A 53,326-nucleotide genomic window follows, 5' to 3' on the forward strand; every position below is an offset into this window, starting at 1 on the left:
GCCACCCATACTATGGATCATATTAATACTGAGCACATTACTTCTCTGCAGATTTGTATTAGCAGTAGGCGATAATGCCCAAAGCCTTACAAATTCACTACCTGCATCTGCATTGATGATGGGATCTGCCGCATACAAATAGGCTAAAGCAGGCCGGAGGATATTTAAGGATGAGGTATTTGTAGGGAACCGACCTGCTAATCCACGGGGCATGGTAAAATCGATACTGAATTTACGATAATTCATTACCGCTTTTTTAAGATTATCCTTCGCTACTGCACCCAACTGGTAAGGGCTACCGGAAAGCATGAGGCAGAGGATGGACGCCTGATGCAAGGCATCTACCCCATAGGTATTGGCATAGGCACCGCGGTGGTGATAGGTTATAAAATCTGGCTTGATACAATCTGCCCAGCCATTACTAACTAATAGAGAATTATTGATAAAAGCCGAGAGATGATCCATATTGGCCAAACGGCTTGCAGCAGTATCATCCTGTGCCAGCACATAACAAAGACGCTGCTGTAGAGAGGCCCTGATCACATCGCTGTTGTAACCCGGATAAGTAAAATTAAAGTAAGGAAATTCCGGAGCGACAAATTTGGTAATCCCGTTTAGCGCGCCCATGTGGTGTACAAATTTCCCGGCAGCTTTTAGTTCCTCTTTCATCAAGAAAATAGCCGTGGCATAGGCAGAGGAGCGCAAAGCGATTCCGTGACTACTCGTAACTACTTCTTCGTTTCCTAAAATAAGGTCATACGCAAAATCGGTGGTATCGCTTACACCTTTGGCCGCTATGTAATCAAAGATCATAAGGATCGTATCCCTTAATGTAGTCCGGTTATAATCCGGATTAGGACTGGTCGCTCCCCCGGGTATGCTATAGAGCATCACCAGCCGGATCAGCTTTTGCTCGGTCAGCAAAAAGAATTGGTTTTTGTCCACAGTCTGGTCAAAATTCCATGGCGCTCCAGGATTGGCAAAATCAAAGGCGGAAAGATCCCTGGCCGCTATACCCGCATTACGAAAGCGGATATAGCGGTCATTGACAATAGTGTGGCCATAGTTCACACTAGTGCCGCTAAGCCAATTCCGGTACTTTACAGCAACACTATTAATTGCTGTATTTTGTGTATAACTTACTGTGGCCCATGCCATCAACAGGACTAATAATATAAATCGCTTCACAACATTGATTTTTAAGAAATTAAGCATTTCATCAATGGTAAAATTATATTGTTCTTCTTTAGCTACACATCACCCTAAAAGGTGAATTTTTACAAAAACAGATGCTTTATGTTTCATCAGTAGACCCAACACTTATAATAATTAGCGCAGGAATAAAATCACAATAAACCATTCCATCATTTGGGATGACCATAAAAGAATAGAAAATACCTACTTCATTAAGGCGATCGCCACCTATCATGAGTTCAATTGGTTTCTTGTATATTTATTTTGAGCCTTAAACGAGCCGGGTACACTGTACAACAATTGCAGCGCTAAGTACAAAATTATTATCGAAATGATGAAATCGGATAAGCACGGAACAGCTAAACACCGGATTACGGTAAGGTATACCTCGGCTTATTTTATTAGGGTCTGATCGATCTGCTTGGGATCCAGTGCTCCATCTATTTTCGTGTAAGTACCTGCAATGCTCGCTCCTCCGGAACAATAAAATTGCAAAGCCCCATCCGGTGTACCCGCTTCAGCACTTATCGTTATTGTGTTGCTCTGGAAAGTGTATACTACGGCTCCGGTTTGTAGTGCCGTTTTGTATATACCCTCAGCTGTTTTCACAGCTTTAGCATCCATCGTACAGGTAGCTTTTTTCTTATCGGCACGGGAGCGTATACGTATTTCAATTTCTTTTGGTCCCAAATAATGAACCGTAACGCCAACCCAGTCATAGCCCTTGTTGCGTGCTGCATAATCCTGCGAAACATAATTATCGTCTGGACGATGCGCATTACTGTCTTCCGCAACAACTGCAGGAATAGGATCAGACGGTTGGGGCAAGGGTTGTTGTACTCCGCTGCTGTCAAGACTATTGCAGGAAGCGCCGGAGAATAACATAAAAGCAATTGCTGTAAGCGTATTATATTTCATAAAGGGTTATTGCGTTTATTTATTATTATTACATTGCTGTGCCGCACTCATTCCACTCAGAGAAAGATCCATGGCCTTTTTAGCCTGCTTGCGTGTGTCTTTCAGCGCGGCGGCATCATATGCTTTCTTACCGAAGGTGTAAGCCTCCAAGGCATAGGTTTCTGCAAGCGGACAGTCACATTGGGGCGCATAAGATGCTGCTTGTTTGGCATAGTCCATACCTTTTTGGATAAATTTACGGGCAGCCTCAATTTCGCTGGCCTTACCGGCATCTTTAAATTTTAGGTAAGCCATTTCGGAATAGGTAACAACCATCATACAATTGCTACCTTCTGCCGCTTTAGCCTGAAGGAGGTTAAATGCCGGTAACATAAAAATGGCAATCGCAATGCCGGCAGTAAAGATTTTTTTTCGTTTCATAAAAAAGGTTTTAAATAATGAACAATTTAGAAGAGGAACAGAAATAATTAATCCAATTGCTTTCCGGTACATTGGTCCTTGTACACGATTACGTTGCCGAAGGTTACCTGACCATTTGCGTCTGTAACACTATATGCATGTATCCCCGATTCCAGTTCAAACCGGGCAGTTCCCTGTGTATTGTCACAATCCGGTATCGAAGGCCATTGCAGGAGAATTTGCTTGGCGTTACCCTCAATAGTTACATTCATCCAACCACCATGCGCTCCTATGTCATTCGTCCAGAAAGTAATCCTTCCTTTTCCATCGGGTTCCTGTTTGTCGCATGAATTGAGCAAAAAGGTAAGGCAAACAAGCAAAAATATAGTCCGTTTATTACGCATAATAGTGTATTAATGGTTTGTTATTATTAAAATTAATCAGAAATTATCAATATATATTTATTTTCTCATTAATAATATTTGCTTAATTCAGGTTTACACAGATGTAGTCCGCGCCGTTTCATAAATACGGCAACAAAAATTCCGCTAATATATATCGCTTCTTTTACCCCATAATGATGATATAAAAAATAGGCCGTTGATGGATAATCAACAGCCTATTTTTTATCTGGCAGCTACAAAGGCGGGGAACTGAATTCTTGTTGCTTAATGAGTCTGAGCCATTTTTGTTTAATTGATCAATAGAAGTAAAAATGATGCCGGAGAAATTAAATAGCCTGCTAAGGTTTCAGAAAAATGGCAGGGTCCACAGGTTCATTAATGCCAAATGTTGTATAGCTCAAGGTCATACCTGAAGGGGAATAATAAAAGGAAGATGCATATACAAAGCCCTCTGCCGTTTTCTTATAATCACCATAAGTTTCGATCTGCTTTGTAAACTTCCCTTCTATGGTTTTATGGATGGTTCTACGGCTTGCCAGAAAAGTATGGGCATCAATCAGCAGAAGCACTATGGTGCCACTTTTGCGCGTTATTTTCAGGCTATAATTATCCTTTCCATCAAGCATTTCTTTACCTAAGAGTTCTACTTTGTTACCTTTCGTGTTATACTCAAACAGATCGCCGGTCAAATCCAGTTCCTCAAGTCCTTCCCTTGCGACAATAGCATCAGCGTTTACCGGTCGTCTTTGCCCTCTTACAGGAAAAAGTGTCCAACAGCCCGTGATTGATGTCACCGTGATATTTGAACGACCCTGAATTTCCAAATCCATACGCATACCACTATTCTGAAGAAAAGATAGTTTAGCCGGAATAGTCATGCCTTGTGCCTGCATCAATCCCTCCCCTTTCATCGTCTTTATTGATCTTAACAGCTCGGCACCTCCCTGAGCATCTATGCATTTGCTTATGAGCTCATCGACGGTTACGATACCTGTGCTCTTCACTTCCTGTATATCCGTTTTTTCTGAGGCTATATTTTCTTGTTGTGCATATTGGTCGGCAGCAATTTTCTTGCCCAGCTTCAAAAGCGAAAACAGGCGCTCTAATTGCGTGAGCAATGTATTAAGGGCTGTGTTATCTTCTCTATCAAAAAAGAATTCCACATAATATTCCCTTATTGTACTGGTATATGTTTCGTTAGTGTAGCATTTTGTTTTTACGCCTTCCGGAAAAGTCATCCGTAAAACACCGGCTCTGCCCGGGTATTTTACCTGATATACTTCGGCCACTTTTGACAAATCTATTGGCTCTGTTTCGTATCGGAATTTTGTGCCTTTTAGTTTTTTGTTGATAATTTTGATCGCCTGCCCTGTACCGGATACAATTGCAAAATTGTTTTCCGGGAAATTTAATTCATAATTATTTTTCCCGTCATTATAAACCAAATTATTGGATCTGAGTTGAAATTGACTGATGGCTTTAGCTATAGAATCCACCTTCCCAAATGGAATTTGTGCTTTCAGGGTAAACCCTGTCAATAAAAGAATTGATAAAAAAATTATTCTGCTCATAATTGTTAGCTTGTTTTTCCCGGTATTTGTTTTTGATCGCTGAAAGCACAAAGGTCGGCTAAGCAACAATCATATAAAATACTCCAAAAGGGGTATTTATTGACCAAGGCGAAATGTAATTTCGGAATATACTATGTTCCCAGGTCAGGCAACACATTAAGCATACTTTATATATCCTTGTAAACACATCTACAAGTCGGCATTTTGGCGTTCAGCGAAAATATACCCCAAATAAAAAGCGATGATCAATATGATATTGACCATCGCTTTTTGAACGCTATTATAACTGTTAACGCTGTATTTTAACACTTCCCGGAGCACTACCGGCTTTGTTAAGCCTGTAGCTGAAAGAAAGCATCAGGTATCTTCCAATAGTATTTGATCTTTGCTCCATAAGATAGTTTAGCTGGCTGATTCGTTGAACCGCCTTGTTTTTATCCAACAGATCGAAAGCTCTGAGCGATATAGCACCGCGCTGATTGGCGAAAATATAGCGTGTAAGTTCTGCGCTTAAAACAGGTACGGTAACCGGCCGGTCAAAACTGCGCGCGGTATAATGGGTAATTGTTCCGGAAGTGGTGAAATTCCATTTTGCGGTAGGCCTGTACCCTATTTGTGCGAAACCGGAATAATTATAATACAGGTTATTCATTTCCCTATTGATCGAATAGCGGGAATCAGAAATATCAATACTTCCGCCCCATCTGAGATCCCATACATCACTATTGATATTGCTAAAACTCAGGTTCAGCGCATGAGACAAGGTATTGTTCTTATTGTTAACGGTATTTATCGGGCTAATACTTTGCCCTAAAGATTCAGTGATACCGGCCTGCAGATTAAGTCCTATACTGTTTATCGGCCGTGAGTAGTCGAGGGATAACTGTGACGATAGTTGATATGGTGTATTCACCAATTGTAATTGTTGTGCGAGATTCGCAAATACCTTCCGGCCATAGGCGATCTCATTTCGCGTATAGCTTCCTCTTAGTGATGCGGAAAATGAAGACATGTCGAACTGGTTAAACATAAAATACATGGCATTTGCCGTATGGTTATATTCCGGTTTTAACGACACATTTCCACTTGTGAGCATTAAGGGATTACTGTAATCGGTTACCGGCATCAATTGTGCTACATTTGGTGCATTAACCGAGGTATTGTAAGAAAAGGTTACGCGCTTTCCTTTTCCCAGCTCTCTTTCCAGAAAAGCAAAGGGAAGGAAGTAGCCATAATGTTTATTATACAACGCCTGCCCGTTCATAATAGGGTTCAGCCACAAATCTTTTCGTTGCAGGCCCAGATTCCAGCGTAATGTTTTTTTATTTCTTTTTAGTGTCAGGCCATTATTCAGGCTCAGTACCTTCCGGGAAAATGCAGGACTTAAAGAATCGATCTTAATTTCGGGCATAGCCAGCGGCCCTTGTTTACGATCGGTTTCCTCAGTTATTAATGCTGCGTTGGCAGACGGTTCCAGAAAATATCCTTTACCCAATGCACGTACTGCTGTCAGCGTCGCCGATGCATTGATATTCTTACCCAAAAAATGGCGGTATTGCTCATCCTTTATTTCCAGTGCCGGGTTTTGGTATACGGTTTTGTTACGCCAGTTATTTTTGCTGGTCTGGTTTTTATAGCCGCCTTCCAATATGGCTTTTAGTAGTGGCCACTTCCCTTTCCGTTTCTGAAGCCAGGTAAAATCGGCTCCAAACTCACGTTTACCACCTTTTGTATCCGCATCGTTATCCAGATAATTTTCCAAGATGGCATTTCTGTAATTTTCAGAAGAAGAGTTGCCATACTGTTTATTGCTGCCTAAAAGACCATAAAAATTAAAAGTCATGAAATGCGCGGAATCCACCTGTTGGCGCCACTTTACAGAGGCCCTGTTCACAAAGTTTTCATATTTATTTTTTCCTTTACTTTCTGTAGCGAAGCTACCCTCGGGAATAAAGTTTTTAGCACTACTGGATTGATCGAGCAATTTATCCATACCATTACCCATATAATTAAATGTAAGTCGGTTATGAGCATTCGGCTCGACCAGGTAATTGAGCGCCAATGCACCGGAATTGACCTTACCGGTCACGGGTTGGCCTACATCAATTGGTATCTCATCAGGATCAATCCTGATCTCACTACCGCCGCCGGTCAGCGATTTAAGCCCTCCGTTGAAATTAAAATAATCTTCCAGGCTAAATCCGAATTTATTGATATTATTGAGCATACCCATTGTGGCCAGCTGGCTTTTTGGGCGGAATTTAAATGCTTTTAAGGAAGCATCATATTGGCTCGGGATACCTGCACCCGCCTTTACTTCGCCAAAATAGCCGGCTTTCTTGCCATCCTTCAGCACCAGATTCAGCGTTTGCTCGCGCTCCCCATCATCAATCCCCGAAAATAAAGAGGCATCTGACTTTTTTTCAAAAGCCTGTACCATCTCCACTGCATCGGCAGGCAGATTTTTGGTCGCGACTTTAGGATCATCTCCAAAAAACTCCTTTCCATCAACCAGGATTTTATTTACCCGCTTGCCCATCGATTTTACATTACCGTCTTTATCTACCTCCATTCCGGGCATTTTCCGCAACAGATCCTCTACAACCGCATCGGGCTTCATTTTAAATGATCCGGCATTATACTCTAAAGTATCTCCTCTAAGGCGTATCGGTATTTTTTCGCCCGATACGATGACTTCATCCAGCACATTACCTTGTTCGTTAGACATCAGTATCTGGGAACCTAAATCTGTATTCAACTGCTCATTTACTTTTACCGGTTTGTACTCCGTGTAATAACCCATCAATGCCAGCTGCAGTAAATAGTCGCCATCCTTTACGGCGGTAAGGCTATACATCCCCTGTGCATTTGTAATTCCGAAAGATACTAAGGTGGAATCTTTTGGATCAAGCAGGGAGACCGAAACGCCTGCCAGCGGGGTCTGCACGCTATCGGCTACCTGGCCTTTAAGATGGTACTGGCCTGCGTATACAGCTCTTTGACACAGGCTAAAAAGCAGTATGAAGCTGCAAAAAATTGTTCTGAACATATGTGTAGCTTATCTTCCTTGAACCTTAAAAATAACATTGCCATTACCTCCAAACTGCTGCTGCATTTCGGCTATTTTCTTTTGCTCTATGGCTTCAAATTCTGTATCGGTTACTTTCTTGCCTTTCGTCGGCTCCTTTACCTTAGTGAGCATCTTCGCATCTATCGTATTTATGTCAACAGCCGTGATCTGCATCGTTTCGCCTATAGATAATTCCATAATCATACCGGGCAGACCGCTCTTGCCATTCGGACCGGAGGATACCGGGATTGCAGTCGTATACCAGGCCATCACTTGGTATTTTCCACTATCATCCATCATCGTGGCTTCCATACAGGGCATACCCAAAATCTTCTTTTGCCTTCCGGTTGCCTTCCATTTAGAGGCCGGAATGGATGTTCTTTGCACCAAAAACATTTTTCCCATCAGGTCTTTTTGTTCCGTCTGCTTCTGTAGTTTAAGATCTGTGTATATTTTTTCATCTGGCTCCTGGCTGACAATCCGAACCATTCCATTACCTTCTTTATACTCATCACTCTCTTCTCTTTTCATGTTACTATTTTCGTACAAAGTTGCTTCAGGAGTGAAATACAATACTTTCATCGATTTCTTTTCACTAGGAAGCATATCAGCAATGCCTGCAGGAAGATTGCTATTTTCAAGTTGTTTCTTATCAATAAACACTTTGCTTTCGTAGGTGATCATCCCTAAGGTTTGTTGGGCCATTGCGATACCGGTTAACAGCAAGAAAGGAAGGACTAATAACTTTTTCATTTTTTATTTGATTTTGTTTGTTATTGCAAAGCTATTTCCTGAAGCTGCGCGCCGGGGTTAACGCCCACCCAAATAAGGTTAAATAAGGTTAACTATTTTCGGGATTACTAAAAGCATTTAGTTTATTTGCAGATAAATAAGTCTATTAAAGTGTTGCACAATAGGAAACAGGCAGGTAAACTCAAATTAATCCGCTGGCTGATGCTGGCAAGCGAAATCTTGCTGCTTTTATTTTTGTGCACCTGGATCGTAAACCAATACAAAGAGGCAGAAACGCGACTCAGCAAGGATGTAGCAACTATATTTACGAAGGTTGAAAACAAAATTGCCGATAGTCTCCTAAACAATGAGATAACTATCCTACTTCAAGACAACCCTGTTGGATCAGACACGCTTCAGTTCAAAATCGCCGCCAGGGATACAGGGCTTATCGCCGGCCAGGCAGGTCATAAAGCCCTTAACCTGTCAACTGACCCTTCTTTTGTCGCGCATGCGACTACTAAACGGGACAGGGTCACCTCCGTACACACATACAGAATCGCCAAAAACGCCAAACCCTTACCGGATAATCCGGAAGATACGCGCAAAGTACTACGCCTGGCTTTACAACAGATCGTAAATGATATTGACCTGGATACCCTGCGGACGAAAACAGATACCTCACTGCTCAGGAAAACATTTACGACAGCAGTCCAGCAGCATTGGCCTAATATTGGCGTGCATTGGCATGCGGCAGGTCCTAATTCTTCAAGCTTCAGTTATAAACCAAAGGAGGTATCGCCTAGTTTAAACCTGACCGGTTATCAATTATATATCGTCAAAGCCATTGCTTCCCAAACTGCATTTGGCCTTGTCCTTCTTTTGCTGACAAGCCTTGCCTTTATTTTGGCTTATCGCAATGCGAAACAACAAACGCTGTTTTCGCAACAAAAAGATCATTTTATCAGTAACATTTCTCATGAACTCAAAACGCCGGTAGCGACCACTAAAGTGGCTATTGAAGCATTGAGCATGTATGATGCCCTTGAAGATCCTCAACGCTCTAAACGGTATTTAAGAATGGCCGGTTGGGAGATCAACCGCCTTGAACTCATGATCTCTAAAATAATGGATACGATGCAGGCGGCAAATGGTGTTTTGACATTGGCACAAAAACCCTTAATGTTACCCGCACTTGTACTCGAAATCACCCATTCATTACAACAGGTATTTATCGAACAAGCCATCCAATTACAATGGGATATAGAAGAGGAATCTTTATGGGTCATGGCAGATCATACGCATCTTACGGGCGCCTTGTATAATCTTATTGACAATGCCATAAAATACGGAAACAACCTTATTAAAATAAGTATCCAAAGGCAAGATGGAAGGGTATGCTTTACGATTGCTGATAATGGCCCGGGCATCCCTTCTGCCTATCAATCACGGGTTTTCGAGCAGTTTGTACGGATACCACAAGGAGATATCCATAATGTAAAAGGATATGGCTTAGGCTTATCCTATGCGCAGTATGTTGTCGCCGCCCACAAAGGCAGCTTAAAACTTAAACAGGTGCCCGGATGGGGCGCTGTATTCTGTATTTCACTCCCTGAATTGCATGAAAATGAACTATAAAGTACTCTATATTGAAGACGAAGAGCACCTGGCCAGTATTGTGAAAGAGACCCTTCAGATAAAAGGCTACAGCGTGCATCACCAAAAGGAAGGAACAAAAATCCTGGAGCTGATCACTTCTTTTCAACCGGATGTGTGCGTGCTGGATATTATGCTGCCTTATGTAGATGGATATAGTCTGGGCAGAACGATCAGACAGGTTTATCCCAAGCTGCCGATTATTTTTCTGACGGCAAAAAGCCAGACACAGGATATCGTCGACGGATTTTCTTCGGGAGGAACCGATTATATAAAAAAACCATTCAGCCTCGAAGAACTCATGGTGCGTATTGATAACCAGATATTAATTCAACACCGTACAAAAAGTAATGAAAAGAAAACCACTCAGCAGGAAATTAAAATCGGGCATTTTCGTTATGCACCGCACCTCATGAAGTTATTTGGCCCGACGGAAACCATAAAACTCTCGAACAGGGAAACTGAAATTCTGAATATTCTGTGTATGTCGCCCAACACACCGATAGACCGGCGGGAACTGATGAAAATGATTTGGGGCGATGATTCTTATTTTATCAGCCGTAACCTGGATGTCTATATACGCAGATTAAGGGAATACTTTAGCCCGGGAACCGGCGTGGAAATCATAACCCTGAAGGGTAAAGGATATAATTTTAGTGTATCTGACGAGGGCTTATAATATGGTTTTCTATGTAAGCCTCATAACAAGGAGCTTATTATAGGAGCTCCCCCTATCAGTAGATTTATCGCGATTTCTTAGGTTTAATTTTTTGTGCCATTTGCAAGGTATGTTTTAATGATTTTGTATTGGTCCAATCACCATGTCCAACAATAACAAACTTTGGCAGCGGGCATTTTTCCTGCACATTTCTGATGGTTGCCGCATAATCGTTCACATTTGCATCTCCTAAATAACCTAAATCATCGTCTTCAAAGCTTTTTATAAGGCAACCTCCATAAAGAATTTTCTCTTTCTCAAACCAAATAACAATATTGACCGCTGTGTGTCCTTGCCCGGGAAAATAAGTTTGAAAGGTATAGGAACCAATTGTAAAAGTCGTATCCTTATCCATCAGGAATTCGGCTCTTTTCATGCCCTGCAGCCTACTCAATTCATCAATTTGCTTTGTCGTGTAGGTTTTTATTCCCTGTTTTCTATAATATTCCAGTCCACCGGTTCGGTCTGAATGAAAATCTGTCGCAATACATAGTACTACATCTTTATTGTGTCTTCGTTTGATACTATCCAATAAAGGTTGAAATTGTGTGGTGTCCCAGGGGCTATCAAACATAACAACACCATCTTTAGTTACGAGATACATCCCGTTTGCGGGCACGCGGTCTCCTTTGTATAAATTAAATGTTGTATACACATAGAAGTCTCCCGTCAGGTGAACGATTTCCAAACGATTATCGGTCGTTTGTCCAAAAGTGTTTATAAAGAAAAACAAAGAAAATACTGTCATCATTATTGTCCGCATAATATGTCTATTTTATCCTTTTACGGTTACCGAAATTGATTTATGCAGGGGGCATATTTTTAAAAGCAAAAATCAATATTAATTACATTTTTTTCACATGTACCTTATCCAATCCATCCTAATAATACATGCAGCCCTGCTGCCCAACAGGGCTTTTATTATAGTGATTTTAATAATTGTTCAATTGTTGACTGCTTTTGGTTTAATATGATTAATTGGCTCTTATCGTTTAATAAAATCTTGTAGTTAAATTCCTTGTCCGCGTTAAACTTCCAATCTTTTAGCTCGATAAATTTCTTTTTTATAAGCTTTAGTTTTTCATTATTATTTTTTGATACAATGATCAGCTTAGTTAAAGGCGTTTTCTGCATTTTATCTATACTGTTTTCGTCAATTTGTGTGGCATTTTCTTCACTTGAACGATACCAGAACATTTTGCTCACTGTATTTAAATCTTCTTCATTTTCGGTAATGATATACCTGTATGTCATAATATTTTCAAGTTCATTGATCCAATTTGGGAAATTAGATTCATAAATTTTGATAAAATTATCAATAAAATTTCTATCAATTGGTTTTTTCTGTTCGATGTATTCAAGCACTAAAGGATATATCTTTCTTGCCATCAAGTCAATATAAGTATGATAATACCAATCATTTGCATCCTCCTTCCCATCTAATACTTTATATACATAGCCATTTCCTAATGCTGTGGCTAAAACTTCATTCATAAGTTGGTATGCATAATTGCTGCTTTTCGATTTGTTCTCTTTGAAATATTGGTCAATTTGCATTTTTACTTCAAGCGACTGTTCGTTGTAGATGATATGAAAAGTTTCGTGCAACATAACGCTGAATAAATCTTTATAATCACGCAAATTGGTTTGAATGGCACTAATGAAATTATTGTAAAATGCCTGCGCTGTAAACCCTTTAGCATTCGGTAATGGATAGAATGCTATTTCAAAAGGAATGGCCTTATCCCAACTGGCATTATAAAACGCCAATCCTGTCTCGAAAAAATGCGCCATGTTGTGGTCTGTTGAATATCTGGTAATCTCTGCTAATTGCTTTTCAAATTGCGCTTTATTGGGGTTGTAAATAAGTTCATTATAAATCGGTGTAAAAACAGAAATCATTTCTGCTAAATCATTTAGTGTCTTATTAGGAACAATTCCAACAGAACGAAGTTTAAAATCATTCAGATTTGTCGTCTCTATTAGATTTTTCTTCAAAATATCTCTCGTTTGCATGGGTGTTTTAGAACCATACGGAAACGCTTCAAATTGATAACTGTAATCAATGTTTAGCTTATCAAATTTTGAGCATATATCTTTATATTGCGCAATGTTATATTTTGATTTTTTAAATTCTGTTTTTAAAACATTTTCCGGATAATTGTCCGAAAGATTTTGCATGAAAACAAAAACCGCCAATTGCTCAGAATATTTTATGTTGAATGTTGTCTTTTGGCCAAATGCAAGGCTTGTCAAAAATAAAAAAGTCAGTAAAAGACTATGTTTCATAATATTCATTGCGGTTTGTGTCGATATATATCCTCGTTCAAATATACATAAGATTCTAATTTTTCAAATTGCCTACCTGCAGCATATCCTGAATAATTTCGCCTACCCTATTTCGGGATAAGCCGTTTCAAATTCTATGTTATAATATTCATTCCGCCCTTTTCAAGGGCAACAGAAGGGGCAAAAAGACTTCTGTAATTTAAAAACAAATATTAGCTGTAAAGGCTACACTGTTGTTATTCTTTTGAATTCGTAAATAGATTTTATTGCGTATCCGCTTTTAGAAAACATAGACTTAATTATTATTTTGGCTTCCGCTTATCACCAAAAATGACGGCCTATATCCGGATTTCATATAGATTTTATTGCAAGGCATGAATTCTTAAGTGATTTTACGGTCCGTAACACAGTCTATGATTATTAAGAAAATGATCTCCTACGCTTCCTAACAAGCTATCTTTCAGTAGACACGCTAAAGTCTTTCATTTTTGATTGGCAAAATACAGTATCGGCAAAAAAAGTTTTTTATAATATTTCCAAAAAAACGCTAAAAACAACTGTTAAATCTATTAACTTTGATCCAACAAAAAATTATGTTTATGAAAAAACAATTAGTCTTTCTGTAGTTATGCTGGCAGCAATCGCTACAATCAGTTCCTGTAGCAAAGCCATCGATTGTGTGCTGGAAGGCGCCACTACTTCTATCAGCGCGACAAAGGATGCAAGCAATGTAAAACAGTACACGTTTAAGCCCGGTTACTTAGGTTCCCATTCCGTTAGTACGGTAGATTGGGATTTCGGAGATGGACAAAAGACCACCACCACCGGAGTAGCTTCTGTAGTGCATACCTATGCCACGGCAGGTACAAAGCAGGTAAAAGCGACGATTAAAATTAAAAACAAAAATAAAACCTGTAGTGCAATGCCTCAAAAGGCTGTAGAGGTGCAATAAAGTATTTTAAAGACAATAGCACAACAAAAACGAATGCAATTTCTTATGGTCTACGCCTAAGTAATTGCATTCGTTTTTATTTTATGGCACTTTTAATATTAATTGAACATCCGCATATAGACCCTGATTTTGTCCGTCCTTTTGGGGCAACAAAAAGAGCGCAAAATGCCCGTTTTCATCAAGGCGGTGTTACCTTCTTTCTTTAAATTAGGATACTAAAGACAGCCCGTAAAATTGGCGTATTCACTCAGGGTTTCCATACGATTCAGTTGCCCCAGTAATTTGATTAGAAGATTAAGGTCTTCACTTACCGGAAAATATTTTTTCAAGGTTTCATCGTAGCGATAGGTCACCGTCAGGTCAAATTTTTCTGCGGTAAAAATTTTGATTTTCACCGGTACTTCATTAAGTGTCTGCAATTGCGTCAAGCGCTTTGTTGCGAGATCGATCGAAAGATATACCCTGCAGTCTTTTAAAAAAGAGGCTTCCACAGGAATCTCTGCGGGGAGCATCTTATAGCTTACAACCAACTCCTTTTCATTTTGCTTTTCTATTTTTAAAGTCGCCTCATCTAAACCTGTCGTCGGACGAATTGCTTGTCCATGCTCTTTTCTGAAGGTTTTTATTGCCCCCTTACCTGGTGTTTTACCATTTACGGTAAGTACCTCCCAGCGTTCATCACCGGTCTTTCCGGCATTATGATGAGCGACTACCACTTTGTCTTTAGCGGAGCTGCTTGTCGTAACTTTAAGGTCATAAGAACAACCTTCCGGATTTTGTTTTGATTGCTGATCCAATATATCAGGGTTAAGACCATGTGTGCTGAAGGCATCCAGTACAGCCTGCTTTTGCCCGAATGTGGTACCATAAATTGCCATGCAACTTAAAAAGAACAAAACGTATCTCATATTTCTAGGATTTTTCATACGAATATAAGGATTAAGTATTACGAATCAGGAGGCATGATTTAGCCCCACAAGTGAGTAATAATACTAAAATTAGATTACATTTGTGAGCACACTAAATTATATTTTATGAAACTAAAAAAATCTACTTTTATACTGCTGCTGTTATGCCTCTGTTTCAATGGCATAGCACAGAAGCCTGCCGCTACAGGCATTGTATATGTAATCCGGCCGATGAACTATACAGGATCCATAATAGCCTATAATATTTATGCCGATGATCAATTGGTGTGTAAATTAAAAAACCAAAGGTATTCGGTACATACCTTACCTGTAGGTAATCATACTTTTTCTATAAAGAATACCGGCCTGGGTAACCATAGTATGTCTAAACCTATTCCGATTACCGTTAAAGCCGATCAAGCCGTATATCTTGATGTGGTAGATGAAGGTCAACTTAACCTGAAAGAACTGACAGCACCGTCCGGGATCGAATCCCTTAAAAGCGTGGCAGAAATGAAGAATTGTCTGCCTAAACAGAAGACTAAATAGATAGGATCGGGAAAATACAGGAGCGACAATACGATCTCCTTCATTTGATTTCTTCAGCCTGTTAAAATTTACGTTTGTGAAACACCTCTTCCGGTATGCAATTTTATGCATCATTTTCATCCTGCATATTTCTACTCCTCGGCTCTACGGCCAGTCTGCAGATACCAATGCAACCACATACGATACCGCATCCGCCGCATTCCAACAGAAGGTAACGGATGCCGGTAACAAGGATCAGATGCGCAGTAAAAGCAGTTATGATGAAGGACGTACCAGTATAAAGCAAAACCAGATCATTAACACATTATTGCGAAAAGCGCAGACCGTAAAGATCTTTTTGGATACAGAACTGGATTTAAAAAAGTTTGAGAAGGATCTGGGTAGTGTAGCCGGTTATTTTAGCCTGGTACAGGATGGTATCATGGTGCATACCGGAACGGCACAAACAGACCGCAACCTTACCGTATCTGCGGTAATCCTGGATCAACTGATCAATGAAACCCAGAATAGAAAACAGCAACTGGATCAGTACACGGAGCGTTTGATCGGGTTTCGAAGTACGTTCGACTCCCTGCTCAGCAATCCGGTGATCTATACCTTTCCTAAGGATTCTGTCAAAATCGCACGCTATCTTTTCAAGCTAAAGGTTATGGCTAGTCAAGGCAATCCGACAGACAATGCCCTGAACTATGCGCTGGAACAGGCCCAAGAACTACAGAATAAAACAGACAGTACTTTATTCGTCCTGAAAATGGCTGACGAACAAATTGATCAATACAGAACGCAACTCAGTCAGCTCAATCTAAAGCGGGAGTTTCATAATATCTGGGATACCGTAGGATATAAACGGGATTTTTCCGAAATCGTCCGTTTCTCCCTGTCTAAAGAGCAAACAGCATTCGTGTTCTATATAGAAGACAATGTCTTCAGGCTATTTCTCTTGTTCCTGTTTACCATACTCGCGTGGCTGGGCATCCGTTCGCTCCGTAAACATCTTAACGCGCATGAAAGAACCAAAGAACTGGCGCACCTGCTCGTCATGAAAAGACCATTGGCCTCAGCAATACTTATTATCTTTAGTATATACCAGTTTGCCTTTATCAAAGCTCCTTTTATATTCAGTTTCAGTATATGGACCGTACAGACCGTAGCCCTGCTGCTGATCCTGCACCGGTTTATCACGCCGTTCTGGTTTCGTTTCTTGCTGGGTACGATTATCTTATTCCTGATGGCCTGCCTCGATAATTTCGTCTTGCAGGCATCCCGGCCGGAAAGATGGTTTATGCTGTTTCTGGCACTGGCAGGAGTCGTATTCTGCCTGTATTTCCTTATGGCCCGTAAGGAAAAAGATAAACTCAAAGAACAGTATGTGCTCGTCTATATGCGCTTCCTGATATTCATTGAATTGTTATCGGCATTGCTCAATATACTGGGACGGTATAATTTATCCAAAACCCTGCTTACCGCCGGATACACCGGGATGGTTATCGCCATTATGTTTACATGGACGGTACGCCTCATTAATGAATGCCTGAAAACGGCATCGGAACTATACCACCATCCGGAACGCAAATTACTATACCTGAATTTTAACCGGATAGGCCGCAAAGTGCCCCGTATACTATATTTCCTGCTGGCCATCGGTTGGTGTATTATTGTAGGTCGTAACTTTTACTTTTATAATAAAGTTTCTATTCATTTCTTTGAATTCCTGCATAAGCCACGCACCATAGGAGACTATACCTTTGCGGTTGATGGCTTGTTCCTGTTTGTCATTATCACAGCCTGTTCCCTATTGCTTTCCCGCTTGGTATCCCTTTTTGCTGCCGATCCCAATGCAGAGCATGCAAGTCTGCAAAACAGGGACGAAAATGCGGCCAAGGGCAGCTGGATATTACTGTCGCGTATCGCAATCATCACGCTGGGACTGTTTGTGGCTTTTGCCGCATCGGGCTTGCCGATCGATAAAATTACTATTGTATTAGGTGCACTTAGTGTCGGTGTGGGCCTTGGTCTTCAAAGCCTGGTCAGCAATCTGGTGAGCGGACTTATTATTGCGTTCGAGCGACCGGTGAATGTCGGAGACCAGATAGAGATCAATGGCAAATCAGGGATGATGAAGTCGATCGGTTTCCGCAGTAGCGTAGTACAGCTCAATGATGGTTCCTGCCTGGTCGTTCCTAACGGAGACCTGCTGAGTACCCACTTAGTCAATTGGTCTATATCGCACAACCGGCGTAAGCTTGCGATTACCGTAAATGTAGATTATGATTCTGATCTGGAACAGGTAAGCCGCTTACTGGTCGAAATTGCCCAGCAGGATGAACGGGTGCTGCAAACACCTCAAATACTTGCCGTAGCCAAGCAATTCGGAACACAAGCGATATTATTCGATTTAGTATTCTGGATTAATAACCAGTCTGATGCCCTGTCCGTATCCGGCAGTGTCATTACCCGTATTCATACTGTCTTTAAAGAAAAAAACATCATTATCCCCCATCCACAGCACATAAATTTGCAGTTTGGCGACGAAACGAAGGACAATAGTGCTTCCGGTAAAATCTCATAAAGCGATCATACTTTATCGTTGGAAGTAATATATTTATCGTAGCGGGTGCAATTTCCTACTTGATCCTTAGGACATTTTGCAACTCATCAAAGGGAGCAAGGCCATAGAGACCTTTAAAGTGTTTCCTACTAAAGGTTTCAACAGATGAATACTAGTTGTCTTAACCACCTATTTAAAATAAAAATATGAAAAAAACATTCCTCCTTGTCTCTTTCCTAGCCTACATATTAATTAGTTCAGCGCAAACAAATCAAAGAAAATTTCCTACAGACAATCTGTTAAAAACGGAATTAGATTCCCTGGTAGATCAGTCCGTTTCCACATTTATGAATAATAGTTCGAGGGTTGGCCTTTCAATAGGCATTATTAAAAACGGAAAACAATATATCTATAATTATGGCTCCACACAAAAGGAGCAATCCGTATTGCCAACGGGTAATACCGTGTATGAACTGGCATCCATTACAAAAACATTTGGTGCCACTTTGCTTGCACAAGCAGTTCTCGATAAAAAGGTAACGCTTAATGATGATATACGCCAGTACCTGAAGGAAGCCTATCCTAATTTAAATTACAAAGGTACTCCTGTCACCTTACTTAATCTGGTTAACCTCACCTCCGGCTTACCCAATTGGATGCCCGATAAAGACATCTTCGGAACGGCAGATCCGGATTCCATTCCCTATATTTTAGATGCTGTTCACCAAAGATATAGCAGACAAGATTTTTACCGCGACCTGCATGAGGTAACACTAAAAGCCGAACCGGGAACTGTGGCTCGCCACTGTAATACTGCGGCTCAATTGCTCGGCTATATTATGGAAGGCGTCTATAAAGATTCTTACGAAAAACTGTTGAAAATACATTTTACCGATCCACTCAAAATGAAAAATACATTCCTGATCAAACCCGGAAAATACCCGGCATTAATGGCAAAGGGTTATGATGGAAAAGGACGCCTGATGCCGGTTATTGATTGGGAAGATTTGCAAGTAGCCGCAAGTATCGCCTCTTCAAGTTCCGATATGTTGAAGTATATGGCCTTTCAGTTGAATGAAACGAATCCTGCAGTAAAGCTAAGTCATCAGCCCACTTTCGGAAAATTGGAGGAGGGCGCTATTGCATTGAATTGGAAAGTACGAAAAACAGAAGATTCCAAGCGGAGCATCTCACACACAGGAGGTAGCTTAGGATTTAGCAGTTATATGGTCTTGTACCCGGAGTCAAATTCGGGCATTGTCCTGCTCTCCAACGAAGTCGATCAGGATACACAAAATGAACTGATTGCCCTGGCCAATAAAATTTTAAAACCCTAAACAAGATTAAACTTTCTCCTTAATAATATAAACTAAATTCATTTTTCAATCGGGATGGGCACTGATACTGTCAGGCCCTTTAGTGCATGAATTAGCCGGCTTTTTATTAGAAAATCCGGCTAATTCATATAGCATATTACGGTCGCCATAAAAACAGGTGAATATATGGTGTAAACAGTAGATGAACAGTGCTAGAGTTCAAGCTGTGATACAACTTCCTTGTTTATGCCGTTTCGTTATTTCCCTGGTCAAAATCAACCATCCATTCAATACCGAATTTGTCTCTGAACATCGCAAAATAGGAACCCCAGGGACTGTCTCCAATAGGTACTTCAACAGCACCACCTGCAGAAAGTCCGCTAAATATTTTGTCGGCCTCTTCACGGCTCTCCGCAGTAACAGATATCTTAGACCTGTTTTCGTTTTCATTTACGGGTCCCATACTTTCCGGAACATCATTGCCCATCAAAACATTTTTACCAATTGGCAAGGCAATATGCATGATTTTATCTGCATCATTTTCCGCTATGGGATGTTCCGGGCTTGAGATATCCTTGAGGCGTACAATTTTTGTAAACGCACCACCAAATACCGATTTGTAAAAGTTGAATGCTTCTTCTGCATTCCCGTTAAAATTAATGTGCATGTTGATCAGTGCCATAATTTATATTTTTAAGTTATTTCTTGTTTGTTATGCCAAATGGATTAGGGTAACCAATCGCTGTAAATGGACATTTAATTTCTGACAGCCGTCTTTAAAACAGCCAACCGAAGCCCTCCGATTACATTTCGCCGGCAGCTAGGCATCTTGCAACAATGTACGTATTTATTAGGCTTTACCATCGACATTCCGGCTCTATAAAATTACGGATAATGAAGATAAGAACAAAAGCTTAATAGAATTTCGCCAGTACAATCCGCCGCCGACAGTATACAAAAAGATTGGGATTAATCCGGCTGTGGCTAAAGCCAATCTACAGTCAGCGTATAATGTCCTTTAAGGGATCTTCCTTCCAATATCAATAAAAAATGGCACAAGGATAATATTCTGTTTTCATTAGTAAATGTCATCATTAGTATAGTGTCTAAATGGTCAATGCACTATTATATCAGCGAGACCGGTACATCCGGATAATCGTTTGTAAGTTTCAGGTAGATGGCCGTTACAAAATGATCATTTCCTTTAACGGTTCTATCGAAAGTACCTTCGCTTGTTTCTATCTTAAATAAATACATACGTCCCTTATAATACCCTTTCCGGATACTAACACTGGAAAGGGTATCGAAATAAAATTTTTTGGATCGGGCAATAATCGAATGTTGAAACTCAAAATAATCATCGTTTATAATGATCGGAGGGAAATATTTATTAAAAAAATTAGATTTTTCATTCAGCTTGTTTAGGGATTCAAATGATCGATCGGATAGTTCGGATATCTTTGATTTATTCCTATTAAAATGAATATTAAGAAGTACACAGGGCACAATCGCCAGCAAGGGCACGGCAACAATCTCAATAAGGATAAACAAATAAAAATCATGAATACGTCCTCTGTAACCCTCTATGCCAATAACCGCTATGGGTATAGCAACGGCATTTTTGTATAAACGAATACCAATGATTGTCATTAAGGCAATAATAAATCCAAATATAAGCCCCCAACATAATAATTTTCTTTTGTGTAGTGCAGATAAAAAAATGACTTTATCAGCTCGAATGTCTGTTTCATTTAGGATCATATCTCAAAAGCATGTTTTTAATAGCGTCCAAGTCTGGCTATACTGCAGATCGATCAAATTGTCCGCAATCATTTACACCCGAATACGCTACTAATTTAAAGTCAATTAAAATGATTACGATCATTCCCCGAATTATTTTTTGAAAAGTAAAAAGATCTCCCTCTTTTTATAATAGTCTAGCAATTCAAGTCAGAAAAGTTCATTCAAATATATAGCTCCTCAATGGCTATTTTCATTTCCCTTTTAAGTTGCTTTAAGAGGATTGTAAAACATCATACTACTAAAAGACAAAGCCTTTTTTACTTTTATGATTACAAATCATTCATTATAGATGCGAAACAATGTTAAATACTAATAGTCAATCATTTATATGGGTAAATTTTAGAATAAAAAAATAATTTATTCAGAAAAAATGAAATAATTTTGCATCACCTTCAAACCTTTTACCTAAGAAAAAGCTTATCAATTTTGATTAAGTGAGTAATTATTTCCATCCTATTTATACTTGAACAATCACATGATTTTCATGTATTGCATCGTTTTGCAAACCATGAAAATTAAAGTTGTAGTAACATACAATAACTGTTCTGTGCATGCTATGATCGCACAGCTGTAGTTTTTGTTATGTACTGTCTCTTTGGTTTGTGCCCGTCATTTTCATTTATGAGCTGACCGGGCAAGTATATACTTATGCCTATACCAAGCGAAGACAATATCCAGCATACGTTTTGATATCTATTGAATGAGTCAATAGTATAAAATAAACGGATGTGCTAGTTAGGATAATACATGTTTATGTATTTCCGATTAAAGATACACAAAATATGTACTTAATATAATTTTTAATTTTTATCACAAAGAAATGAAGAGAGCAATTTTCTATTCGTATTTCAGTGCCTCGCTGCTACTTGCAGGTACTTTTATACTGAGTGTACCTCAGACCGCTACAGCACAAGCCCCGACCTCCCTGAGTTATCCGGCAACAAATGTATTTATTGCCAATGTCAGCAATGTATACCTGGCACCCAACCTTGCAGGAAATGCAGCCAGCTATACGATTTCCCCGGCCTTGCCAAGCGGACTATCGTTTAATACCAATACTGGGGTAATCAGCGGAATGCCTTTAGCAGCGAGCGCAGCCACAACGTATACCATTACTGCGATCGGTACGCCGGCTACGCAAACAACGTCGACGACAACGAGCATTCAGGTAACAAACAACTTTTTTGATAACTCCTACTCCGTAATCAGTTTTGGAGGCACGGGTGTTACCATGCTTAATGGTACTACCGGAGCCGCTATTACCAACTCATCGACTCCTGGTACGGGTACTGCAGCAAATGATGTAGTCGTATATCGCAATATCGCTAACCTAAGCGGCCAGTCTATCGACTGTATCGTAAAAACGGTTTCGGTAACTTCCGGAACAACCTTTAGTGCCTACGATCAGGACGCGGCCTCCGGACAAAACTATAACAGTAATGATGCTAAATTTTTCTCTCCTCAGGTATCTTTCCCGAATACAGGCGGTAGCATCCTCTATAACTTCCAATTTATCCTTGGCGGTACTTATACCACCGGTACAAAATCAGGACGAAATGTAACCCTGCAAAATGTAAAGATCAACACTTACGATATTGATGGTAACGGTACCACAAACTCTAATCAGTATAATGAATTCGGTGGTTTCTCAACTAGTGAAGTAGGCAGTGCAACCACATTAGAAGCACCTGTTTATAATACAGCTACCGGACTTACCACGTACCGGTCTTCTATCAGTACAAACTCTGTTGTAGTAACTGCAGATCCTACCCGTGCACGTGTTACGTACAATAACATCAGTGATTTCAGTATCCGTGTAGGTGGATTAGGTACTGCTTATTTCTTCGTAGATTTTAGTGCAGGACCGGCATTCGCCACGGCTGTATCTACAGATGTTCCGAGTGTAGACCTTAATACCGGTGTGATCGGTGTCGGCAATGCCGCCGGAGGCTGTGGTACAAACCTGAGCTTCACTCCAACCGGACAAACTAATATTACCGCTACTACAAACCTGACAAGATTACAAGTAAGTTTCCCTACTGCTGAGATTACGGATGGGGCTAATGAGCGCCTTATTGTAAACCAGGCCACGAGCGGTGGAACAATTCTTTTAAATACTGACCCATCCGGCTCTGTGGTATTAGGTGGTAATACCTATGCCGTTTCTGGATCTACTTCCAGTGATAATATACGCACGATTGTATTCCAGAAAGCGAACTTCACACTGGCTCAGGCGGAAGCATTATTAGACGCCTTACAGTATAATAATAATGCCGCTACACCCACTTCCGGAGCACGTAACTTTACGGTGAATGTACGTAATGACGCATTCCAAAGTCCTAATGCTGTGATGACCGCTACCCTGAACTGTGTGTCCATCAGCGGTAATGTATTTCATGATGTAAATGGTTTAGTAGACAATACGGTTAATGCCAGCGGTACTGCAGGCCAGTTTGCTGCAAACAGCCTTTATGTTGTGCGGGTGAACCCAACCAATAACCAGGTGATCGATGCGAAACCAATCGCAGCGGGTGGCGCGTATTCTTTCGGTACCGTAAGCCCCGGAACATACAACCTGTACGTTAGCACGACTAACCCAAGCGCAGGTACCAGCTTTACAACTGCAACATTCCCTCCTACTTATATTGCCACCGGTGAAAACCTCGGTGCAGGAGCAGGTAATGACCGTCTGGTAGATGGTAAACTGATTGTAACGATCGGTTCTCAAAATGTAACGAACGCCAATTTTGGTTTACAGATTCCTCCCACAACAACCAACAGTACCATTAATAATATTAATAATCCCGGTGGTTATAATGATTACACAGTACCGCAAAATACATTTGCCGCAACAGATGTTGACGGAACAGTAGACAGCATTGTGATCAACAGTTTCCCAACCGGTGCGAATTATATCAAAATAGGAGCAGTTGTATATACCAATGGCGGCACTTGTCCTCCACAGGTATCCAGCTGTACGCCTTGGCCTGGTACCGTTGTGGTTCCTTTCGCCTCAGGAAATCCAAGTACTGCTATTTCTGTAGATCCGTCAATTGAAGGCAATACTTCTGTAGTGATCAATTTCTCTGCATGGGATAATGGCCGCAGCCTGAGCAATGCAAGTAATGTAACCTTAAACTTTATCGGCAACAACAGCTACAGCCTGAGCGGTAATGTATGGAATGACATTAATGGTAACGGCCTGAGAGGTGCTGACGAGAACTTAGTAGCTCCGGTAGATGCCTCACAAAATCTTTATGCCTTACTGATCCAGCAGAACCGTACTTATTCCGGCGTACCTACTATCTTCGCTTCAACGGTAATCAATAGCGCAACCGGATACAGCTTTAGCAATGTACCTGCAGGAAATGATTATGTTATCCGCATTGTAGCCCGCGCTGTAGAACCGGAAAAAGGTGCTGCTGCAAGTACCGTGAGTGCCAATCTGGCGACAAACTGGACAGGCGTAAGCACTAATGCCGATGGTACGGTTACTAATAACTTGAACACTAATGACCTGAGTATTGCGATCGCTGCTTTAAGCGCGTCTAAAATAAATCAGAATTTCGGTATCGAGCGTTTACCGACTGCTACGAATGTAAACACAACTATTGCTGCTCCCGGAATAGGTACTTTGTTAACCTTAAACGGATCTAACAGTGCTTTACCGGTACCACCGGCTACGGATCCTGAAGATGGAACATTAGGCTCGGGAAGTACATTTGTTGTGGTTAGCTTACCGCAATACACAACCTTAAAATATAATGGTGTAGCAGCTACTCCAGGTCAACGTATCACGAACTTCAACCCTTCTTTGTTACAAATCCAAACCACTGCTAGCACGGTAGGAAAAACAGGAACTTCATTCCGCTTTAACTATCAGGATGCTGCCGGTATTGCTAATCCGACCGCTGCTACTTATACGATCACCTGGAATACACCACTTCCGGTGCAGTTAGGAGCATTTACTGCCCTGAAAACCGGTGAAAACGTAAGCCTGAGCTGGGATACTTATACCGAAATACAAAATAGCGGTTTCTCTGTAGAACGTAGTGAAGATGCCCGTAACTGGAAAACTTTAGGCTTTGTTGCTTCTGCTGCAGAAAATGGCAACAGCAATGCTAAATTGTCCTATTACTTCAATGATGCAACACCTTTAACCGGTGCAGGTTATTACCGTCTGAAACAAATAGACAGAAATCAGAACTTTGCCTATAGTGAAGTCAAAAAAGTGTTGTTCACTACCGATTTGGCTATCAGCATTTATCCTAACCCGGCAACGGATCATGTATCCCTTACCATTAATGACTGGAGTAAAGTAACAGAAGTAAGCGTTACCGATATCCAAGGGAAAATATTGATCCGCACTACAGATGCAAGCAAAGGATTATCCTTAGTAAATCTCGCTAAAGGTAATTATATACTGCAGGTAAAAGAAGTGAACGGACAAGTATCAAGCTTCAAATTTGTGAAATCTTAATACCCCCCCTTTATCCAATATAAATTAAAAAGATGTTGCTACTTAACCGTAGCAACATCTTTTTTTTATGCTCCTGTCCAAACAATACAGGAGGTATACTGCACAGAAACACTAATATTTTTACCATATTTTTAAATACTGCAAATCACTATCCACAGAAAAATAGGCGTACATTCAGTCAGACAACAGGGTTGTAAACCAACCCATTCGATACTGAAAAATATGCTGCAATTCACAACAAAAGGTATATTATGTGTTCCCGGTGGTTTTTATATTGATCCCTGGAAACCGGTCGATCTGGCCGTTATTACACATGGACACGCCGACCATGCCCGCTGGGGTATGAAAAAGTATCTCTGCCATGAGCATACCGTACCCATTTTACAAAGCCGTATCGGTAAGGATATTGCAGTACAAGGTATAGGATATCATCAACCGGTAACGGTTAATGGCGTGCAGATTTCCTTACACCCTGCCGGGCATATCATCGGTTCGGCACAGGTAAGACTGGAGTACAAGGGCTATGTAGTGGTGATCTCCGGAGATTATAAGCTTCAGGATGATGGCTTGTCTACCCCCTTCGAAGCTGTACGCTGTCATGAGTTTGTAACGGAAAGCACCTTTGGCCTGCCCATTTATAACTGGGCGAGCGTCGCCGTTCAAAATGAACAATTACAACAATGGGTAAGCAGCAATCAGGCTAATGGTAAAACCTCTGTTTTTATAGGTTATTCCTTGGGCAAAGCACAAAGAATTATGAAGGCGCTGGAAGGCATTGGCCCGCTCCAGGTACATTACTCCATAGCCGTGTTGAACCAGGCTTATGAAAGTGTAGGCATACGATTACCTGCTTATGAAACAGCAGACCTTAAAGAAGACCCCAAACACCTGGATAAGGGTATTGTGATCCTGCCGCCGTCCCTGCTTGATTCCCAGCTCATCCGCAAAATACCCAATATGGCCCATGCCATCTGCTCCGGGTGGATGCAGGTACGTGGTGCCAGGCGCTGGCGTAGTGCCGATGCCGGATTTGCCATCAGCGATCATGCCGATTGGGGCGGACTGCTGGAAGCCATCAATGCTACGGGTGCACAAAAAGTATATGTCACCCATGGACAGACAGCTGTGTTTACCCGCTATCTGAACGAAACCGGGATTGAAGCAGAAGAAGTACTTACGAAATTCGGTGCAGAAGAGGAGCCGGAAGAAACTGTTTAAATTGAAAAGAGATGAAAGCCTTTGCAACCCTTATTAACGCGCTGGACAGTACCAATAAAACCAATCAGAAGCTGGAGGCCATCCATCATTTCCTGGCAGTAGCTGAGGATCGGGATAAGCTGTGGCTTTTGGCACTCTTTACCGGCAAGCGGCCCAAAAGAAATGTAAATACGGCACTCATGAAGCAATGGGCGATCGCCATTGCCGGCATCCCGGAATGGCTTTTCCTCGAGTCCTATGCTGCAGTAGGCGATCTGGGTGAAACCATTTCCCTGATATTGCCCGAACCGGTACAGTATACCGAACATTCTTTATGGGAATGGATGCAAAAAATACAGGAGCTGAAATCTTTTACAGAAGAGGAAAAGAAAACATTTGTGACGGGTGCCTGGCATAGCCTGCCTCATACAGAGCGCTTTATCTTTAATAAATTACTGGGAGGCAGCTTCCGTCTCGGGGTCTCGGCACAAACCCTGATCAATGCTCTGGCTAAATATTATACCATAGAGGCCAATGCTGTAGCACACAGCATTATGGGCGACTGGAAAATGGAAGAAGTAAGCTTCGACGCACTGGTTCAGGGCCATTATACCGATACGCAACTGTCTAAACCTTATCCTTTCTGTCTGGCCTATCCCCTGGAAAAAGAACCGGAAACATTAGGCCCTTTAACCGAATGGCAGATAGAGTATAAATGGGATGGCATACGCGGACAACTGATCAAGCGAAATGAAGAAGTATTTATCTGGTCGCGGGGAGAAGAGTTGGTTACAGAACAGTTTCCCGAAATAAAAGAAGCCCTGATGCAATGGGAGGGCAATTTTGTTCTGGACGGAGAATTATTAGTGTACAAAGACCAACAGGTACTTAATTTTAGTGAATTACAAAAACGGCTTAACCGCAAAACCCTGAGTCCGAAAATGAGGCAAGACCTGCCGGTCGCCTGCTTTGTCTACGACCTTCTGGAATGGGAAGGAATGGATTTTCGCGCAAAGCCGATCATAGAAAGAAGAGCCTTTCTGGAACAATGCTTCCACAAAAACCCCTCGACTTCGCTGCTTTTGTGTGAAACAATCACCGCTACTAACTGGGAAGAGATCGCTGTGATACGTGCTGCGGCACGGTCGGTAAATAGTGAAGGACTGATGCTGAAACATAAGCATTCCCCCTATCATACCGGGAGAAAAAAGGGGGACTGGTGGAAATGGAAAATAGACCCCTATACCATAGATGCCGTACTCATTTATGCGCAGAAAGGAAGTGGTCGCAGAAGCGCCTATTATACCGATTACACCTTTGCCGTAAAGCAGGGTGATCAACTGGTATCGATAGCCAAGGCTTATTCGGGCCTTACCGATAAGGAAATACAGGAAGTGAATAAGTATATTAATCAACAAGCCATTGAAAAATTCGGCCCGGTACGAACGGTAAAACCCGAACTTGTTTTTGAGCTTGCTTTTGAAGGCATTGGCTTCAGCAACCGGCACAAATCCGGAGTGGCCTTACGGTTTCCGAGGATTGCCCGTTGGCGAAGAGATAAAACTGTAAAAGACATTGATGATATTGAAGAAATCAAAAAAATGATCCGCTAAGTGAAGAATGGTTTATTACATACACCGGGATATACTATTGTCGCCGCATGGATGCAGGCTAAAGGCAATAAGGCTTTCGGCTTCCAGAAGGAAGCCTGGAATCATTATGCAAAAGGCAATAGCGGTATGATTATCGCCCCTACCGGCTTTGGCAAGACTTATTCTGTTTTTCTGGGTGTACTGATCGATTTCCTTAACCATCCAAAGGAATATAAAGACGGGCTAAAGTTGTTATGGATCACGCCTTTGCGGTCTTTGGCAAAAGATCTTGCCAAGGCCATGCAGCAAGCGATCGAAGAAATAGGACTGGACTGGACGGTAGAAGTACGCAATGGCGACACGGACGCCCGGCAGAAAGCCAGGCAAAGTAAATTGATGCCGGATATCCTGGTCGTGACGCCAGAAAGCCTGCATTTACTCCTCGCACAAAAAGGAAGGGCACGGTTCTTTACCGCGCTGCGCTGCATTGCGGTAGATGAATGGCATGAATTGCTGGGCAGTAAAAGAGGTGTTATGACAGAACTGGCATTGGCTTTTCTGAAAAAGGAATATCCCAAACTAAGCATCTGGGGCATTGCTGCCACTATTGGCAATCTTGATGAAGCAATAGCGGTACTATTGCCTCATACCCCAGCCCGTGTGACGGTAAAGGCCCGGGAGCAAAAGAAAATAAAAATACTATCCGTCTTACCGGATGAAGTAGAAGTGCTGCCCTGGGCGGGACACCTGGGCGCTAAATTGGCACCTCAGGTCGTACCGATCATTAACCAGAGCCGGTCGACCATTATCTTTACCAATACACGCAATCAAAGTGAAACCTGGTATCAGCTGCTCCTGGCCGCCTATCCCGATTTTGCCGGACAGATCGCCTTACATCATAGCTCTATAGATGGTGCGACCCGCCAATGGATAGAAGATAACCTGAGCAGTGGCTACCTGAAAGCAGTGGTCTCTACATCTTCACTGGATCTGGGTGTAGACTTCAAACCGGTTGATACGGCCATACAGATCGGGTCGAGCAAAGGCGTTGCACGCTTTATGCAAAGAGCGGGACGCAGCGGGCATACGCCTTTTGAAGTATCTACTATTTATTTTGTACCCACCCACTCTCTGGAGCTCATTGAGGCGTCCGCCTTAAAAGAAGCCGTTAAGACACAAACTATCGAGCAACGGGAACCGCTGGTGCAGACCTTTGATGTGCTGGTGCAATTCCTTATTACCTTAGCGCTGGGCGGTGGTTTTCACGAAGAAGAAATCTTACCGGTTATACAGCGCACCTTTGCCTTTTCGGAGCTTACAAAAGAAGAATGGTACTGGTGTATTTCCTTTATTACGGTGGGTGGACAGATTGGAGCCAACTATGAAGAATTTCATAAGGTAGTGCGACAGGAGGATGGCTTGCTTACCGTAACCAACCGGAGAATTGCCATGCTGCACCGTATGAACATCGGTGTGATTGTGAGCGATGCCATGATGCGGGTAAAGTTTGTCTCGGGCGGATATATAGGTATGGTAGAAGAAAATTTCATTGCCAAATTACGTCCCGGAGATAAATTTATCCTGGCAGGAAGGGTATTAGAACGGGTAAGGGTAAAAGAAATGACGGTATACGTTCGTTCCTCTTCCGGAAGGGCGATTACGCCCAGCTGGCTGGGAGGCCGCCTGCCCCTGAGCGCTAACCTGAGCCATTTCTTAAGGCAAAAACTGGCACAATCCCTGAACCCGGACCCCGGCGAAAAAGAATTAAAATTCCTCCGGCCGCTGATCGAAAAACAAAGTCAAATGTCTCATGTTCCTGCGGAAAACGAGTTCCTTGTTGAATCCATTAAAACACGGGAAGGCTATCACTTGTTTATGTACCCCTTTGAAGGCCGGCTCATTCATGAAGTAATGGCGGCTTTAGTGGCTTATCGCATCAGCAGGCGCTACCCCATCAGCTTTTCCATGGCCATGAATGATTATGGCTTTGAATTATTTTCTGATTCGGAAATACAACTGGATGAAGACCAACTGAAACAAATATTAAGTACGGATCATTTGATGGACGATGTATTCTCGAGCATCAATGCGACGGAAATGGCCCGGAGAAAATTCCGGGATATTGCTGTTATTTCCGGGCTCGTGATACAGACGTATCCCGGGGCGCAGAAAAACAATAAATCATTACAATCTTCCTCCGGTCTTATCTTTAATGTACTGGAAGAGCATGATCCGCAAAACCTCTTGTTACGACAAGCGTATATGGAGGTGTTCAATCAAAGCCTGGAAGAACACCGGCTGATCACTACATTTAAACGCATTCATAACAGCCGCATTATCTATAAAACGGTTAATGGGTTCAGCCCGCTCAGCTTTCCTATAAAAGTAGACAGCCTGCGGCAATCATTATCCAGCGAAGACCTTGCCAGCCGGATCCTGAAATTGCAACAAGCCGGAACAAAGACCCTAAAAAAGAAAAAATGAACATCATAGCGTACCCGCTACACATACAAGAGGCGTCCCTGATCCTAACGAACCAAAGTGCTCTTTTCTGGGAGCAGGAGAAAACCCTGATTTTATCTGACCTCCACCTGGGCAAGGCAGCGCATTTTCGAAAAAACGGCATTGCCCTACCCGGCCAGCTCGCACTGCAGGACCTGTCGCGGCTGGATACACTGATCCGCCACTACGATGCAGCGAAGATCATTATTGTAGGCGATCTGATTCATGCCGGCGCCAATAAAGAAGTGCATTTATTCACCACCCTACGGCAGCAACATCCTCAGCGGACCTTTATCCTGATCCGGGGCAACCATGATCGCATATCTGAACAACACTTGAACGATATAGGCATAGACCAGGTATTCGAAGAACATACGATCCATAAGCTGAGCTTTGCACACCAGCCCTCCTCTCTTAACGGTAAATTCGTCATTTCGGGGCATATACACCCGGGCGTGGTGCTCATGTTGCAAGCCAAAAAGCGGATGCGGTTTCCCTGCTACCTTGTTAATGAACACCAACTCATCCTCCCGGCATTCAGCCGTTTTACCGGCCTGGATACGTCTCGGGTTCCGGAAGGCTCCGATTGTTATGCCTTCTATACAGAGGGCATCTTTAAAGTACCTTAAAATCCATGCTCCAACTCCGTCTTTTGATCTCTGCTCACCGATAGCCATAAGGATGATTTTGAAATAGCGAAGCAATTGTACTGAAAGTCTATATAGATCGTAACTTATTGATATAAAATACCTTAAAGTCAATAGTTATTATATTTCTACACAAGTTTTTGGATTTATTTAAAAATAATTCTAATTTTACATAACCAACTATGTAATCAATTATGAATGAAGCACTTTTTGAGCAAACAGGCAAGTCCGCATTAGGAAGCCGTTTAAGAATGTTTACGGCTTTAGTGACAGAGGACGCAGCGAAAATATATGAATCATACGGCCTGGACTTTACACCCAAATGGTTTCCCGTGTTCTTTGTGCTCGCTCAGGGCGGCGAAAAGACCATCACAGAAATCGCTGTTGACATCGGGCATTCCCAACCTTCTGTCAGCAAGATCGTTAGGGAAATGACGGATGCCGGACTGGTGAAGGAAAACCAAAAGTCTTCCGATAAGCGGCGCAATGTAGTCGCACTTACAGAAAAGGGACAATCTTTTTCTGATAAGATTATACCCCAATTGGCTGATGTGGATGCGGCGATAGAGGGTATTATTACAGAAGCCCGCCACAACCTTTGGGAGGCATTGGTGGAATGGGAATACCTGCTCGAACAAAAGTCACTGCTCAAAAGGGTGCAAGAACAACGCAAACTGCGGGAGCGTAAGGAAGTAGATATTGTTCCATACCACAGCGAACACCAGCAAGCCTTCAAGGCACTGAATGAAGAATGGATTGCCACCTATTTTGAAATAGAAGACGCCGACCGCAAGGCGCTGGACAATCCTCAATCTTATATCCTGGATAAGGGTGGAAAAATATTTGTGGCCTTGTATCATGGCGAACCAATAGGCGTATGTGCCTTGATTAAGATGGACGATCCGGAGTATCAGTATGAACTGGCTAAAATGGCAGTTTCGCCTATTGCCCAAGGCAAAAGTGTGGGTTGGCTGCTGGGCCAGGCAGTCGTTGATGAAGCCAAAAAACTAGGCGCATCAAAGCTATATCTGGAAAGCAATACATTACTTAAACCGGCCATCAACTTGTACCATAAACTCGGTTTCAAAAAAGTGGTGGGCCGGGCCACACCTTATGCACGTTGTAATATCCAAATGGAATTAGCCGTAAACAAATAAAACAAGGATTAAACTAAGTTGTATCGATCAGAAGCACGAGTTAATAAGAAAAAGCCATCAAATCCTGATGGCTTTTCTGCTTAATAACAAAGGCTATGATTTTCTGATGGAAATCGATTTACCGTTTGACCAAAGCTTGTGTATGCTTTGCACCTGATTTAAAGTATAGGTTGATCACGTAGCTCCCGGCAGGAAAATTACAATCTATTGTGGCCGTTCTGGCATACAAATTATTATTCTGATTGACTAACCGGCCACTGATATCTACAATATCAAAACCGGCGATAATATCTTCTGCATTGATTGTAACGGTTTCCTGTACGGGGTTTGGATATAGGGAAATATTCTGTGCTGAATTCATTTCCTGAACACTTAATGTATTGCCAATCTTTAATTTACAGATGGTTGCATTCGCTACATTATTGTAGTAAGAAGAGCCCACAACAAATAAATTTTGTCCGTTTGCTATTTGAAGCGCTTGCGGGTAATCATTTTTGGCACTGATATCAAGGTTAAATGACTGGCCATTGGCAAAACCGGCATCTATAGCGCCATCCGCATTTAGTCGGGTAATCACCCAACCGTAGTTATAGTCAGTAAATTCCTTCGCACCGATCATGATCAATTTACCGTTCTGTTGCAATACAAAATCTTTGTAGGGGTACGTATGACTTACCCGGCCATTGGAACCATAGGAAGCATCAGGCGTGCCATTGCCATTGACACGTAATATTACATTTGAAGTATTATGGCCCCCCATATAGTACTTACCATCCTGGCCTTTCCTGATCTGCGTCAATGTTTCAATCACATAAGGTTGTCCCGAATAAGAGTCTGTAGTCATAGAACCATTATTACCGAAAGTAAGATCATAAGTACCTTGCGCATTGATTTTACAATAAGCAAGCTTAGTATCGTACGTATCGGTAGCTTCGTTACCGACCGCAACGATACTACCATCCTCATTCTGAATGGCATTCCACAAAACAAACTTAAAACCGGGTCGTGCCAAAAATAAATAACCTGCATTACCAAACTGGGTATCAGGGGTTCCATTATCTAGTATCTGCAACAAAAAAGCCTGATCAACAGCATTCCCGCACAATAAAATAGCGCCATTAGTACGCAATAAAATATTGGCAAAATGCGTATTGGGTGACTGCAAATAAAATATACCGCTTTGTGCAAAAGACTGATCTAATGATCCGTTACTATTCAGTCGCACAACAAAGCCACGATTATCGCCAGGTCCGTTAGGGGTATGGCCACTGTACGCGGAACCGCCCACCAGGATTTTCCCATTAGGAGCGATCACAATGTCTAAAGGAAATTCAGAGGCTCCGACTGTTATCTCCGCCTTACCATTGGTTGCAAAACTTTGATCCAGTTGCCCATTCGCTAAGGTTTTCGATACCATTAATCTGTAGACACTGCTTCCCGGCGCATCAAAAACATAACCTGCCGTAAAAATATTACCCTGGCCATCCACAGCCACATTGTTCAGCTCTGAGGTAGTCGTCGTATGATGCAAAGCAATGCCCGCCGTACCAAACTGAAGATCTAAACTGGCGGTCTGCGCACTGGCGTTTAGAAGGCACAAAGAAAAAAGTGGAATAAAAAAGCGTTTCATGGATTTAAATAGTTTAGGGTGATTAAAAATTAATGCAATGCATTCATTATTAGGGATATAGTTAATAAGACGTAAAAAACTTTTGATTAATTTGTCAAACCCTATAATTTTTTAAATCACCTTCTATTATCCAATCAGATGAACTATTGAAAACAGTACCAATAGCAAGAAATGCCATTGATAAAGATGGAAAGGTATTACTGAATCGTTCTTACTGTTTAACTGTACAGGAGTAAGGAACCGGCAAAAGCAAGGCTGCTACCGATCGAGCCATAGTTTGAATTGCGGCATTCTGATGCGGCTTACAATTACCGCTGCATTGCGGTCTCTTTTGAGGATCACCTTTGCTTTTTCGTTGAAGTATTTGTGGATACTTTCTATACTGTTGATGTGAAGGATATACTGTCTGTTAACGCGGAAGAAGAATTGCGGATCAAGTTGCTCCTCCAGTTCTTCCAGCGTATATGGCACAACAATGGTAGATCCGTCCAGCAAGCTAAAATGAACTATTTTATGTTCCAGAAAAATATAGTCGATGTCTGCTACCGGAATAACCTTATACGTTTCACGATAATGGAGTAAAAACCTGTTTTTATAGCTTTTCTGTTGTGTTCGGAACATCTCCAGGATAGTACCTACATCATCGCCCGACAAGGGTGCCTGCAAACGGCTCACTTTTTCCAAGGCTTCTTCAAGTTCTTCAAGCAGGATTGGCTTTAAGAGATAGGCTGCTCCAAATACTTTGAACGCCTGTAATGCATACTCATCATATGCAGTTGTGAAAATTACCGAAGAATTAATATCTACCTGCTTAAATATTTCAAAAGACAAGCCATCTGCCAACCTTATATCCATAAAAACGACATCCGGATGAGGATGCGATCTCAAAAATGCGATACTTTCCTCGACGGTGGATAGAACCGCCAATGGCGTCGCCGCAGGATTGGTTTTTTGAACCATATTTTTCAACAGTTGGGCATTGTGCAACTCGTCTTCAATAATGATGTAATTCATAACTTAATTTATAAACTCAGCAAGGGCAATCGAACTTCAAATGAAGTTGCGGTCTCTACTATTTCAGGTTTTACGGCGCCTAATAATTGGTACCGCTCTATAATATTTATCAATCCCATGCCTGTGCCCTTATAATCAATATTAATGCGTTGCAGATTATTCTTCACCACAATAAAACCCTCACCGAAGCTATCAATCGATAGTAACAGTGGTTGTGTGTTGGTGGAAATATTATGCTTTATGGCGTTTTCAAGTAATTGCTGCAGGGTAACCGGCGGAATGCCTTTTTGCTTATCGCGCTCCAAAATACGGATCGACATTTGGATGCTTAAACCATGACGTATCTTAATGAGATGGAAATAGGTCTCCATAAATTTCAATTCCTCTTCAAGTGATACCACATCTTTCTTGCCACTGGTGAGGATATACCGGTAGACTCTTGATAAATTGGATAAAAATTCCTGAGCAGCGTGCTGATCCGTATCTATTAATTGTGTCAGGATGCTGAAATTATTAAATAAAAAATGAGGATCTAACTGCAATTTCAGCACCTCTAATTCTGACTGCAACGCACTTTCTCTCAATTGATGAGACAGGATTTGCAGTTTATTCGTTTCCATCACTTCTGCTTTCCATTTTTCAAAAAACACAAATGAATTGTAAAAACTATTGACAAAAGCGGCCACCACCAGATTGACCACCAGATAGTTCCTTACTGCCAGTTCCATATCTTTACTGGCCGGTGTGGTTTCGGGACAGATCCAATCATAAAACACATGTTCCAGATACAATAATAAAAACATACAACCCATAACGACACCTGTTGTCAGTAAAAAATGAGCCAGAACGTTGTTTTTAAAAGCCGTTTTTCTGTTTACCCAAGACGATAATAAACGGATCACCCAGAAGATAATGGCATACATTAAAATACCACCGCCAATAGTCAGGCCTATCTCTGACCATAAGGCTTCCTTGTAAAATTGCCACCAACTGCTGGCCGGATCTAAAAGATACTGTATCAAATGGGCCAATGCCATTGAAACGAGCACACCACTCCATTGGATCAGACGCTTACGCCATGACTTCATTTGCTTAGATACTATCCTGGTCATTAATTTCCACCTAAAGATTTATAAAGAGCAATGTAAGCATTTATTTCCTTCTGTATTACTGCTACATGAGCCAATTGCGCCTGAAAATAACCCTGTTGTACCACCAATACCTCCAGATAATTAGCTTCACCGTATTTATAGAGTAATTGTGCGTCGTCCATGGCCTGTTGCATCGCAACCTTCCTGTTTGTGGCTTCTGATAGCTGCTCCTTAAGGTATTCAATATTACTCAGCGCAGTACTCACCTCCTCAACTGCTGTCAGTACCGATTTCCGAAACAGGTGCACGGCCGCTTCACGCTGATGTATGGCTTGTCCATAAGCCGATTTGATGTTTCTTCTATTAAAAATCGGCTGTGTTAACCCGGCCGTAGCCGTTCCAAATAAGGATGCCGGAATGGAGAACCAGTTGAGTGCACTGATCGCATTTAATCCTCCCTGAGCCGTAATCTTAAAACTTGGATAAAAATCGGTTTTAGCAATACCTACTCTTGCATTGGCCGCCTTTAAGGCGAATTCCTGTTGTCTCACATCTGGCCGGTTCGCCAATAAATGGGCTGGTAAACCTGCACTAAGGCTTGTTGTAAATACGCCATTCTGTAACGATTGGGCACGCTTCACTTCACCCGGATAACTACCGGCTAAGGCTTGCAGCGCATTTTCCTGCGCCTTGATGCTGGCCCTGATCTCCGGTATCAAAGCCCTTGTTTCGGAGAGCTGGGCTTCAAACTGTTTGACGGCTATACTATTGGCTTCACCCACGGAGTATTGTACCTTCAATAATTGCAGGGTAAAGACCATAATTTTTTCTACTTCCTGTGTGATTTTTAACTGCTCGTCTAAACTGAGCAAATTATAATAGAATTGCGCCGTCTGGGCAATGAGTTGTACCCGAAGCGCCCTTCGGTATTCGCTTTGTGCCATATAATTTGACAGGGCCTCTTCCCGCTGCCTTTTTAGTTTGCCCCAAAAATCAATATCCCATGAGATGGCAGGTGCAAAATTGTACTCCTGAAATAGTAATCCTCCCGAAAAAGATCCTAACATACTGTTTTTGGAAAGTCTTTGTGCCCCGGCATTCACCTGCAAATTAATATCGGGCAGGTAATTGAGCTTCACACTTCTGAGTACTTCCGATGTTGTCAGCATGTTTTCGGAAGCAATCAGGAGATCAGGATTTTTTTGCATCATTTTATCCAACAAAGCCACAAGCGCCCCATCTTTGAAAAATGCTGCGTATACAGGCATTTCAAGCATAGGCTCATCGGCAGGATTTGCTTTATCACGGTAGGAAGCCGGTAGCTCCAGCTCGGGACGGGAATAATCTTTTGTTATTTTACAAGCCTGCAGCAGAGTAACTCCTACTGCAAAAGCAATACTATATTTTTTAAATCCTTTCATCATTTCTTACTTTTTACTGCCTGATATTTTTTCCTGCAGGCTTTGGAAAATCATATATAACACCGGTATGATAAAGACCCCCAGGAGTACGCCACTCAACATACCACCCGCTGCACTAATACTAATCGACTTATTACCGATCGCAGTACCCCCTTTTGCAAACATCAGGGGTACTAATCCTGCAATAAAGGCAAATGAAGTCATCAGGATGGGACGCAAACGCATTTTTGCACCTACGATACCGGATTGAAATACAGATAAACCTGCTTTCCTTTGCTGTACCGCAAATTCCACAATCAAAATAGCATTTTTGGCGAGCAGGCCGACCAACATAATTAAGGCAATCTGTACATAGATATTATTATCGATTCCGGTCCATCCTGTGGCCAGAAAAACACCCAGAATACCGGTCGGTAAAGAAAGCATGACGGCCAAGGGCAATAAATAGCTTTCATACTGAGCCGCGAGTAAGAAGTAGACAAACAAAATACTCAATCCGAAAATAAAGATCATCTGGGCGCCGGAATTACGCTCCTGAAGGCTCAATCCTCCAAACTCAAAGCTGTAGCCTTTCGGCAGTTCTTTTTTCAATACCTCGTCTATTACGTTCATCACTTTACCACTGCTGACACCCTCCCCGGCATTGACGTTTACATTGATGCTGTTGTATAGATTATACCGGCTGATCACTTCTGGCCCATAGGTCTTTTTGAGCCTCACAATTGTAGATACAGGTACCATTTGGTTGTGCCGGTTACGAATCATAAAGTTGTTCAGCGAAGCCTCATCTTTGCGAAACTCAGCCTCCGATTTCACATTAACCCGGTATAATTTCCCGAAACGGATAAAATCTGTAGTTTGAGCGCCCGTCAGGAACAGTTGTAAGCCATCCATTACTTCTTTTGGGCTGAGCCCCAATTGCGCTGCCTTATCTTCGTCTATGATGACTTCATACTGCGGATAATCACTCCTGAAAGTTGTAAAAGCACTACCGATCTCAGGGCGGTTATTCAGCGCATTGATCACCTTTTTGCTCACCGCTTCAAAATTTGAAATATCACCAGAGGTTCTGTCCTGAAGTACAAACTCCACCCCTCCTGCGGTACCAAATCCCTCTACTGCAGGATTACGAAAAAGAAGCAATTCTCCCTTTAATTCGCCTTTCAAGGCGGCCTCAATTTTCATCATCACTTCATCGATATCGGAAATTTTGCCGCGGTCTTTTGGATTTTTAAGGGTGATGAAACCCATTGCCGAATTGGGTGATGCCGATGAGCTGAACATGTTGAATCCGGAAACGGTACTCAGGCTTTTCACTTCCGGCATCGCATTAATAATTTTGGTGGCTTTCTCCATTTCCTTTGTGATATACTGCAAGTTGGCTCCTACCTGCAGGTTAAGCACAAAGGTTAAGTTGTTGTCATCTTCTTCCGGAACAAAACCTTTCTGAGCATTGTTCATAAGGAAAAACGCAGAAACAGTAATGAGTCCCAGGGCCGACAAGGCAATGAGTTTTCTCTTTCCCAGATAGCTTACTGCTTTTATATACTTATGCGTCAAACGTTCAAAACTTACATTAAACGCTTCTGAAAATCTTTGGGTGAATTTTTTCTTTTCCCCTCCGGCGGCTGCATGCTTATTTTTAAGCAGCAGGGCACATAGTGCCGGGCTTAAGGTGAGGGCGTTAATCGCCGAGATCAGAATCGCGATGGCCAGTGTATAGGAAAACTGCTTGTAAAATACACCGGCGGGGCCTTCCATAAAACCAACCGGCAAAAATACGGCCGCCATCACCAGGGTAATGGAAATAATGGCACCGCTGATCTCACTCATAGCAGAAGTGGTCGCTTGCTTCGCATCTTCGCCGGTCTGCTGCATTTTGGCATGTACCGCTTCTACCACAACAATGGCATCATCTACCACAATACCGATGGCAAGCACCAGGGCAAATAAGGTCAATACATTAACAGAAAAACCAATGAGGTACATAAAGAAGAACGTACCTATAATGGATACCGGTACCGCTATTGCCGGAATAAGGGTGGAACGAAAATCCTGTAAGAATACCAACACAACTAGAAATACAAGGAAGAATGCTTCTACCAATGTCCATTTCATCTGTGCAATGGAGGCATCGAGTCGATCCTTCATATTCTGGATTACTTCAAAACTAATGCCATCCGGCACTTCTGATTGAAATCGCGTTAATGATGCTTTAACCTCAATGGCTATATCGTTTGCATTGGAGCCACTCGCCTGAATGACGGCCAAAACCACTGAGGGTTTACCGTTAGTATAGGTATCGCTTGTGTAGGTTGAAATCCCAAATTCGACTCGTGCAACGTCTTTCAGGCGGAGAATAGCACCATCGGTTTGGGAACGCAGGATAATCCGTTCAAACTCTTCGGGCTTGTTCAACTTCCCTTTATAACGAAGCACATACTGTAGTGGTGCATCGCTCGATTCCCCTAAGCTTCCGGGCGATGCCTCAAAGCTATTGTTTTGGATCGCTGTTTCCACATCAGCAGGCACCAATCCGTAAGCGGCCAGCTTTACCGGATCGATCCAGACCCGTAAGGAATAATCTTTGGAACCGTAGAGGTTGACATTACCTACACCCGGAATCCGTTTCAGCTCGGGTATCAGGTTGATCTTGGCATAATTCTGCAGAAATGCTTCATCATATTTATCGGGCAATTCACTGTTGATGCTCACGAGCATCAGATTGCTTGTCTGCTGTTTTGTGGTCGTAAGACCCAGGCGTATCACTTCCGGAGGCAATTGTGCATTAGCTTGTGCCACACGGTTTTGTACATTTACGGCAGCCTGATCGGGATCTACCCCCTGCTTGAAGACAATGGTTACCGAAAAGGCACCATCGTTGGAAGCATTGGAGGTCATGTACTGCATCTGCTCTACCCCATTGATGGCTTCTTCTAAGGGAGTCGTAACCGAACGAACGACACTCTGGGCATTGGCACCGGGATAAGTCCCGTATACAAAAACCGTTGGCGGGGCTATTTCAGGAAACTGTGTCATCGGAATGCGTTGTAAGCCAACCAATCCTAATAGCACCAATATAATAGAGATCACCGTGGCCAGCACGGGTCTTTTAATCATCTTACGTAACATTTTTGTGCCTATTTTATTTAACTGCTTTTGGTTTGATCAAAGCATTTTCAGAAATGCCCGACAGTTCATTCGCGATAATCCGGTCGCCGGGTTTAAATCCGGTTTTCAAAAGATAATAATCGCCCGATTTGGTATAATTTTTCAGTTCAACACGTTGCATCCGGTTTTTGCCATCCAGTAAGCCGACAAAAATTTTGTCCTGCAATTCGTATGTGGCTATAAGCGGTATCTTATACACACCGGTTTCGGTACTTTTCATTATAATACGACCGGTATTACCAGACCTCAGAAGGCCTTGGGGATTAGGAAAAGATGCGCGCAGGGTTACCGAACCGGTGCTGCGATCAAATTGTCCATCCATCATATTGATATGCCCTGGCCGAGCATAGGGGCTACCGTCTGCCAATATCAATACAATGTCCTCGAAACTTTGAAGTTTTTGTAGCAAGGTAGCTCCGGGCCGGGTGGCATTTATCTTCAGTATTTCGGTTTCGGGAATGGAAAAGTAGGCATAGACCTCATCTACTTGAGACAAGGTAGTTAGTGCCTGTGCGTCCGTCGGACTTACCAAGGCACCGATGCGGTTAGGGATCCTGCCGATGTACCCGCTAACGGGTGCTTTTACAATTGCAAAACCCAGGTTTAAATCGGCTGCGGCCACCATTGTCTGCTGCTGATGGACGGAAGCTTTGGCATTATCATAATTGGTTTTTGCTTTTTGGTATTGAAAGTCGCCTACCACTTTATTTTCGCTGAGGATTTTGTATTTGTCCAATTCCAGCTTGGCAGAGGCGAGCTGTGCTTTCGCCATAGCCAAAGCTGCGCTGGCCGTATTTTTCTGCTCCAGATACACGCTTGCATTGATTCGGAATAAGGCTTGCCCTGCCTTTACGAATGCACCTTCGTCTATAAATATCTTGTCTATATATCCACCGATCTGGGGACGAATATCCACATTCACTTTTCCTTCTAAACTAGCGGGAAAAGATTGCTCCATTACCGCGGCTTCCTGCTGCAGGGTGTAAATTTCCGCTTCGGTATTTTCGGATTTATGTGCGGTATTGTCTGGGGTATTTTTACAAGCAGGGAACAATAGTGTAGCCACAAAGAATAGGAATAATAAATTTGATTTTTTTTCTATGAAATGCTTCATCTGTTTTTACATTTGGCTATATATGAGCGCCAAAATTAGAACGCCTGTTCCTATACCAGGCGGACAATCTGATTGAAATGACGAAAATCGAATTTGAAATGTGGGATTGAGGCGTTAAGGTTTACGAGCCGACATCGAAAAGAAAGTAAACTGCGCTATTGCTAAGTGCCGGATAGTACAAAGGGGTGCAGAACAGCACTATAATTGCAAGGTGATGCAGGTGAAGGGATATTTTTCCACTGGCATATCGGCAAAAGTTACCAAAATGTACCAAGATGATTTTGTTTCCTGTATGTGCATAATCAAAATAAATATTTATCATTTAAAAATAAGTCACAAAATTGAGTATATTGCAATTACACTTAATATATTCAGTTCACAACATAATTTGTTTTTAATGAAAAAAATAGATTTTATTTCAAAACTCAGGCGTACGCTGCTTATCTGTTGTTTGACAATCTTGTCGTTGGACTTATATGCAATTATTCCCAATAATATTTCAATTGCCACTCTGGTAATGGGCCCTGATAATTGTATCGGCAACTGCACTATTCAGGCGGGCGCTTCCCTTACTATAACCGGTGGCGCTACGGCCACATTTTATGGCAATATCATTGTTGAACCCAATGCTACCTTGAATATTATCGGCGGTGGTATAGCGGTCGTAAATGGTAATGTTACGGTTATGAATCAAGCTATCTTAAAGCTGGATTCGGGCATCTTAAGGATGGGTGCCAACACGCGTATTATTCTGCGCGGCGGGCCGGTTGCCGGCGCATTTCTTTCGGTAGAGCATAATTCGCTGATCGCAAATGCCAAACCAACCCTGTTTTGGTCGGGTATAGAAATGATGCGGGGGCCCAATCCGACGGATAAAGAAAGCCGTATTACTATAGGCGGTGCTACATCCGGTCCTCAAAATATTAGTTATAATACGATAGCCTATGCAGAGGTGGCCATTCGGAATTATGATAAAGACTATGCGATCAGCACAACAAACGGCGGAAGGGTATGGTCCGCATTCGCCACCTTTAAAAATAACAAACGCTCCCTGCTCCTATATAACGAGCTCAGAGGCGATCCCATTACAGATCCTACCGATAATACAAGCGGATACAATCCGGCGGCCTTTTTCCAATATGACTCCTTTATGCATACTAATGATTTCAACCCCGGTACGCCACCTCCGGATATGGTTTATCTGGATAACTGTAATAACATTACATTCTTATCATGCACATTCAAAGGGAATAGCTGGCCTTTGTACAATGGCTGTGACTCCCTTTGTACCGGTGTAGTCGCCGTAAACTCCAGTATCAAAATGCAACCCTATGCAACTGTAAGGCCTTCGTTCAATGGTATGCGAACCGGTATTGCCATTACCAATAGCTTGCAAACGAACCGAATACCATTAATCTATGGTACAGACTTCAATACACCGAATGGTGTTAATATGAGCGGCTGTTTTATGCCTTGGGTCATGGATTGTAGTTTTAGCACCAATTACTTTGCTCAATATGCGAATGTTGATTTATTCCTCAATAATTGCACCGGCTACCGTATAGAAGGTAATCGTTTATTTGGCGACTACGGTCCTCCCGGCATTGTCGTTAAAAACTCGGGTACGGCCTACAATGAGATATACCGGAACAGCATCGGCCGCAGTATCGCCAATGTAATGTGCGTGCAGGCTATTGGCCGCAATACTAATTCCGGCAATTCCACAGGGCTGAAAATTTTGTGTAATGATCTATATGCCAGTGCAGGTACTTCTTCGGGCTATCCGGCCGGTTTGGGTTATGAAGTAACAATTATGAAAGATCCATCAGTAACCCTGAATGGTGTGGCGCGACTCCAATATATAGAGGGAGGATCACCGGCACTCAATCAATCGGCAGGTAATCGTTTTCATAATGGAGCAGAACCCTCAAATGGCCTCAACTACCCTAGCTATTTTATTGATGCCAGTACGAATGACCTTAGCCAATTCAGATATGGATATAATTTTGGGACTGCAGTTGAGCAACCTGTTTATACGAACATTCCGTCTAGTGGCCTTATCAATATGAATACGAATACTTGCCCGGTACATAATACCGGCGCGCCTCCTACGCCATTCCCTTTTGCTCTTTTTATAAACAAATTATCTGCAATAGAAGAAAAGATTGCAACAATTGAGGCCAAGGGTAAACATAATGATGCTGATCGTGCCGAGCTGGACGGTCTCTTCACAGCACAGGCGCAATTAATCGATAATATGGTATTGCAATATCAGTTTCCGTCCGCAAAGGGACAGACAGACCAACAGAGCAATCTGGAGCATATTGCACTCGTATATGAGCAGGTCACTCAAGGCTATCAATACCAGTTGTACCTGGCTTCAGCTTACATGGGTCTTGGCCGTTACGATGAAGCGATTTCTGTATTGAATAACATAGCCGATAAGTATCCTGTGGGAGCGGAAGAGCAAATGGAGATAAAGCATATAGCTGATCTTTATCAAACGATGAGATGGTTAGCCCTTAATGAAGGCGATTGGTCAAAAATGCCGGACATCCTCAAGAAGCCGGTTTATGAATATGAGCAGTCCGATGCAATGCAAGCCGGTGCCATTGCCCGCGCACTTCTGGTACAGTATGAGGGACGCCGTTATGAACCAGAATATCTGATACCTAAATCAACGTATACTTTTCAAAATAATAAAATAGCATTGAATAATATGGACAAAATATATCCCAATCCTACAACGGGCCAATTGTTCATAAAAGCAGATAATAATGGCGACGTACTTACCATCACCGATATTACCGGTAAGGAGGTCTTGCATTATATCTTAGAAAGTAGTAGGACCACAATTAATATAAGCGACTTACCCGCCGGAGTGTATCATGCAACTATACGTACTACAGGAAAGATCACTTATCAACAAAAAATCGTAAAAAAATAAGATTTCATCTTTTAATAGCGATGTGCTTTTCTTTTTTACGCCTCTATGAAGGTTCTTTTAAAGTAAAACGCTTTTTTAGTTTGGTTTTTCATCAAGAGTAAGACTATCTGTGCAACGACAAAACCCTCTCCTGGAGAGGGTTTTGTCGTTGTACAGTAACCGAATTAAAATCTTTGGGATAAATACCCGATGCAAGCTGGTTCGATTGCCAACAACAGGAAAATCACTTTATTCTTGACATTCCCTAAGGGGTTGAGCCCTTTTCAGCACTTATCCGGCGGTTAGGAATTATTTGTTCATGATTAATCATTTTTCCGGCGCTTGCCAGAAATACGCAGGATCATGTGTAATCGTATTGCCGTTCAGGTAGCGGTTGTCCTGCTTATATGTTACCGGCGTCAGCGCTATATATTGAAGGTCTTTCTCATCAGCCCTGTACCTGCTTTCTGTATTGAACTGACTCAGGTTCGTACATTGTATCCAATACAGGTTTTTAGCCATATAATAGTCAAGATACCACTCCTTCGTTTTTCCCGTTTCTTTATTGAGCTTAAGCACCAGGTTATTTTTCAATCGTTCCCGGACTTCCTCTATGCTCAGCAAATTATGGTGCTCATCACTTACGTAAATGCCGTGAGAAGCATCCATCCAAACCCATTTCTTTAATTTTTCAGAATAGACAACGTTGATGACATGACAATCCGGATCGTCCTGATCTTTGGGCATACAGGTCACATAGCGTGATTTAAAGCCCATTGCCAGATAAATTTCATTCAATACCATGGCCTTGTGGCGGCAATTAATACCCTTTCCGGTGGTCTTGTGATAATTATAAAGATCTATCGCATCAAACTCGCATAAGGCCCAGTTGCTGCCATCATATTTAATGCTTCGGGTAACAAAGAGCATCAGGTTTATCAGCTTTGAGACTTCGTCACCATTACCGGCAATAGAGTCCAGGTTGAAGTATTTTCTGACTTCTTTGAGGTTATGATTATCTGCAGTTTGATATACGAAGGCAGGTAATGTATCACTCCGACCTTTTTCATAATTACCGGATTGCTGCAATATGTGGAGCATATCGTATTGCTTTATCCGGTTTAAAAAGGCGATAAACTTTTTATCCGTCCGGATATTATCCAGGTCGCTATCCGTTTTTGCATGCTGATATCCCGTATAGCCCCAATCAATAGCTTTTCCAAAATCGGCTATTGCCTGTTTTTTTTGATGGCGTAAAGAGCGGATACAAGCTAAATTATAATACACATTGGCTTTTATCATGCTGATATTCGATGCATATTCTTTCTGCTCTGCTACGGATAGATCCGAATGCTCGAGTGCTGAAAGGATATCGTTTAATACGACCTCGGTCTCTTGATATGCTTTAGCCGGGTAATAGGTATTATACTTTTCTTCAAGGGCCGCAAGCTTTACCTGGAACTTATTCCAGTTGGCCGAGCTCGTTTGTGCCGGTGAATTGAATGCAAAAAGCAATGTCGCTATAAGTGTAATTATAGATTTCATATTTGTTCTCTGTTTATATACCTAAGGCAATGCCGGCCTGCTTTATTCGTAAACTAACTTTACAGATTCTGTATTTCCATCATTGGTAATATTTAAAACATACAGGCCTTTTGCTAACGATGATAAGTCGAGTGCTAACCTATTGTCCTTAACTGTTCCGGCCCTTACGCAACTACCTTTTAGGTCGTAGATATTATAGTCTGATTTTGACGTATGTTTTAATAATACCAAGAATTTACCGGTAGTGGAAGGATTAGGGTAAATCTTACTAAGCACTGTTTTTTGCCCTTCTAAGCTGGTTGTACTCCCCCGCGGCGTGAATCTGAATACACTACCCTCAACAGGGAATTTTTTATAAGAACCCTTGACAAATGCATTATCATTTCCTGAAATGATCATCTCGGGGAAATGAATCAATGAATCTACATCATTGCTCTTTACGCATTGAAAGTAGATGCTGTCCGGGTTTTCTGATAGCACATTTCCCCGATTTTGAAACAGACCTATATGCAGTACCTTTTTCTGCTGAGAGAAAAACTCTTGAGTGTTTTGAGCGAACTGAGTATCGGGCACATTGCTATAACCTGCTCTATACTCAATAGCATTCGATCCCTCATACAGCCATATCTGATAATTCAGGCTGTCCACATTCAAGGTATCATCAAATAAACCAATGTTGCGATACTCGACCTTAAAAATCCGGCTGGGGCTGCTGCCGGTCGTCTCGTAAAGAACCTTGCCCCTGTTCTTTGATTCATAATCCATAGACAAGCCAATAATATTGCCTAACTCGGCATCGGGGTTTATTGCGCCGTTCAGTATCAGACTGCCATTTCCGTTTGCTTTTATATTTCCGATAAGTACATTTTGATAGAAGAATGGAAAAGGCATATTTACCGCATCCGATTCCTCCTCGTCCCAATCAACGGGCAGGTCAAACTGGATGGCACCTGTTGTCAGTGGATTATAAGCAGCATTTGGTTGCTTGCTGTATTGATATCTGGGCAAATCGGAACTACCTTGCCCATAAACATCTATATTTAAAAGACTCATAAAGACAATAGCTAAAATTGCGTAATTCTTCATATCTAAATTTTTATTTAAGGACAAATATATAAAATAGTCACCAATTAGTGACTATAATTTTTTTACTTTGATACAATCGTATATTCGCCTATCTTAGCGACAGACATGGAAAAGAAAACAGCCCAACCCAGAGAACGCAATAAAGAAAAAAGCAAGCAGCGATTTCTGGATGCGGTAGGCACAATTTTGGAGACGAAAGGCTTTGCTGCGCTTAAGGTTAATGATATTGCAGCGACTGCAGGGCTCGACAAAAAGCTTATCTACAATTATTTCGGAGGAACGGAACAACTGATAGAAGCATATATAAGCAGCAAAGACTTTTGGAGTAATGTGTCGATGGAAGCGTTACCTAGCGGGATTACCGACGGCGGGCTTGATATTTTGAAAAGGATATTTACATCCCAGTTTGATGCGGTTCAGGAGGATAAAGAACTCCAGAAAATACTCCTGTGGGGCATCACAGAAAAGCGGGTATCGTTGCAGAAAATAGCGGCATTAAGGGAGGAAATCGGGGAACAATTATTAACGACAATTATCGATCCTCATTTTGGCACTGAGGCACGGGCATTCCGGGCGGCAGCGGCTTTAATGGTTTCAGGAATATACTATTTAAACTTATATACCGATATCAATGCAAAAACATTTGGCGGTATTGACCTCACTACGGAGGAAGGTAGACAAGACATCAAAAGCGCGATTGAAATGATGTTGGATTTGCTATACAGCAGAAGCAAAAGTAATCTCTGACTGTAGCCGTTTGGTTGCCTATCCGGCCGGTGACCATAACTTATTTTAAAATTTTACCAAAACAATTTCTATGTCTTTGCGGTGTTGTGTGCGGTTTTGATCTACAGATTAAGGTCCCCGCTACTTATCCGAAATTGTTTTCTTTAGCACTTCATCATAATACCTTTTAAGTTTTAAAATCCAATCTGGTTTTTTCGATGTAAAAAAATTAATTTTTATATCCTTAGAATTGAGCGTTCTGTAACCGCTTTACCTGACAATCAGATCAATTCTATTTTTGCTTTTGGCGTATAAAATGGGTTATACCCAACATATATAATCCCAATGTTTACTAGGCTATGTAGGGCTACCTCATTGCAATCTGATTTATTTCCTAAATGCTATTAAGCCCGGCCAATTTAGATTTAATGATAAAGTAGTTGATATTCTTTCGGTCTATTGCTAAACGCCCTCTAATCGCATCTTTTGCTTCACTATGAAAAATTTTAAGCGGATTGTGGAAGATCTTCCTATCTATTGAAAGAATACGTACCATTAATTTCCTAAAAAACGCCTCATATTCATATAAAATGGTCTCTGTCTGATTCATAGGTTTACGTTTTAAAAATACAAAGGACATACTCATTACTTCATCAATATAAATCCCCGGTTCGTTGAAGAACCGGGGATTTGTTTTTATATCAAAAGTTAAGAGATACCTTATTTTCTTTTGATCACTTTCATTGTTTGTGATCGGCCATCTGAAGTAATCACAAAATGATATACGCCATCAGCCAGATCAGCAATATTTAATTCCGTACTTGTTGCTTTAACTGTCTGCTCAACCATCAGTCTGCCTTCGGCATTAAAGATTTGTACCAGTGTTTGTGCTGCCGTTAAGCCTTCAATCCTTACCTTATCCTGTACGGGATTAGGATAAATGCTTAGTGTATGCCCGCATTCATTACTCAGGGACAATACTTTGCTATAGGCCTCTTTGTGGTCAACATCTACAATGCGTAAACGATAATATTGCATCCTGCCTTTTACCTGATTATCGGTATAATGGTAAGTACTGTTGCTGCCTGTAGGCGTCACCGTAGCAATTGTTTCAAACACCATTCCGTCTTTGCTGCGCTCTACTGCAAAATGGCTTAACTGTTCTTCTTTTCCGCTCGTCCAATCCAGTATAAAACCACAATCTTTAGAGGCGCTGCCGGTAAACGTCAACAGTTGTGCGGGTAAAGGAATACTCCAGGTTACGGTGTAGGCTGCGGGCGTAGGGTCTTTTTTGCCGGCGGCATCTATAGTAGCATATTTAAAGGTGGTGGTTCCGGTACCCGCCGAGGTTGCGCCGGGAGCGATGGTTAATAAAGCTGGATTATAATTCGGTATGGGTGTACCGGCAGTAACCGCTACGCCATTATAACGTAAAATATACCCATTGGTCGGTAAAGTATCGATGACTAGTGATTTTCCGCTCCAGGACCCTTGTGTAAGCTGATCCTCAGGATCGCTGCCCTGTAAGGGTTGTGCATTAAGGATAGTCAATGTGGGTGCGCCGGTAGGACTATAATTCACAGGGTAAGATTCGGGTAAACGCTCAATACCAAAGTTTACATTGCTTAATGGCGTATTACTAACAGTTAGGGATATACTGCCATCTACTGTATTGTCTCCCGTAGCAGTTGTTCCTTCAGCAGTATTGGTCCAATTGGCAGGTAATGACGCTGCGGGTGCGGGCTGTCCTACGGTGCCCGTTACTGTACTTAATCTTACGCTAAAATTGCCCGGAATTACTTTAGAGAATGTATATTCACCCAAAGCATTTACCGGCACGGTAGCCACCACATCTCCTGCCGCATTAACAAGGATTGCGTTTAGACCACCTGCATTGGTTGGCGTACCGTCAATCGTACCACCATTCGCATCATTAAATACGGTACCACTTACCACAACGGGTGGATTGTAATCTATCGTAATAGTTGCTGAAGGACTGGATAGTCCTGCAATATCGGTTACGGTATAGCTGATGGGAGTAGGATCGTCGGTAAAGCCTGTCTGTGGGCTGAATGTTACCGTTCCATTGCTACTATTCAGCGACCAGACACCTTCTCCCGGTACCGTAAAGCCAGTCACATCGCCCTGCGTGTCGGTTATTATATTGGTAGCGCCCGGAGGTGCGATTAAAGTAATACTATCTGTAGATAAGGTACCCCCATTAGGATCCGTATCATTGCTTAGAATATTGGGAACAGTGGCTACAGTACCCGGAATCTGTGTACTAAGGGTGTCATTCACAGGGGTTGGCGGCAGGTTCAGCCCAAAATTAACACCATTTACAGAAAGGTTTCCAATCGTTACAGCGGTTTGTCCGTTTGTGGGTGTGATATCGGTTGAGCTTACATTACGATAACCGGTAGGCAATGTTACCCCTACGATATAATCTCCGTGTACCAAACCCGGGAAACTGTAGTGCCCGCTGGCATCTGTAACGCTGGTAGCGATTGCCGTAATACCATCGTTGGCATACAAGGTAACCGTTACCCCGGCAAGTGGAGAACCATCGGCACCTCCTGAGGTACCGTTATTATCATTGAATACGGTACCATCAATAATAAAACAGTCTACGGTAGTAAGGCTTGTTGCATCATTAACAGTAGCTGTAGTCGGATCATTAGAAGGAATACGATCATTCGTTAAATTAAGCGATTCTATCCCATTGTAGCGCAAAAAGGCCTGAGCTGTATATGTGGCACTCGCAGAGGGTGCGGTACAGTTCAAAACAATCGTAGCACTATCTCCTTTAAAAATCTGGCCATCCGTAACTGCGTTGGTCGATTTTAAGGGGATACCTGAGGCCAGTGTAGCAGCAGTAAGGCCAGCTATAGGAGCACCATTAAGTGTACCCGATACCAGGGTAATGCCTGCCGGCAAAGTCTCACTAACGGAAGTGTTGAGCGCGTGGAAGAGTCCGGTATTTTTAACCTTAATGGTATATTGAAAATTGGTAGTGTTGCCCGTACAACTTGAAGTAGCCGTCATACTTAAAGTTAGATTGGGGCTTGGAGCAGCACATGAGGTAAAATCAGAAGCTGAGAAATTGTTAGTCGTACTTAAATCGGTTTGTACACCCGTATTACTGTTTACATTGATCGTTCCTGTTCCACCTGAGGCAGTTGATCTTTGATCGCCCACCAGATAATTCCCATCTGGTAAGAAGGCTGCAGCACTTGGCTGAACAGCAACACATCCAAAATTTTCTGCCCGGTTAAAGACAAGCCTGTATAATTGCCATTGGCGTCATATTGAGCCGGAAAAGCGGCTATTATATTGGCCGTTGCAAAAAAACCGGTTAAATTACCTAAGCCGTCAAAAGCGATGTCTCCTCCTCTAAAGTCTAGACTGGCACTATAACCAGGTACGGAAAGCTGCCCAAGGTCAACCGCATCTACGGTAGGTGTAGCCGGGTTAAAACGGAACAAATGATTGTTGAAGGACTCATGGAAATAAACATTTTTGTCAACCGGATTATAAGCTCCTTTATTAGTGTTTCCGGAATTGCCCGCAAAACCGGCGCTTGTAGTACCATGCGTGTTGTTATTCAAATTATAGGAAAAAATTCTTCCCAGATAACTGACAAACCATATTACGTTATGATCTATATCCAGGGCAATGGCACTCGTTTCTGTAACACCTCCTGCAGCCAAGGCTGCACCACCACCAAATAAATTTACCTCTACCAAGGTAGCCGCTTCGGTAACAGGGTCGATCAAAAATAAGCCCCTCCCTTGACCGGCTGATCCTTGTGACCAGAAGTTCGTAGCATAAACTAGCCCGGAAGTACAAGGGCTTTGTGCCCGTGCCGGATTTAATGCTAAAGAGAGTGCCAGGAATACAAGCAGTCTTTTGGTCCAGTGCTTTGCGTTATTTTTCTTGATCGAAAGACAGGTACTTATTTCAATAAATTTTAAGTCGGAAAGTGCGTTTTCTTTCATAATTTCTTAAATTTATACGGCTTATGACCGTTTATGTTAATAAAATAAAAATGCTTTTGTTACTACAAATTTGATTAGGTCAAAACCGTTGCGCCTTAAATTCTTGTTCTTGAGTTTTAACAAAAGAGATTTGTAATACTCTGCAAAACACAAACATTATCTTTTTTTGATATACTTCAGAAGGTTTTTAATTCTACACGCCGGCATGATCGCTTTATTGAATTTAACCTCTTAGTATTCTTATATTTATAATCGATTTAAGGAGCACATATTTAATTAACCAAAGTTAATAAGTCAATAGCAAAAACAAAATTAGGTTATTGTTTAGTTAAAAATATCACCCNNGGGTGATATTTTTAACTAAACATGATTTTAACAAATAAGTATAAAAACCTCAATATCATATCCATAGTCTATGTATTTCCATAAAACAAATCGAAACATTATCTCTAACGTATTGATGAGCCGGCAAAATGTAAGGAAAAAAGAGGATAAGACTAAGTAGCTACGAAAAAAGTAGGCGTAAAACAATTAGATTATAAAAATCTCGGATACAGAAAAGTAGGCAATCCTACTTTCCGGTTTCCCGCAATATGGCTTATCCGTAATAGAACAATTCTGTGTTCTTCAAATATAAAAGACCGGATAAAAAAATCTGTATAATCTATTACCAGGGAGTATTAAGCGTTGTCCATAGGCTATACAATATCTCTCGTGGTTTCGATGGCTGCTCTACTCATAATATTGATATCATTAAGTGTTTGCTGACTTTCCGTATCTATGGTATAACGTAACAGTTCACTTTTCCCGATAAATAGATTGTTGCCGGGCTTTTGCACAGCATATACTTAAGCAAAATATAATAGGATATACTCAAGGCATGATAATAGAGATAAGGTGTAATATGAGGTTCTGTTCTGTCATTTTATTTCACCCCTGATATACTTGGCGATGGCTTCCGTTTTATTGTTTACCTGTAAGACTTTGTACATTTTCTTGATA

General features: G+C 41.9%; 37 protein-coding genes (1 of these 37 running past the window's edge). 14 read left to right on the top strand and 23 right to left on the bottom strand.

All coding sequences use genetic code 11. The features are described from left to right. The 7 genes from DBR32_RS10375 to DBR32_RS10405 form a co-directional block, all read right to left on the bottom strand. Nucleotides 1-1,188 carry the beginning of a polysaccharide lyase family 8 super-sandwich domain-containing protein gene (locus DBR32_RS10375; protein WP_124636241.1) on the bottom strand. 1,815 nt of this gene lie to the left of the window's left edge, so the window shows 1,188 of its 3,003 coding nt (coding positions 1-1,188); it begins with the start codon at nucleotides 1,186-1,188; its stop codon lies off the left edge, out of view. 399 nt (nucleotides 1,189-1,587) lie between these two features. Then, nucleotides 1,588-2,112, bottom strand: a complete 525-nt coding sequence (locus DBR32_RS10380; protein ID WP_124636242.1) for a hypothetical protein — start codon at nucleotides 2,110-2,112, stop codon at nucleotides 1,588-1,590. Between the two features lie 15 nt (nucleotides 2,113-2,127). Beyond that, complete coding sequence (locus DBR32_RS10385; RefSeq protein ID WP_124636243.1) at nucleotides 2,128-2,532, bottom strand: hypothetical protein; 405 nt, start codon at nucleotides 2,530-2,532, stop codon at nucleotides 2,128-2,130. Between the two features lie 47 nt (nucleotides 2,533-2,579). Beyond that, nucleotides 2,580-2,915: a hypothetical protein gene (locus tag DBR32_RS10390; RefSeq protein ID WP_124636244.1), complete on the bottom strand. Its 336-nt coding sequence runs from the start codon at nucleotides 2,913-2,915 to the stop codon at nucleotides 2,580-2,582. 338 nt (nucleotides 2,916-3,253) lie between these two features. Continuing rightward, a complete protein-coding gene (locus DBR32_RS10395) occupies nucleotides 3,254-4,486 on the bottom strand; it encodes a hypothetical protein (protein WP_124636245.1) in 1,233 nt (410 codons plus the stop codon). A 289-nt stretch (nucleotides 4,487-4,775) separates the two neighbouring features. Then, entirely contained in the window at nucleotides 4,776-7,535 is a 2,760-nt protein-coding gene (locus tag DBR32_RS10400; RefSeq protein WP_124636246.1) for a TonB-dependent receptor, read from the bottom strand. Nucleotides 7,536-7,544: 9 nt separating this feature from the next. Continuing rightward, nucleotides 7,545-8,309: a GLPGLI family protein gene (locus DBR32_RS10405; protein ID WP_124636247.1), complete on the bottom strand. Its 765-nt coding sequence runs from the start codon at nucleotides 8,307-8,309 to the stop codon at nucleotides 7,545-7,547. A 153-nt stretch (nucleotides 8,310-8,462) separates the two neighbouring features. Between DBR32_RS10405 and DBR32_RS10410 the strand changes: the two genes are divergently transcribed. Both DBR32_RS10410 and DBR32_RS10415 read left to right on the top strand, forming a co-directional pair. Continuing rightward, nucleotides 8,463-9,926, top strand: a complete 1,464-nt coding sequence (locus DBR32_RS10410) for a sensor histidine kinase KdpD (RefSeq protein WP_124636248.1) — start codon at nucleotides 8,463-8,465, stop codon at nucleotides 9,924-9,926. Beyond that, the gene (locus DBR32_RS10415; RefSeq protein WP_124636249.1) at nucleotides 9,916-10,623 is read left to right on the top strand and encodes a response regulator transcription factor; all 708 of its coding nucleotides are present in this window, start codon (nucleotides 9,916-9,918) and stop codon (nucleotides 10,621-10,623) included. The genes DBR32_RS10410 and DBR32_RS10415 overlap by 11 nt, the downstream gene beginning before the upstream one ends. Before the next feature lie 64 nt (nucleotides 10,624-10,687). On the opposite strand, the gene bla is transcribed toward DBR32_RS10415, so the two are convergent. Continuing rightward, on the bottom strand, nucleotides 10,688-11,425 hold the full coding sequence (bla, locus tag DBR32_RS10420; protein WP_124636250.1) for a BlaB/IND/MUS family subclass B1 metallo-beta-lactamase: 738 nt from the start codon (nucleotides 11,423-11,425) through the stop codon (nucleotides 10,688-10,690). Nucleotides 11,426-11,583: 158 nt separating this feature from the next. After that, nucleotides 11,584-12,951 (bottom strand): hypothetical protein, encoded by a 1,368-nt coding sequence (locus DBR32_RS10425; RefSeq protein ID WP_124636251.1) that lies wholly within the window; start codon nucleotides 12,949-12,951, stop codon nucleotides 11,584-11,586. 628 nt (nucleotides 12,952-13,579) lie between these two features. On the opposite strand from DBR32_RS10425, the gene DBR32_RS10430 reads away from it, so the two are divergent. Next, the gene (locus DBR32_RS10430; RefSeq protein WP_124636252.1) at nucleotides 13,580-13,903 is read left to right on the top strand and encodes a PKD domain-containing protein; all 324 of its coding nucleotides are present in this window, start codon (nucleotides 13,580-13,582) and stop codon (nucleotides 13,901-13,903) included. Between the two features lie 215 nt (nucleotides 13,904-14,118). On the opposite strand, the gene DBR32_RS10435 is transcribed toward DBR32_RS10430, so the two are convergent. After that, a complete protein-coding gene (locus DBR32_RS10435) occupies nucleotides 14,119-14,811 on the bottom strand; it encodes a hypothetical protein (protein ID WP_124636253.1) in 693 nt (230 codons plus the stop codon). 126 nt (nucleotides 14,812-14,937) lie between these two features. On the opposite strand from DBR32_RS10435, the gene DBR32_RS10440 reads away from it, so the two are divergent. The 3 genes from DBR32_RS10440 (at nucleotide 14,938) to DBR32_RS10450 (ending at nucleotide 19,245) form a co-directional block, all read left to right on the top strand. Next, on the top strand, nucleotides 14,938-15,360 hold the full coding sequence (locus DBR32_RS10440; protein ID WP_124636254.1) for a hypothetical protein: 423 nt from the start codon (nucleotides 14,938-14,940) through the stop codon (nucleotides 15,358-15,360). A 76-nt stretch (nucleotides 15,361-15,436) separates the two neighbouring features. Then, nucleotides 15,437-17,929, top strand: coding sequence for a mechanosensitive ion channel family protein (locus tag DBR32_RS10445; protein WP_124636255.1), 2,493 nt, complete (start codon nucleotides 15,437-15,439; stop codon nucleotides 17,927-17,929). 185 nt (nucleotides 17,930-18,114) lie between these two features. Beyond that, nucleotides 18,115-19,245, top strand: coding sequence for a serine hydrolase (locus DBR32_RS10450; protein WP_124636256.1), 1,131 nt, complete (start codon nucleotides 18,115-18,117; stop codon nucleotides 19,243-19,245). Between the two features lie 223 nt (nucleotides 19,246-19,468). Here DBR32_RS10450 and DBR32_RS10455 read toward each other — a convergent pair whose 3' ends face one another. Further along, nucleotides 19,469-19,906: a VOC family protein gene (locus tag DBR32_RS10455; protein WP_124636257.1), complete on the bottom strand. Its 438-nt coding sequence runs from the start codon at nucleotides 19,904-19,906 to the stop codon at nucleotides 19,469-19,471. 443 nt (nucleotides 19,907-20,349) lie between these two features. Beyond that, nucleotides 20,350-20,874 carry a hypothetical protein gene (locus tag DBR32_RS10460; protein WP_124636258.1) on the bottom strand — a complete coding sequence of 175 codons (525 nt, stop codon included), beginning with the start codon at nucleotides 20,872-20,874 and terminating at the stop codon, nucleotides 20,350-20,352. A gap of 973 nt (nucleotides 20,875-21,847) precedes the next feature. Between DBR32_RS10460 and DBR32_RS10465 the strand changes: the two genes are divergently transcribed. The 6 genes from DBR32_RS10465 to DBR32_RS10490 all read left to right on the top strand — a co-directional run bounded on the left by DBR32_RS10465 (nucleotide 21,848) and on the right by DBR32_RS10490 (nucleotide 32,602). Then, entirely contained in the window at nucleotides 21,848-25,507 is a 3,660-nt protein-coding gene (locus tag DBR32_RS10465) for a T9SS type A sorting domain-containing protein (RefSeq protein WP_124636259.1), read from the top strand. A 222-nt stretch (nucleotides 25,508-25,729) separates the two neighbouring features. Further along, nucleotides 25,730-26,725, top strand: a complete 996-nt coding sequence (locus tag DBR32_RS10470) for a ligase-associated DNA damage response exonuclease (protein WP_124636260.1) — start codon at nucleotides 25,730-25,732, stop codon at nucleotides 26,723-26,725. A gap of 11 nt (nucleotides 26,726-26,736) precedes the next feature. After that, nucleotides 26,737-28,317 carry an ATP-dependent DNA ligase gene (locus DBR32_RS10475; protein WP_124636261.1) on the top strand — a complete coding sequence of 527 codons (1,581 nt, stop codon included), beginning with the start codon at nucleotides 26,737-26,739 and terminating at the stop codon, nucleotides 28,315-28,317. Further along, nucleotides 28,318-30,780 (top strand): ligase-associated DNA damage response DEXH box helicase, encoded by a 2,463-nt coding sequence (locus tag DBR32_RS10480; RefSeq protein ID WP_233559713.1) that lies wholly within the window; start codon nucleotides 28,318-28,320, stop codon nucleotides 30,778-30,780. Continuing rightward, nucleotides 30,777-31,427, top strand: coding sequence for a ligase-associated DNA damage response endonuclease PdeM (pdeM, locus tag DBR32_RS10485; protein WP_124636262.1), 651 nt, complete (start codon nucleotides 30,777-30,779; stop codon nucleotides 31,425-31,427). Before DBR32_RS10480 ends, pdeM begins: the two co-directional genes overlap by 4 nt. A 212-nt stretch (nucleotides 31,428-31,639) precedes the next feature. Continuing rightward, the gene (locus tag DBR32_RS10490) at nucleotides 31,640-32,602 is read left to right on the top strand and encodes a helix-turn-helix domain-containing GNAT family N-acetyltransferase (RefSeq protein ID WP_124636263.1); all 963 of its coding nucleotides are present in this window, start codon (nucleotides 31,640-31,642) and stop codon (nucleotides 32,600-32,602) included. A gap of 118 nt (nucleotides 32,603-32,720) precedes the next feature. Here DBR32_RS10490 and DBR32_RS10495 read toward each other — a convergent pair whose 3' ends face one another. The 6 genes from DBR32_RS10495 to DBR32_RS10520 all read right to left on the bottom strand — a co-directional run bounded on the left by DBR32_RS10495 (nucleotide 32,721) and on the right by DBR32_RS10520 (nucleotide 42,043). Then, entirely contained in the window at nucleotides 32,721-34,232 is a 1,512-nt protein-coding gene (locus tag DBR32_RS10495) for a T9SS type A sorting domain-containing protein (protein ID WP_124636264.1), read from the bottom strand. 258 nt (nucleotides 34,233-34,490) lie between these two features. Continuing rightward, nucleotides 34,491-35,246 (bottom strand): LytTR family DNA-binding domain-containing protein, encoded by a 756-nt coding sequence (locus tag DBR32_RS10500; RefSeq protein WP_124636265.1) that lies wholly within the window; start codon nucleotides 35,244-35,246, stop codon nucleotides 34,491-34,493. 8 nt (nucleotides 35,247-35,254) lie between these two features. Next, complete coding sequence (locus tag DBR32_RS10505) at nucleotides 35,255-36,334, bottom strand: sensor histidine kinase (RefSeq protein ID WP_233559714.1); 1,080 nt, start codon at nucleotides 36,332-36,334, stop codon at nucleotides 35,255-35,257. Between the two features lie 23 nt (nucleotides 36,335-36,357). Continuing rightward, nucleotides 36,358-37,761: an efflux transporter outer membrane subunit gene (locus DBR32_RS10510; protein WP_124636267.1), complete on the bottom strand. Its 1,404-nt coding sequence runs from the start codon at nucleotides 37,759-37,761 to the stop codon at nucleotides 36,358-36,360. A gap of 3 nt (nucleotides 37,762-37,764) precedes the next feature. Next, complete coding sequence (locus DBR32_RS10515; RefSeq protein WP_124636268.1) at nucleotides 37,765-40,890, bottom strand: efflux RND transporter permease subunit; 3,126 nt, start codon at nucleotides 40,888-40,890, stop codon at nucleotides 37,765-37,767. 13 nt (nucleotides 40,891-40,903) lie between these two features. After that, entirely contained in the window at nucleotides 40,904-42,043 is a 1,140-nt protein-coding gene (locus DBR32_RS10520; protein WP_124636269.1) for an efflux RND transporter periplasmic adaptor subunit, read from the bottom strand. A gap of 397 nt (nucleotides 42,044-42,440) precedes the next feature. Between DBR32_RS10520 and DBR32_RS10525 the strand changes: the two genes are divergently transcribed. After that, nucleotides 42,441-44,990 (top strand): T9SS type A sorting domain-containing protein, encoded by a 2,550-nt coding sequence (locus DBR32_RS10525; RefSeq protein ID WP_158605956.1) that lies wholly within the window; start codon nucleotides 42,441-42,443, stop codon nucleotides 44,988-44,990. A 306-nt stretch (nucleotides 44,991-45,296) separates the two neighbouring features. Here the strand turns inward: DBR32_RS10525 and DBR32_RS10530 are convergent, their stop codons facing one another. Next, a complete protein-coding gene (locus tag DBR32_RS10530; protein ID WP_124636271.1) occupies nucleotides 45,297-46,514 on the bottom strand; it encodes a transglutaminase domain-containing protein in 1,218 nt (405 codons plus the stop codon). 42 nt (nucleotides 46,515-46,556) lie between these two features. Then, nucleotides 46,557-47,600 (bottom strand): T9SS type A sorting domain-containing protein, encoded by a 1,044-nt coding sequence (locus DBR32_RS10535; RefSeq protein WP_124636272.1) that lies wholly within the window; start codon nucleotides 47,598-47,600, stop codon nucleotides 46,557-46,559. A 105-nt stretch (nucleotides 47,601-47,705) separates the two neighbouring features. Between DBR32_RS10535 and DBR32_RS10540 the strand changes: the two genes are divergently transcribed. Then, nucleotides 47,706-48,347, top strand: coding sequence for a TetR/AcrR family transcriptional regulator (locus DBR32_RS10540; protein WP_124636273.1), 642 nt, complete (start codon nucleotides 47,706-47,708; stop codon nucleotides 48,345-48,347). Nucleotides 48,348-48,720: 373 nt separating this feature from the next. Here the strand turns inward: DBR32_RS10540 and DBR32_RS10545 are convergent, their stop codons facing one another. The 3 genes from DBR32_RS10545 to DBR32_RS10555 form a co-directional block, all read right to left on the bottom strand. Further along, nucleotides 48,721-48,936 (bottom strand): hypothetical protein, encoded by a 216-nt coding sequence (locus DBR32_RS10545; RefSeq protein ID WP_124636274.1) that lies wholly within the window; start codon nucleotides 48,934-48,936, stop codon nucleotides 48,721-48,723. Between the two features lie 110 nt (nucleotides 48,937-49,046). Next, nucleotides 49,047-51,524: an SdrD B-like domain-containing protein gene (locus tag DBR32_RS10550; protein ID WP_124636275.1), complete on the bottom strand. Its 2,478-nt coding sequence runs from the start codon at nucleotides 51,522-51,524 to the stop codon at nucleotides 49,047-49,049. Beyond that, nucleotides 51,473-52,324, bottom strand: coding sequence for a hypothetical protein (locus DBR32_RS10555; protein ID WP_124636276.1), 852 nt, complete (start codon nucleotides 52,322-52,324; stop codon nucleotides 51,473-51,475). Before DBR32_RS10555 ends, DBR32_RS10550 begins: the two co-directional genes overlap by 52 nt. Between the last annotated feature and the right edge of the window lie 1,002 nt (nucleotides 52,325-53,326).

Source organism: Taibaiella sp. KBW10, assembly GCF_003852495.1.
GTDB lineage: Bacteria > Bacteroidota > Bacteroidia > Chitinophagales > Chitinophagaceae > Edaphocola.

Coding starts and splice junctions, on each gene's coding strand:
- DBR32_RS10395 (WP_124636245.1), bottom strand. CDS start 4,486: ATGAGCAGAATAATTTTTTTATCAATTCTTTTATTGACAGGGTTTACC.
- DBR32_RS10475 (WP_124636261.1), top strand. CDS start 26,737: ATGAAAGCCTTTGCAACCCTTATTAACGCGCTGGACAGTACCAATAAA.
- DBR32_RS10425 (WP_124636251.1), bottom strand. CDS start 12,951: ATGAAACATAGTCTTTTACTGACTTTTTTATTTTTGACAAGCCTTGCA.
- DBR32_RS10400 (WP_124636246.1), bottom strand. CDS start 7,535: ATGTTCAGAACAATTTTTTGCAGCTTCATACTGCTTTTTAGCCTGTGT.
- DBR32_RS10455 (WP_124636257.1), bottom strand. CDS start 19,906: ATGGCACTGATCAACATGCACATTAATTTTAACGGGAATGCAGAAGAA.
- DBR32_RS10470 (WP_124636260.1), top strand. CDS start 25,730: ATGCTGCAATTCACAACAAAAGGTATATTATGTGTTCCCGGTGGTTTT.
- DBR32_RS10380 (WP_124636242.1), bottom strand. CDS start 2,112: ATGAAATATAATACGCTTACAGCAATTGCTTTTATGTTATTCTCCGGC.
- DBR32_RS10435 (WP_124636253.1), bottom strand. CDS start 14,811: ATGAGATACGTTTTGTTCTTTTTAAGTTGCATGGCAATTTATGGTACC.
- DBR32_RS10430 (WP_124636252.1), top strand. CDS start 13,580: ATGCTGGCAGCAATCGCTACAATCAGTTCCTGTAGCAAAGCCATCGAT.
- DBR32_RS10465 (WP_124636259.1), top strand. CDS start 21,848: ATGAAGAGAGCAATTTTCTATTCGTATTTCAGTGCCTCGCTGCTACTT.
- pdeM (WP_124636262.1), top strand. CDS start 30,777: ATGAACATCATAGCGTACCCGCTACACATACAAGAGGCGTCCCTGATC.
- DBR32_RS10390 (WP_124636244.1), bottom strand. CDS start 2,915: ATGCGTAATAAACGGACTATATTTTTGCTTGTTTGCCTTACCTTTTTG.
- DBR32_RS10415 (WP_124636249.1), top strand. CDS start 9,916: ATGAACTATAAAGTACTCTATATTGAAGACGAAGAGCACCTGGCCAGT.
- DBR32_RS10545 (WP_124636274.1), bottom strand. CDS start 48,936: ATGAATCAGACAGAGACCATTTTATATGAATATGAGGCGTTTTTTAGG.
- DBR32_RS10505 (WP_233559714.1), bottom strand. CDS start 36,334: ATGAAGTCATGGCGTAAGCGTCTGATCCAATGGAGTGGTGTGCTCGTT.
- DBR32_RS10440 (WP_124636254.1), top strand. CDS start 14,938: ATGAAACTAAAAAAATCTACTTTTATACTGCTGCTGTTATGCCTCTGT.
- DBR32_RS10490 (WP_124636263.1), top strand. CDS start 31,640: ATGAATGAAGCACTTTTTGAGCAAACAGGCAAGTCCGCATTAGGAAGC.
- bla (WP_124636250.1), bottom strand. CDS start 11,425: ATGCGGACAATAATGATGACAGTATTTTCTTTGTTTTTCTTTATAAAC.
- DBR32_RS10500 (WP_124636265.1), bottom strand. CDS start 35,246: ATGAATTACATCATTATTGAAGACGAGTTGCACAATGCCCAACTGTTG.
- DBR32_RS10450 (WP_124636256.1), top strand. CDS start 18,115: ATGAAAAAAACATTCCTCCTTGTCTCTTTCCTAGCCTACATATTAATT.
- DBR32_RS10530 (WP_124636271.1), bottom strand. CDS start 46,514: ATGAAATCTATAATTACACTTATAGCGACATTGCTTTTTGCATTCAAT.
- DBR32_RS10520 (WP_124636269.1), bottom strand. CDS start 42,043: ATGAAGCATTTCATAGAAAAAAAATCAAATTTATTATTCCTATTCTTT.
- DBR32_RS10460 (WP_124636258.1), bottom strand. CDS start 20,874: ATGACAATCATTGGTATTCGTTTATACAAAAATGCCGTTGCTATACCC.
- DBR32_RS10405 (WP_124636247.1), bottom strand. CDS start 8,309: ATGAAAAAGTTATTAGTCCTTCCTTTCTTGCTGTTAACCGGTATCGCA.
- DBR32_RS10495 (WP_124636264.1), bottom strand. CDS start 34,232: ATGAAACGCTTTTTTATTCCACTTTTTTCTTTGTGCCTTCTAAACGCC.
- DBR32_RS10535 (WP_124636272.1), bottom strand. CDS start 47,600: ATGAAGAATTACGCAATTTTAGCTATTGTCTTTATGAGTCTTTTAAAT.
- DBR32_RS10540 (WP_124636273.1), top strand. CDS start 47,706: ATGGAAAAGAAAACAGCCCAACCCAGAGAACGCAATAAAGAAAAAAGC.
- DBR32_RS10385 (WP_124636243.1), bottom strand. CDS start 2,532: ATGAAACGAAAAAAAATCTTTACTGCCGGCATTGCGATTGCCATTTTT.
- DBR32_RS10510 (WP_124636267.1), bottom strand. CDS start 37,761: ATGATGAAAGGATTTAAAAAATATAGTATTGCTTTTGCAGTAGGAGTT.
- DBR32_RS10525 (WP_158605956.1), top strand. CDS start 42,441: ATGAAAAAAATAGATTTTATTTCAAAACTCAGGCGTACGCTGCTTATC.
- DBR32_RS10515 (WP_124636268.1), bottom strand. CDS start 40,890: ATGTTACGTAAGATGATTAAAAGACCCGTGCTGGCCACGGTGATCTCT.
- DBR32_RS10555 (WP_124636276.1), bottom strand. CDS start 52,324: ATGAAAGAAAACGCACTTTCCGACTTAAAATTTATTGAAATAAGTACC.